54 protein-coding genes (2 of these 54 only partly in view) are annotated in these 57,671 nt (G+C 55.3%); 25 read left to right on the top strand and 29 right to left on the bottom strand.

Annotation, left to right across the window (positions count from 1 at the left end; translation table 11 throughout):
• The 15 genes from ACOSDR_RS02885 to ACOSDR_RS02815 all read left to right on the top strand — a co-directional run.
• A protein-coding gene (locus ACOSDR_RS02885; protein WP_420730322.1) for a flagellar hook-length control protein FliK crosses the window boundary here: on the top strand, positions 1 to 183 show its 3' end. 1,353 nt of this gene lie to the left of the window's left edge; only the last 183 of its 1,536 coding nucleotides appear in the window; its start codon lies beyond the left edge, outside the window; its stop codon occupies positions 181 to 183.
• Positions 184 to 259: 76 nt separating this feature from the next.
• A complete protein-coding gene (locus tag ACOSDR_RS02880) occupies positions 260 to 946 on the top strand; it encodes a flagellar hook assembly protein FlgD (RefSeq protein ID WP_420724387.1) in 687 nt (228 codons plus the stop codon).
• Between the two features lie 67 nt (positions 947 to 1,013).
• Positions 1,014 to 2,483 (top strand): flagellar hook protein FlgE, encoded by a 1,470-nt coding sequence (locus ACOSDR_RS02875; RefSeq protein ID WP_420724388.1) that lies wholly within the window; start codon positions 1,014 to 1,016, stop codon positions 2,481 to 2,483.
• A gap of 191 nt (positions 2,484 to 2,674) precedes the next feature.
• Complete coding sequence (locus ACOSDR_RS02870) at positions 2,675 to 2,929, top strand: DUF1153 domain-containing protein (RefSeq protein WP_420724389.1); 255 nt, start codon at positions 2,675 to 2,677, stop codon at positions 2,927 to 2,929.
• Between the two features lie 570 nt (positions 2,930 to 3,499).
• A complete protein-coding gene (gene fliF, locus ACOSDR_RS02865) occupies positions 3,500 to 5,131 on the top strand; it encodes a flagellar basal-body MS-ring/collar protein FliF (RefSeq protein WP_420724390.1) in 1,632 nt (543 codons plus the stop codon).
• A gap of 183 nt (positions 5,132 to 5,314) precedes the next feature.
• On the top strand, positions 5,315 to 6,331 hold the full coding sequence (fliG, locus tag ACOSDR_RS02860) for a flagellar motor switch protein FliG (protein ID WP_420724391.1): 1,017 nt from the start codon (positions 5,315 to 5,317) through the stop codon (positions 6,329 to 6,331).
• Between the two features lie 28 nt (positions 6,332 to 6,359).
• A complete protein-coding gene (locus ACOSDR_RS02855; RefSeq protein WP_420730321.1) occupies positions 6,360 to 7,172 on the top strand; it encodes a hypothetical protein in 813 nt (270 codons plus the stop codon).
• 83 nt (positions 7,173 to 7,255) lie between these two features.
• Positions 7,256 to 7,600, top strand: coding sequence for a flagellar motor switch protein FliN (gene fliN / locus ACOSDR_RS02850; RefSeq protein WP_420724607.1), 345 nt, complete (start codon positions 7,256 to 7,258; stop codon positions 7,598 to 7,600).
• Between the two features lie 17 nt (positions 7,601 to 7,617).
• Entirely contained in the window at positions 7,618 to 8,454 is an 837-nt protein-coding gene (locus tag ACOSDR_RS02845) for a motility protein A (RefSeq protein ID WP_420724393.1), read from the top strand.
• Between the two features lie 6 nt (positions 8,455 to 8,460).
• Positions 8,461 to 9,900, top strand: a complete 1,440-nt coding sequence (locus ACOSDR_RS02840; RefSeq protein WP_420724394.1) for a sigma-54 interaction domain-containing protein — start codon at positions 8,461 to 8,463, stop codon at positions 9,898 to 9,900.
• A gap of 147 nt (positions 9,901 to 10,047) precedes the next feature.
• A complete protein-coding gene (gene flhA, locus ACOSDR_RS02835; protein ID WP_420724608.1) occupies positions 10,048 to 12,096 on the top strand; it encodes a flagellar biosynthesis protein FlhA in 2,049 nt (682 codons plus the stop codon).
• A gap of 21 nt (positions 12,097 to 12,117) precedes the next feature.
• Positions 12,118 to 13,101 (top strand): GTPase, encoded by a 984-nt coding sequence (locus ACOSDR_RS02830; RefSeq protein ID WP_420730320.1) that lies wholly within the window; start codon positions 12,118 to 12,120, stop codon positions 13,099 to 13,101.
• Positions 13,098 to 13,850 carry a MinD/ParA family protein gene (locus ACOSDR_RS02825; protein ID WP_420724396.1) on the top strand — a complete coding sequence of 251 codons (753 nt, stop codon included), beginning with the start codon at positions 13,098 to 13,100 and terminating at the stop codon, positions 13,848 to 13,850. The genes ACOSDR_RS02830 and ACOSDR_RS02825 overlap by 4 nt, the downstream gene beginning before the upstream one ends.
• A 155-nt stretch (positions 13,851 to 14,005) precedes the next feature.
• Positions 14,006 to 15,502, top strand: coding sequence for a hypothetical protein (locus ACOSDR_RS02820; protein WP_420730319.1), 1,497 nt, complete (start codon positions 14,006 to 14,008; stop codon positions 15,500 to 15,502).
• Complete coding sequence (locus ACOSDR_RS02815) at positions 15,499 to 15,942, top strand: hypothetical protein (protein WP_420724398.1); 444 nt, start codon at positions 15,499 to 15,501, stop codon at positions 15,940 to 15,942. Before ACOSDR_RS02820 ends, ACOSDR_RS02815 begins: the two co-directional genes overlap by 4 nt.
• On the opposite strand, the gene ACOSDR_RS02810 is transcribed toward ACOSDR_RS02815, so the two are convergent.
• From ACOSDR_RS02810 to fliI, 3 genes are all read right to left on the bottom strand, one after another.
• Positions 15,939 to 16,325, bottom strand: coding sequence for a hypothetical protein (locus ACOSDR_RS02810; RefSeq protein ID WP_420724399.1), 387 nt, complete (start codon positions 16,323 to 16,325; stop codon positions 15,939 to 15,941). The genes ACOSDR_RS02815 and ACOSDR_RS02810 overlap by 4 nt on opposite strands.
• A gap of 191 nt (positions 16,326 to 16,516) precedes the next feature.
• Positions 16,517 to 16,936: a flagellar export protein FliJ gene (gene fliJ, locus ACOSDR_RS02805; RefSeq protein ID WP_420724400.1), complete on the bottom strand. Its 420-nt coding sequence runs from the start codon at positions 16,934 to 16,936 to the stop codon at positions 16,517 to 16,519.
• Complete coding sequence (gene fliI, locus ACOSDR_RS02800; protein WP_420724401.1) at positions 16,936 to 18,276, bottom strand: flagellar protein export ATPase FliI; 1,341 nt, start codon at positions 18,274 to 18,276, stop codon at positions 16,936 to 16,938. The genes fliJ and fliI overlap by 1 nt, the downstream gene beginning before the upstream one ends.
• A gap of 159 nt (positions 18,277 to 18,435) precedes the next feature.
• On the opposite strand from fliI, the gene ctrA reads away from it, so the two are divergent.
• Entirely contained in the window at positions 18,436 to 19,134 is a 699-nt protein-coding gene (ctrA, locus tag ACOSDR_RS02795; RefSeq protein WP_420730481.1) for a response regulator transcription factor CtrA, read from the top strand.
• 19 nt (positions 19,135 to 19,153) lie between these two features.
• Here ctrA and ACOSDR_RS02790 read toward each other — a convergent pair whose 3' ends face one another.
• A complete protein-coding gene (locus tag ACOSDR_RS02790) occupies positions 19,154 to 20,293 on the bottom strand; it encodes a succinylglutamate desuccinylase/aspartoacylase family protein (RefSeq protein WP_420730318.1) in 1,140 nt (379 codons plus the stop codon).
• Positions 20,294 to 20,358: 65 nt separating this feature from the next.
• On the bottom strand, positions 20,359 to 20,976 hold the full coding sequence (locus ACOSDR_RS02785) for a hypothetical protein (protein WP_420730317.1): 618 nt from the start codon (positions 20,974 to 20,976) through the stop codon (positions 20,359 to 20,361).
• A 122-nt stretch (positions 20,977 to 21,098) separates the two neighbouring features.
• Between ACOSDR_RS02785 and ACOSDR_RS02780 the strand changes: the two genes are divergently transcribed.
• Together ACOSDR_RS02780 and ACOSDR_RS02775 are read left to right on the top strand one after the other, a co-directional pair.
• On the top strand, positions 21,099 to 21,503 hold the full coding sequence (locus tag ACOSDR_RS02780; RefSeq protein ID WP_420724406.1) for a hemerythrin domain-containing protein: 405 nt from the start codon (positions 21,099 to 21,101) through the stop codon (positions 21,501 to 21,503).
• Positions 21,504 to 21,665: 162 nt separating this feature from the next.
• Entirely contained in the window at positions 21,666 to 23,666 is a 2,001-nt protein-coding gene (locus tag ACOSDR_RS02775) for a hydantoinase/oxoprolinase family protein (RefSeq protein ID WP_420730316.1), read from the top strand.
• A 15-nt stretch (positions 23,667 to 23,681) separates the two neighbouring features.
• Here ACOSDR_RS02775 and ACOSDR_RS02770 read toward each other — a convergent pair whose 3' ends face one another.
• Positions 23,682 to 24,293, bottom strand: a complete 612-nt coding sequence (locus ACOSDR_RS02770; RefSeq protein ID WP_420724408.1) for a phenylacetic acid degradation protein PaaY — start codon at positions 24,291 to 24,293, stop codon at positions 23,682 to 23,684.
• Positions 24,294 to 24,533: 240 nt separating this feature from the next.
• Here ACOSDR_RS02770 and ACOSDR_RS02765 point away from each other — a divergent pair, with 240 nt between their 5' ends.
• The gene (locus ACOSDR_RS02765) at positions 24,534 to 25,493 is read left to right on the top strand and encodes a ribonucleotide-diphosphate reductase subunit beta (protein WP_420730315.1); all 960 of its coding nucleotides are present in this window, start codon (positions 24,534 to 24,536) and stop codon (positions 25,491 to 25,493) included.
• Between the two features lie 301 nt (positions 25,494 to 25,794).
• Here the strand turns inward: ACOSDR_RS02765 and ACOSDR_RS02760 are convergent, their stop codons facing one another.
• Both ACOSDR_RS02760 and ACOSDR_RS02755 read right to left on the bottom strand, forming a co-directional pair.
• Positions 25,795 to 25,983: a hypothetical protein gene (locus tag ACOSDR_RS02760; RefSeq protein ID WP_420724410.1), complete on the bottom strand. Its 189-nt coding sequence runs from the start codon at positions 25,981 to 25,983 to the stop codon at positions 25,795 to 25,797.
• A 67-nt stretch (positions 25,984 to 26,050) separates the two neighbouring features.
• Complete coding sequence (locus ACOSDR_RS02755) at positions 26,051 to 26,533, bottom strand: hypothetical protein (RefSeq protein WP_420730314.1); 483 nt, start codon at positions 26,531 to 26,533, stop codon at positions 26,051 to 26,053.
• Between the two features lie 80 nt (positions 26,534 to 26,613).
• Between ACOSDR_RS02755 and ACOSDR_RS02750 the strand changes: the two genes are divergently transcribed.
• Both ACOSDR_RS02750 and ACOSDR_RS02745 read left to right on the top strand, forming a co-directional pair.
• Complete coding sequence (locus ACOSDR_RS02750; RefSeq protein ID WP_420730313.1) at positions 26,614 to 27,528, top strand: aminotransferase class IV; 915 nt, start codon at positions 26,614 to 26,616, stop codon at positions 27,526 to 27,528.
• Positions 27,518 to 27,967, top strand: coding sequence for a GNAT family N-acetyltransferase (locus ACOSDR_RS02745; RefSeq protein ID WP_420730312.1), 450 nt, complete (start codon positions 27,518 to 27,520; stop codon positions 27,965 to 27,967). The genes ACOSDR_RS02750 and ACOSDR_RS02745 overlap by 11 nt, the downstream gene beginning before the upstream one ends.
• Before the next feature lie 7 nt (positions 27,968 to 27,974).
• Here ACOSDR_RS02745 and ACOSDR_RS02740 read toward each other — a convergent pair whose 3' ends face one another.
• The 11 genes from ACOSDR_RS02740 to ACOSDR_RS02690 form a co-directional block, all read right to left on the bottom strand.
• Entirely contained in the window at positions 27,975 to 32,402 is a 4,428-nt protein-coding gene (locus tag ACOSDR_RS02740) for a translocation/assembly module TamB domain-containing protein (RefSeq protein ID WP_420730311.1), read from the bottom strand.
• Complete coding sequence (locus tag ACOSDR_RS02735; protein WP_420724415.1) at positions 32,403 to 34,271, bottom strand: autotransporter assembly complex protein TamA; 1,869 nt, start codon at positions 34,269 to 34,271, stop codon at positions 32,403 to 32,405.
• 98 nt (positions 34,272 to 34,369) lie between these two features.
• Positions 34,370 to 35,185 carry a ferritin family protein gene (locus ACOSDR_RS02730; protein WP_420724416.1) on the bottom strand — a complete coding sequence of 272 codons (816 nt, stop codon included), beginning with the start codon at positions 35,183 to 35,185 and terminating at the stop codon, positions 34,370 to 34,372.
• Positions 35,186 to 35,338: 153 nt separating this feature from the next.
• Entirely contained in the window at positions 35,339 to 36,532 is a 1,194-nt protein-coding gene (locus tag ACOSDR_RS02725; RefSeq protein ID WP_420724417.1) for an ABC transporter substrate-binding protein, read from the bottom strand.
• 92 nt (positions 36,533 to 36,624) lie between these two features.
• Complete coding sequence (locus ACOSDR_RS02720; RefSeq protein WP_420724418.1) at positions 36,625 to 37,998, bottom strand: branched-chain amino acid ABC transporter permease; 1,374 nt, start codon at positions 37,996 to 37,998, stop codon at positions 36,625 to 36,627.
• Positions 37,995 to 39,005, bottom strand: a complete 1,011-nt coding sequence (locus tag ACOSDR_RS02715; protein ID WP_420724419.1) for a branched-chain amino acid ABC transporter permease — start codon at positions 39,003 to 39,005, stop codon at positions 37,995 to 37,997. The genes ACOSDR_RS02720 and ACOSDR_RS02715 overlap by 4 nt, the downstream gene beginning before the upstream one ends.
• A gap of 5 nt (positions 39,006 to 39,010) precedes the next feature.
• Entirely contained in the window at positions 39,011 to 39,715 is a 705-nt protein-coding gene (locus tag ACOSDR_RS02710) for an ABC transporter ATP-binding protein (RefSeq protein WP_420724420.1), read from the bottom strand.
• Positions 39,712 to 40,497 carry an ABC transporter ATP-binding protein gene (locus tag ACOSDR_RS02705; protein ID WP_420724421.1) on the bottom strand — a complete coding sequence of 262 codons (786 nt, stop codon included), beginning with the start codon at positions 40,495 to 40,497 and terminating at the stop codon, positions 39,712 to 39,714. The genes ACOSDR_RS02710 and ACOSDR_RS02705 overlap by 4 nt, the downstream gene beginning before the upstream one ends.
• A 117-nt stretch (positions 40,498 to 40,614) precedes the next feature.
• The gene (locus tag ACOSDR_RS02700) at positions 40,615 to 42,537 is read right to left on the bottom strand and encodes an LTA synthase family protein (protein WP_420724422.1); all 1,923 of its coding nucleotides are present in this window, start codon (positions 42,535 to 42,537) and stop codon (positions 40,615 to 40,617) included.
• A 39-nt stretch (positions 42,538 to 42,576) separates the two neighbouring features.
• Entirely contained in the window at positions 42,577 to 43,146 is a 570-nt protein-coding gene (locus tag ACOSDR_RS02695; RefSeq protein WP_420724424.1) for a cytochrome b/b6 domain-containing protein, read from the bottom strand.
• 3 nt (positions 43,147 to 43,149) lie between these two features.
• On the bottom strand, positions 43,150 to 43,431 hold the full coding sequence (locus ACOSDR_RS02690) for a PepSY domain-containing protein (protein WP_420724425.1): 282 nt from the start codon (positions 43,429 to 43,431) through the stop codon (positions 43,150 to 43,152).
• A gap of 147 nt (positions 43,432 to 43,578) precedes the next feature.
• On the opposite strand from ACOSDR_RS02690, the gene ACOSDR_RS02685 reads away from it, so the two are divergent.
• Together ACOSDR_RS02685 and ACOSDR_RS02680 are read left to right on the top strand one after the other, a co-directional pair.
• Positions 43,579 to 44,235, top strand: a complete 657-nt coding sequence (locus tag ACOSDR_RS02685; RefSeq protein WP_420724426.1) for a response regulator — start codon at positions 43,579 to 43,581, stop codon at positions 44,233 to 44,235.
• A 5-nt stretch (positions 44,236 to 44,240) separates the two neighbouring features.
• Positions 44,241 to 45,620 (top strand): ATP-binding protein, encoded by a 1,380-nt coding sequence (locus tag ACOSDR_RS02680; RefSeq protein ID WP_420724427.1) that lies wholly within the window; start codon positions 44,241 to 44,243, stop codon positions 45,618 to 45,620.
• Between the two features lie 28 nt (positions 45,621 to 45,648).
• Here the strand turns inward: ACOSDR_RS02680 and infC are convergent, their stop codons facing one another.
• The 4 genes from infC to ACOSDR_RS02660 all read right to left on the bottom strand — a co-directional run bounded on the left by infC (position 45,649) and on the right by ACOSDR_RS02660 (position 50,562).
• Entirely contained in the window at positions 45,649 to 46,137 is a 489-nt protein-coding gene (infC, locus tag ACOSDR_RS02675; protein ID WP_420724428.1) for a translation initiation factor IF-3, read from the bottom strand.
• 141 nt (positions 46,138 to 46,278) lie between these two features.
• Positions 46,279 to 48,231 (bottom strand): threonine--tRNA ligase, encoded by a 1,953-nt coding sequence (gene thrS, locus ACOSDR_RS02670; protein ID WP_420724429.1) that lies wholly within the window; start codon positions 48,229 to 48,231, stop codon positions 46,279 to 46,281.
• 188 nt (positions 48,232 to 48,419) lie between these two features.
• The gene (locus ACOSDR_RS02665) at positions 48,420 to 49,379 is read right to left on the bottom strand and encodes a glycosyltransferase family 9 protein (RefSeq protein WP_420730310.1); all 960 of its coding nucleotides are present in this window, start codon (positions 49,377 to 49,379) and stop codon (positions 48,420 to 48,422) included.
• Positions 49,369 to 50,562 carry a glycosyltransferase family 4 protein gene (locus tag ACOSDR_RS02660; protein WP_420724431.1) on the bottom strand — a complete coding sequence of 398 codons (1,194 nt, stop codon included), beginning with the start codon at positions 50,560 to 50,562 and terminating at the stop codon, positions 49,369 to 49,371. The genes ACOSDR_RS02665 and ACOSDR_RS02660 overlap by 11 nt, the downstream gene beginning before the upstream one ends.
• A gap of 50 nt (positions 50,563 to 50,612) precedes the next feature.
• On the opposite strand from ACOSDR_RS02660, the gene ACOSDR_RS02655 reads away from it, so the two are divergent.
• Positions 50,613 to 51,422, top strand: a complete 810-nt coding sequence (locus ACOSDR_RS02655; protein ID WP_420730309.1) for an alpha/beta hydrolase — start codon at positions 50,613 to 50,615, stop codon at positions 51,420 to 51,422.
• Here the strand turns inward: ACOSDR_RS02655 and ACOSDR_RS02650 are convergent.
• Positions 51,406 to 52,407: a hypothetical protein gene (locus ACOSDR_RS02650; RefSeq protein ID WP_420730308.1), complete on the bottom strand. Its 1,002-nt coding sequence runs from the start codon at positions 52,405 to 52,407 to the stop codon at positions 51,406 to 51,408. The genes ACOSDR_RS02655 and ACOSDR_RS02650 overlap by 17 nt on opposite strands.
• An 82-nt stretch (positions 52,408 to 52,489) precedes the next feature.
• The gene (locus ACOSDR_RS02645; protein WP_420730307.1) at positions 52,490 to 53,368 is read right to left on the bottom strand and encodes an SDR family oxidoreductase; all 879 of its coding nucleotides are present in this window, start codon (positions 53,366 to 53,368) and stop codon (positions 52,490 to 52,492) included.
• A gap of 102 nt (positions 53,369 to 53,470) precedes the next feature.
• Between ACOSDR_RS02645 and ACOSDR_RS02640 the strand changes: the two genes are divergently transcribed.
• A complete protein-coding gene (locus ACOSDR_RS02640; RefSeq protein ID WP_420724435.1) occupies positions 53,471 to 54,277 on the top strand; it encodes a tetratricopeptide repeat protein in 807 nt (268 codons plus the stop codon).
• Between the two features lie 40 nt (positions 54,278 to 54,317).
• On the opposite strand, the gene ACOSDR_RS02635 is transcribed toward ACOSDR_RS02640, so the two are convergent.
• The 4 genes from ACOSDR_RS02635 to ACOSDR_RS02620 all read right to left on the bottom strand — a co-directional run.
• A complete protein-coding gene (locus ACOSDR_RS02635) occupies positions 54,318 to 54,842 on the bottom strand; it encodes a hypothetical protein (RefSeq protein WP_420724436.1) in 525 nt (174 codons plus the stop codon).
• A 52-nt stretch (positions 54,843 to 54,894) separates the two neighbouring features.
• Positions 54,895 to 56,145, bottom strand: coding sequence for an MFS transporter (locus ACOSDR_RS02630; protein ID WP_420724437.1), 1,251 nt, complete (start codon positions 56,143 to 56,145; stop codon positions 54,895 to 54,897).
• A gap of 138 nt (positions 56,146 to 56,283) precedes the next feature.
• The gene (locus ACOSDR_RS02625) at positions 56,284 to 57,165 is read right to left on the bottom strand and encodes a bifunctional helix-turn-helix domain-containing protein/methylated-DNA--[protein]-cysteine S-methyltransferase (RefSeq protein WP_420724438.1); all 882 of its coding nucleotides are present in this window, start codon (positions 57,163 to 57,165) and stop codon (positions 56,284 to 56,286) included.
• 90 nt (positions 57,166 to 57,255) lie between these two features.
• A protein-coding gene (locus tag ACOSDR_RS02620; RefSeq protein WP_420730306.1) for a HupE/UreJ family protein crosses the window boundary here: on the bottom strand, positions 57,256 to 57,671 show its 3' end. It continues 757 nt past the right edge of the window; 416 of the gene's 1,173 nt are visible here — the last part of the coding sequence; its start codon lies beyond the right edge, outside the window; the stop codon is at positions 57,256 to 57,258.

The following is a 57,671-nucleotide window of genomic DNA, read 5'->3' as shown; positions in this document are numbered from 1 at the left end:
AACAGTCTGAGCTTCACGCTTCAGAATCAAAATTCGGGCAATGGATCACAGCAGAACCATGCCCAGGGGAATAATGTGTCAGGCCAAACCGCAGATGGATTGGATGACTTGATCAATACAGGTTTCATTTTTGAACAAACCGGTGGTTTCGATGGAGATGGGCGACTGGATGTTAAAATCTAAGCGCCCAATTCCGGATAGAACCATGCCCGATGTGGCGGACATATCCGTTGCGACATCGGCATAAGGAGAGCAAACCATGGCCAATGATATCAATTCGTTGTTATCGACGCAGACCAATGTGCCAACGCAATCCCAGAAGCAAACGGAGGCGTTGAACAGTCTTGCAAATAACTTCGACAATTTCCTGACCATTCTGACGACCCAGTTGCAGAATCAGGACCCCTTGTCCCCTATGGACACGACCGAATTTACCAATCAGCTGGTCATGTTTGCGGATGTCGAACAATCCGTGCGGCAAAGCGGTCAATTGGAAGACCTGATCACCCTGAACCGCCAGAACGAGGCTACGGCCGCCGTCGGCTACATTGGGCAGGAAATCAAGGCTGACTATAACGAAGTCAACTTCCAGGGTGATCCCGTTACCCTGTCCTATGCCCTTCCTGAAGAAGCGAAGCGCGCGACAATGGAAATTTATAATGGCGCGGGGGAACTGGTGCGACTGGTTCAGAACATGCCAACCACATATGGGGATCATGACGTCTCATGGGACGGTACAGATCAGAACGGCAACCCCGTCCCGCCCGGGGCATACAGCTTCCAGGTTGGTGCCGTGACGGAAGACGATGAACCAATTGATCCAACTTACAAAACCGGCGGAACCGTAACAGGTGTCGAATTTGACGGCGGGACAACAACGCTGTTGATGGGCCCTGTCAAAATTCCGCTGAGTAAAGTGCTTCGTGTTGAGGATCCAACGGCCTAGCAATGGCCCCGCGCAGTATCAGGATATGATCCCAGATTGCGCCTTTGAGGAAAAGAGGAGTTAGGCAATGAGTATTTTCGGTGGTCTGCGCTCAGGCGTGTCGGGCTTGTTCGCTCAAAGCCAATCCATGGCGATGATTTCAGATAATATCGCCAATGTGAATACCGTTGGCTATAAGGTGAACCGCGCCCGGTTTTCGACTCTGGTAACGACGCAAGGGTCTGAATCAGCCTTCGCTTCTGGGGGTGTTCAGTCCAGTGTGGGTAGGGAAATCAATGCTCAAGGTCTGCTGGCCGCCTCAACGGCATCGACGGATATCGCGATTTCCGGAAACGGCTTTTTTGCTGTGACCGATGGGCTGACCTTCAACACGACAACCGGTGTTTATGAGCCCACCGGTGACATTTTCTATACACGGGCCGGGGAATTTCGCGCTGACAAAGACGGAAACCTTGTCAATACCGCCGGGTTCTATCTGATGGGCTTTCCGCGCAATGCAACGGATACCGGTTTTGATGTGACAAACGTGCTCAGCGCCATGAATGGCGTCAATGTGGCGGGTCAATCCGCAGCACCAGTCTCGACTTCCTCTGTATCGCTCAGCGCGAACTTGCAGGACGCGACGGCGACCGGCGGAACCTATGATACCTCCGTCCAGATTTTCGACCGCAAGGGGGCGGAACGGACCCTGACCCTGACATTCACGAAGTCAGGCGCAGCTGCAAATACCTGGACCATCACCGGTGCGACCAGCGCCGGCACATCCCTGGTTGATATCGACGCCAACGATGATGGCACAATCACAATCGATGATGGGACACCCGCTGCAAGCGGTGGTACTGCCGGCGATGGCATTCTCTCCGATGGGGATGAAGAAACTGACAGCGTCGCCGATACAGCCTTGATTGCGAACGGCGCCGTGCTGGGCACGATTACCTTCAATCCGAACGGTACCTTGGCCTCGGTCGGATCGAACCTTGCCGGGGGGGATATCACTGCGGCAGGGAATTCGGCGCTGGGTGTCCTGGATCTGGTAATAGATTATGACGGCAATGGTGCCACCTCTGAGGACCGTGAAACAATCGCAATCGACTTCGGGACAATTGGCGGCACGAATGGTGTGACACAGTTTGACGGTACCAGCGTGCTGAATGATGTGGATCAGAATGGGAAGCAATTTGGCTCCCTCTCTTCTGTCTCAGTCAACGAGTTGGGTGTCGTAACAGCCCTGTTCGATAATGGCGAATCCCGCCAGTTGTTCCAGGTTCCGCTGGTCACCTTTAACAATGCCGATGGCCTGAAACCGGTATCGGGGAACGTCTACAGCCAGACCGACAATTCGGGTCAGGCCGTGGTCAAAGTTGCCAATACGGGCGGGGCTGGGTTGATTGCCCCCTCCTCCCTGGAACAATCCACCGTCGATCTGGCTGACGAGTTCACAAAACTGATCGTAACCCAGCGCGCCTTTGCGGCGAATACAAGGGTTATCACCACTGCAGATGAGATGTTGGACGAACTTATCAGAGCCAAACGCTAACTCTGTAAACTCATTGAATTCAATTACTTGGGCGCGTCCTCTGGGCGCGCCCATTATTTTTTGGGATTTTACTTGCGAATTTCATAAAATTTTATATAAATTTGTTTCTAATTGCTGGTCTTCACAAAACCATAATCGACCGGCAGCGGACGCAACGTCCCATAAATTCTTTAACTGGAGCAACGGCCCGGATGACAGGACAGCAAAGCAAGATAGAGCACAGAGAGCCCAAGCAGGATAACGCCCTGCCCCCGGCAGATACCGAACGATGGGTGATCTCACGAAAAGCACAGGTTGTCAGAGCGATTGATACGGGCGTCCTGACCGAAGACGAAGCCTGCAAACGCTATGACCTGACCAGGGAAGAGTTGAATGGATGGCGTATCCTGATTTCCCAGCATGGTGTTCGGGGTCTACGCGTCACACGCTTGCGCCAGTATCGATAAGTTAAAAGCGAATCGTAAACACTTGAAAAGACTCACACACTGCAGAAACGCGTCGTGACGAGTTCTTGCAATGCGTTACTGAATGCTGCGAATTACATTGTATTTTCTTCAATATGTTGTGTTTTTATCATTGCGCTGGTGCGAATATCGGCTATCTTTGCCGAGAGATAGGCAAAATTTGCCGCGCGAATTCCTAATTTTACTTTGGGCAAGAATGCTTGAAGATATGCTTACAAACTATCGAATCGATGAGTCGTTGTAAGTAATTCGCCAGGAAGCAGAATCGAGTCGTACTGGTGTGAATTTTGCGGGAGTTGCATTTTTTACGAAAGTTACGAGGCAGAATGCCTTTTTTGACGAGCCAGACTGGTTGTCCTCCGCGAGGGACGCCATGCGTGTTAAGAAGGATCTGGCAGATCATGGCGCAGAAGCGCTCAGGCGCCCGGTAAGTGCGTAATCTGTTGCAGTGACGTTGAGTACCAAGTGTGATCTGACACAAGGGGATCCGACAAGAGAATTGGCCAATAGGGCGTGTTCTCGCTGGCGGTCGGAAATACGAGGAGCGGTTTTGTGGGCAATCTAATTGATCTGATTCGGAGTTTCGGGATGGCGCGCCTGACGGCGGGCGTTGCTGGCACGGCCGTCATGCTGGGCCTGTTAATTTTCCTGCTGATCTCTGGCACGAAACCGGAAATGGCCCTGCTCTATTCAAACCTGGATCCCCAGGCCACCAACCAGATCGCGGATCAACTTGCCAGCCGCCAGATCGATTTCAGCATGTCGACGGATCAATCCCAAATTTCCGTGCCGCGTGATCAGGTTGGCCCCTTGCGGTTGGAATTTGCCCAGCAAGGCCTCAGCGGCACAGTCCCCGGTTATGATATCTTTGACCGGGATCAAAGTCTCGGCCAATCCAGCTTTACTCAGGAAATCAACAAGCTGCGCGCAATGGAAGGGGAGTTATCCCGCACCATTGCCTCCATCGATAATGTCCGTGGCGCCCGCGTGCATATCGTGCTGCCGCGGCGGGAACTGTTTACCCGTGAACCGATGGAAGCAACAGCATCCGTTGTCATTAAAATGCAGGGCGCCAATCGGCTTGATCGGTCCCAGACATCCGCCATTCAGCAATTGATCTCCACCGCTGTGCCGAACCTGGATCCAAACCGTATCACGATCGTCGATGATCGCGGTACCCTGCTGCATGGCGGCGGTGACAAGGGTGATGGCACGCTGAATCCTGATAATGTTGCGGATATGCGGTCCGGCTTTGAGGGTCGCCTTTCCGGCAAGGTCACTGAGATGTTAGAACGGGTCGTCGGCGTGGGCAAAGCCCGCGTGGAAGTATCCGCGGAAATGGATTTCTCGCAGGAAACGTCCAGCATTCAGTCCTATGACCCCGAACAGCAGGTTCTAGTGTCATCGCGAGAGATTGAAGATACGTCATCGTCTCAGGAAGCCAATCAGGATACCGTGACTGTTGGGAACAATCTGCCGGATGCAGGTGCCCTGGATGGTGGCGCGGTGGGCAATACCGAAACGAGCGCCCGCACCGATTCAATCCAGAATTTCCAGACCGGCAACACCAAGACAGAGCGCATTGTGCCCCCGGGACGCGTGGATCGCCTCTCTGTCGCCGTTGTTGTGGATGGTATCCGCCAGCCGGATGGCACCTATGAGCCGCGCAGCGAGGACGAGATGAATGTCCTGCGGGAACTGGTCGAGTCCGCCGCAGGCGTGAACTTGTCGCGCGGGGATCAGGTGACGATCCACAATCTGCGCTTCGAAGATGTTCCGGTCTATACGCTGGATGAAGAAGAAATGTTCGGTCTGCCCAAGAGCCGGATCTGGTCACTGGTTCAAACCGGTGTCATCGGGCTTGTGGTTCTGCTGATCGCGTTGATCATTGTCCGACCGCTGATTACCAAGCTGTTTGATATGCAGCACCAGACCGCCGCCGGTCGCGCGGGTGACTCCCCCACCATGCTGACCGATCAAAGCGGCAATGCGATTGCAACAGCCGGTGGTCAGGGCATGATGCCGCAAGAAGGTACGGAAGAATTCGAACATATGATTGATATCGCCAATATTGAAGGGCGCGTGAAGGCGTCTTCGCTTAAGAAAATTGGCGAAATTATCGAAAAGCATCCCGAAGAAGCTGTATCGATCCTGCGCACATGGATGTATCAAGGATCTGATTAAGCCGCGTGCCGGTACCGTCTTGCCTTCTGGAATGCTTGATTGGACACGGCATGTAGGTTTCTCATGTTGGTTTATGCGGACTCGCTTTATAAAGGGGATGACTGATATACGGGAAGTCGCATCGGCTGGACGCAGCGATGATGATTCCTGGGGCGCAACAGAGAACTTGGTACGACCAGCACCATGAGAATACGCGACGATTATAGGGGCCTGACCGGGCCAGACAAAGCCGCGATGATGATCCTCGCCATTGGTGAAGAAAACGCGGTGAAGCTCTTTACCTATATGGATGACGAGGAGATCAAGGAAATCTCTTCTTCAATGGCCAATCTGGGCACAATCAGCTCAAATCTGGTGGAGCGGCTTTTCTCGGAATTCGCCGAACAGATTTCGTCTACAGGATCACTGGTCGGGTCTTATGAATCTACAGAGCGCTTGCTCAGCAAGGCCCTGGATCCTGACAAAGTATCCCAGATCATGGAAGAAATCCGGGGTCCTGCCGGGCGCACCATGTGGGACAAGCTGGCAAATGTGAACGAAGTCGTGCTGGCCAACTATCTGAAGAACGAATACCCCCAGACCGTTGCGGTTGTTTTGTCCAAGATCAAGTCCGACCATGCCAGTCGTGTACTGGGTGCCCTGCCGGAAAGTTTCGCGATGGAAGTCATCATGCGGATGCTGCGCATGGAAGCCGTACAGAAGGAAGTGCTGGACGATGTGGAGCGCACATTGCGGAACGAATTCATGACCAACCTGGCGCGCACGGCCCGGCGTGACAGCCATGAAATGATGGCGGAAATCTTCAATGCCCTGGATCGGAATACTGAAAACCGCTTCATGACCTTGCTGGAAGAACGCAATCGCGACAGTGCCGAGAAGATCAAGTCCCTGATGTTCACCTTCGAGGATCTGCAAAAACTGGATCCGGGCGGTGTTCAAACGCTGTTGCGCAATGTCGATAAGGACAAACTGGGCACAGCCTTGAAGGGCTCGTCAGAGCAGATCAAGGAACTGTTCTTCTCGAACATGTCCGAGCGCGCGGCGAAAATTCTGCGTGAAGATATGAATGCCCTTGGACCTGTCCGATTGAAGGATGTGGATGAAGCGCAGATGGAAATGGTCAATCTGGCCAAAGACCTTGCCGCGAAAGGAGAGATCATTATCTCCGAAGGTGGCGCTGAAGATGAGTTGATTTACTAATGTCGGTGCAGGGTGAGGCCCAATTGTGATGGCGAAAGTGGCGAAAACAGAGGAAATGAAACCGTTCATGTTTGAGCGGTCTTTCGATGAATTCGACCAGGAAAAGAAAAAGCCGGCCGCCAATGCCGAGCCCGCGCCGGAGGATATCCCGGAGCCGGAACCAGAAATCAGCTTCAGCGAAGAGGAAATGAACGCCCAGAAGCAACAATCCTATATGGATGGTCATGCGGACGGGTTTCGCGAGGGCCATGCCGAAGCGATGGATACGCTGGAGCGGCAATTGAATGACCTGTTGGAGCGACTGGCCCCGATGGTGTCCAAACTTGGCGAAGAACAGCGCAAGGCAAATGAGCGTGCGCAGGCCAATATGGCACGCATGGTGCAGGAATTGATGAACAAGTTGATGCCGATCTATGTCAAAAACCACGGCGCGGAAGAAGCGATGGCGGTGGTTACGGAATGTTTGGCCGAATTACAGGATCCCGGACGGCTGTCAATTCACCTGTCTGAGGAAACGGCGGACCTGTTGGGAGATCGCCTGAACAAAGCTGCGGAGCGGGCCGGATTTCAGGGTGTGATCCGCTTGCGTCCAGAAGAAGATATGGGGGCTTCTGATGTGCGGGTTGATTGGGGTGCTGGCGGGGCAGAACGACGCTATGAAACGATCAAGGCTGATGTCGATGCCGCAATTGAGCGCGCCGTGACACGCACATTGGAATCAATAGAAGCCGACAGTGAGCCGGAAACGCCGCCTGCGATGGACGATGACAAAACTACAGACGACCAGGGCGCACTGGAAACCGATGCACCGGATGCAGGCGATGTACAAGATAAGGAGTAAATTTTATGGCCGATGATACTGACGACGACACCCCAACGACCGACGCGGCAAGTGGCGACGCGCCAGAAAAGAAATCCGGGTCCATGGCGGATTTTGACCTTCAGGAATTGGGAGAAGGCGCGGGCGAGGAAGATTATCTGGACGCACGTGCGGCCGAACTGATGGCCCCAACCGGTGCGCGCGACCTGGAAGCGGTTTATGAAATTCCAGTACAGGTCGCCGCCGTTCTGGGCAAGGCATCCATGCAGGTCAGCCAATTGTTGAAGCTGGGACGCGGGGCGGTCGTTGAACTGGATCGCAAGGTCGGCGAAGCAATTGATATCTACGTCAACAATCGCCTTGTGGCGCGGGGCGAAGTGGTGCTGGTGGATGACAAACTTGGTGTCACCATGACGGAAATCATCAAATCCGATAAATCACCGAACTGATTGGATACACGGCGGGAATGGCAACCGATACCCAACCGGGCTCTGGCGGAGACCGCCCCCTCACCCAACCTTCCACGCGGGGGTCGGTGGATATTGCGACAATTTTCGGGATTATTGGCGCGGCGATCCTTATTGGGGCGGCGATTGTGCTGGGCGGCAGTCCAGGATCCTTTGTCGACTGGCCCTCAATCCTGATTGTCATTGGGGGAACCTTTGGGGTCGTTACCGCCTGTTTTTCGATACTGGATATGATGGCCCTGTTCCCGACATTGGGCCGGACCGTCTTTCGCAGTGGCCTGAATGCGGGAGAGGCTGCGATGCAGCTGCTGCAATTGGCCCAGATCGCGCGGTATCGCGGAGTTCTAGCCATTCAGAACTACATGCCTGCCGTTGAAGACCGCGAAATGCTGCGCGCTGGCCTTGCCATGGTCATCGATGGCACGCCGGGGGAGGATGTAGAGCGGATCATGCGCCGCGAAGTTCAGGCAATTGCGCAACGCCAGACACGTTCTGTATCGATCCTGAAAAAGGCTGCAGAGATCGCGCCCGCTATGGGATTGATCGGAACCCTTGTTGGTCTGGTACAAATGCTGGCCAATCTGGATGATCCAAATTCCATAGGACCCTCCATGGCTGTGGCGCTGTTGACCACCTTTTACGGGGCGCTGTTGGCTAATGTGGTGTTCACGCCGCTTGCGTCCAAGATGGAACGAAATGCGACGGAGGATATGTTACTCAATCAGCTTTATGTCATGGCGGCGTCGTCTATCGGTCGTCAGGAAAACCCGCGCCGCCTGGAAATGCTGTTCAACACCGTACTGCCCCCGTCCGAACGGGTGGATTACTTCGGATAAGAGGCCATGAAACTACTCATCATCGGAACCCTTGAAGGGCACATGACAGGCGCCAGCCAAATTGCCATCCAACGCGGCGCGAAAGTGGCGGCGGTCGATGCGATTGACCAGGGGCTGGAGCATTTACGCAATGGCAAAGGGGCTGATGTCGTCCTGATCGACGTGCGCCTGAATATAGAGCGCCTGTGTAAGGCCCTGCTGGCGGAGCGGATCAATACGCCCGTCGTTGCCTGCGGCATGGACGGTACTGACGCGCAGACCGCCGCTGCCGCCATCCGCGCCGGGGCCAAGGAATACATTCCCCTGCCGCCGGATCCGGAACTGATTGCTGCGGTTCTGGAAGCCGTTGCCGAAGAAAGCACCAGCATCATTCACAGCGATCCCGCAACCAAGCGGGTGATCAAGCTGGCCGACCAGATTGCACCCTCCGACGCCTCTGTCCTGATCACCGGACAATCCGGGACCGGTAAAGAGGTTATGGCCCGCTATATCCATGCCAAATCCAGACGGGCCACAGGAACCTTCGTCGCCGTCAACTGTGCCGCCATTCCCGAAAACCTGCTGGAAAGCGAGTTGTTTGGGCACGAAAAAGGCGCTTTTTCCGGTGCCATCGCGCGCCGCGTTGGCAAGTTTGAAGAAGCCAATGGCGGCACGTTGCTGCTGGATGAAGTCAGCGAAATGGATCCGCGTCTTCAGGCCAAGCTGTTGCGCGCCTTGCAGGAGCGTGAAATCGATCGAGTCGGCGGCAGCAAGCCGGTCAAGGTTGATGTCCGAATCCTGGCAACTTCGAACCGCAATTTGCAGGAGTCTGTGAAGGCTGGGGAATTCCGGGAAGATTTGTATTACCGCCTGAACGTGGTCAATCTGGATCTGCCGTCGCTGGCGGAACGCCCGATGGATATCCCCCTGTTGGCCAGCTATTTCGTCAAGAAATATACGGAGGCGAACGGCGCGCCCGCGCGCACCCTGTCGGCAGAGGCAAGCGCCATGCTGCAAGCCTATCACTGGCCAGGCAATGTGCGGGAATTAGAAAACACCATGCATCGCGCCGTGTTGTTGGCGTCGGGGGAAGAGATCGACACGGATGCGATCCTGCTGACAGAAAAGCCCAAGGCCCCTGCTACCGATCCTGCGCCCGCTATGTCGCCTGCCCCGTCCTCTCCTGCCCCAGCCCCTGCGGCCCCGATGTCACCGCTGCCTTCTGGGGCAGAGGATCAAAGCCATGCCAGCAAGGACCAAGCAGGCAAGGAACAAGCGGGAGGCGCAATGGTTGGGCGCACCGTCGCGGATGTGGAGCGGGACCTGATCATCGATACGCTGGGCCATTATCTTGGCAACCGCACCCATGCGGCCAATATCCTGGGCATTTCAATCCGGACATTGCGCAATAAGCTGAAACAATATTCCGAAGAAGGATACGCCGTCCCCGCGCCCGGCGAATCGTGACAGACGTGGTGAATGCGTGGCGGTTTCCGCCACCGGGTGTGACGTCATAAGGAGTGGCTAATAGCCATGTCGCAGACGGAAGGGACAGAAAAGACGCCCGGAACAACGGGATTTAACAGCGTCACCGGGCGCCGCATTCGTGCGGGTATGACCAGCCCGGAACTGTTCCTGCCCATCGGCATCATGGCCATTCTGGTGCTGTTGCTGATCCCCTTGCCAACGTGGTTGTTGGATCTGTCCCTGACGATTTCAATTACTCTGGCCGTGGTCATCCTGATGACCGTTGTCTTTATTCAAAGCCCGCTGGAACTGACCAGTTTTCCAACAATCCTGTTGATTTCCACGATGTTGAGACTGGGGCTGAACGTCGCGTCCACGCGTTTGATCCTGTCGGAAGGACATACCGGCACCAATGCCGCCGGTCAGGTGATCGAAGCATTTGGCGGCTTTGTCGCTGGCGGTAACTATGTCATCGGGGTAATCGTCTTCTCCATCCTGGTTTTGATCAACTTCATCGTTATCACCAAGGGTGCCGGGCGTATCGCGGAAGTCGCCGCCCGCTTCACCCTGGACGCCATGCCCGGCAAACAAATGGCGATTGATGCCGATTTATCTGCTGGCCTGGTGAATGAAGATCAGGCGCGCCAACGGCGTAAAGACCTGGAAAGCGAAAGTTCCTTCTTTGGGGCGATGGATGGTGCGTCCAAATTTGTGCGCGGCGATGCCATTGCCGGGATCCTGATCACATTTATCAATATTATCGGCGGGATCATTATTGGTGTGGTCCAGCGCGACATGTCCATGGCTGATGCTGCGGAAAATTATACGCTGCTGACCATCGGTGATGGTCTGGTCAGCCAGATCCCCGCCCTGATCGTATCCGTGGCCGCCGGTATGCTGGTCACCAAGGCGGGCGTCACCGGCGCAACCGACAAGGCCTTATTTGGTCAGTTATCCGGCTATCCCAGCGCGCTGGGGATCGCGGCGGCGCTGCTGACATTGATGGCGATGATCCCTGGTATCCCCGCCTGGCCCTTCCTGACGATGGCCGCACTGGCAGGGACCGCCGCCTTCATGGTTTCCCAAGCCAATGCGAAGAAGAAACTGGACGAAGAATCCCGCATCCTGGATGAAGAAGCCGCATCGGAAGCCGTGCCCAAGGACGAGCCGATCTCTTCAGCCCTGCAAATCGATTTGATACGGCTTGAATTGGGTTATGGCCTGCTGCCCCTGATCAATGCGTCGCAGGAACATAAACTGACGGACCAGATCAAGGCGCTGCGCCGTCAACTGGCGTCAGACCTTGGATTCGTCATGCCCGCTGTTCGCATACAGGATAACCTGCAACTGCCGGCCAACACTTATATCATCCGGGTTAAAGAGATTGAGGCTGGACGCGGTGACCTGCGCCCCGCGATGCAGCTATGTATGGATCCGCGCGGGGAGAAGATTTCCCTGCCCGGTGAAGCAACCGTGGAACCAACCTTTGGCCTGCCCGCCGTTTGGATTCAGGACAATCAGCGGGAAGAAGCGATGTTCCGCGGCTATACTGTCGTCGACAGCGCGACCGTCATCACCACGCATCTGACGGAGATCATCAAGGACCATATGTCCGAACTGTTGTCCTATGCAGAGACACAGAAGCTGTTGGACGAACTGCCGCAGGGCCAGCAGAAACTGGTATCCGACCTGATCCCCACCGCCATCAGCATGGGGGCTGTACAGCGCGTGCTGCAAAACCTGTTGACGGAACGGGTCTCCATCCGCGACCTGCCAACAATTCTGGAAGGCGTTGCAGAGGCCGTTGGCTATACCCGCAACCTGACGCAGATCACGGAACATGTGCGATCACGGCTGGCGCGCCAGATATCAGACAACAACACCAACAGCTCCGGCTTTGTCGCTCTGGTCACCCTGTCGCCCGCCTGGGAACAGAGCTTTCAGGAGAGCATCGTCGGACAGGGCGAAGAGCGCCAGTTGGCAATGGCACCATCAAAACTGCAGGACTTTATCAATCAAGTCCGAACCGTTTTTGAGCGCCAGGCCATGCAGGGCGAAACCCCTGCCCTGTTGGTCAGCCCGCCCATTCGGCCCTTTGTCCGATCCGTTATTGAACGGTTCCGTCCGGTTACGGTTGTGATCAGCCAAAACGAAATCCACCCCAAGGCCAAGATCAAGACGGTGGACCAAATTTAAGTGAAACGGTATGTGTAGTCTATGAGACTTAAGACCTTTCACGCAGAGACACTTGCTGGCGCATTGGAACTTGTGCGCCAGACATTGGGGTCCCATGCCATTATTGTGGCAACCCACGAGGATGACGCCAGTCGGGGCGCAAGGGTTACCGCGGCGATTGATCCCGACGAACAGAATTTTGACTTTTTCAGTGATGGTGCCTCAGAAGAAACCCTGGAATATCTGACCAAAGCCCTGGAACAGCACGGGGTGCCTAACCCCCTGATTGATCGGCTGATCGACGCCGCGACCGATGGTACAGACAGCAGCCCGACCGACGTTCTGGCAAACGCCCTGGCGCGGGTTTTCACCTTCGCCGCCCTGCCGCAACGCCCAGGGGATGCGCCCATCATGCTGATCGGGCCGCCTGGGGTTGGCAAAACGGTCAGTTGCGCCAAAATCGCCGCCCGCGCCGCGCTGGCAGAGGGGTTCGACATCAACCTTGTGGCGGCGGATCCCGTGCGCGTCACCGCAATCGACCAATTGCGTGCCTATGCGGAACGGCTGGATGCGACCTTTTATGAAGCACCGAACGCAGAGGCGCTGGGATCGATCCTGACACATATAAAGCGCAAGGAAATGGTCGTGATCGACACACCGGGAACCAACCCATACAATATGAAGGATCTGGCCCATCTGGTGGAATTGGCAGAGGCTGGCAAGCCCCTGACCGTGCTGGTTCTGACCGCCGGTCGCGATGCGCAGGAAGCCGCCGACCTGGCAGAAGCATTTCGCCCGGTTGGCCCCACCACTTTGTTAACAACCGGTCTGGATATGGCAAAGAAATTAGGGTCAGTTCTATCGGCCGCATATGCCGCCGGGATAAGCCTGACCGATGTATCCATGGCGCCGGAAATCGGGGCCGGGCTAACCCCTTTGGATCCAACCATGCTGGCGCGCCTTTTGTTACCGAACGAGGCTAAGGAGAAAGTGGATGTCCGCGACAAAGGAGTGCGCGCATCATGACGGCTGAAGGGCCCACCAACAATCTGATCGCTATCGCATCCGGCAAAGGTGGGGTAGGAAAGACCTGGTTTGCCATCACCCTGGCCCATGCCCTGGCCCGCGCTGGCCGTAAGGTTCTGTTATTCGATGGCGATCTTGGCCTCGCTAATATTGATATCCAACTGGGCCTGATGCCGAAACATGACCTTGGCCAGGCCATCGCCGGCAAGGCCCGGATGAGCCAATGCGTGGAACGATTCCCGGAAGGCAATTTTGATGTTCTGGCCGGGCGCAGCGGCAGCGGCAGCCTGGCGACCCTGCCCCCGCCCCGCATTGAACGGGTCGGGCGTGAACTGACTGCGCTGGCCGGCAGTTATCAACATGTCCTGATTGATCTGGGGGCAGGCGTGGATAAGACCGTACAGATGTTGGCCGCACAGGCGTCCCGGGTGATGCTGTTGGTGAATGATGAACCAACCTCCCTGACGGATGGCTATGCCTTTATAAAGCTGGGCTGGGCCAGCCATCCAGGCATGGATATCCAGGTTGTCGTAAATGCCGCAGAAAGCGTCAATCGGGGGCGCAAGACGTATGACACGCTTGCGAAATCCTGTCAGGGCTTCCTGAAGCGCACGCCAGGTCTGGCCGGGATTGTCCGTCGGGACCCCCGCGTGCGAGAGGCCATTCGCGCTCAGCAACCGCTGATCACGCGGTCCCCGACATCAGAGGCGGCAACAGATGTAGAGGCAATCGCCCGCAATCTATACTGATTCCGTTTTCTGTTCCTTTATGAAGGGCCAAATGGCCTGAATATTGCGTATTGCATTCTATTAAATCTGGGCATTTGGGTCAGAACGGACACAACCCGGATCCTGTGATACACTTGGACATCAGAAGGGCGGCCGGAGAACCGGCTGGACGAAAGATGCAGACACCGACAACGCCTCCTGCGGGATCCGTCCCTGTCAGCACGGCTGGCGCCGCCCCTGCGACGCCACTTCCGTCAGGTACGGCCACGATACCAAGCATCCCCCCGGCCTTGCTGCAAAGCTTGCAGAATGGCGGCAGCATTGCAGCACAAGTCACGGCCAGACCTGAACCGGGTCAGTTGACCCTGACAACACAATCGGGACAAACCCTGACGGTGCAAAGCAGCCTTGCCCTGCCAACGGGGACCAGTCTTGCCATGGCCTTGCAATCCCTGGGCACGCCGGCAACCTTAACCCTGCAGCCACAGTCCGGAAGCGCCACCGCCACGGCAGGCGGGCAACAACAGACTGCCACGTCCCAGGCGGGCACTGCCCCCGCACAGACCGTTCCACAACCCGCCGTCGTAACCAGCCTGACACAAGGGTCCGTACTGACAGGAACTATTGTGCCATCCGCGATAAGTGGGCAATCAACGGTGCAGGCAACCGCGGCGTCCGGACAAACACCCGGCCCAGCCCCCGCACCACAAGGAGCACCCGCGCCAGTCACACCCGCCTTACCCAACGGGACCGTTGTTCAATTGCGGGTTCTGGGCATTGCCCCCCAGGGACAGGCACTGACGGGTACCGCAACAACGACAAGCTTCACCGGCACTGTTACCGGACAATCCAGCGGCGGCACCACCCTGGTTCAAAGCCCCGCTGGTACAGTTTCCATATCGCTGCCCAATTCTCCCCCCGCTGGAACACAGTTGATGCTGGATATGGTGGGCGCACCCAGACTGCCTGCCCCCGGACTTGCCAGCATCGACCAGGGCGGAATGCGGTTTCAGGCCCTACAGGATGCCATCACTTTGTTGCGCAGCACCGATCCCACCGCCGCCCAACGCCTGACGCAATCCCTGATACCACAGCCCAACGGACAATTAGGCCTGGCGGTTGCCTTTCTGGCGGGCACTTTGCGACAGGGCGGGGCGGATAAATGGCTGGGCAGTGATATCGCCCGCAGCCTGAAAGCCGCTGACAGCGGTAAGTCCGGCACGCTGTCCCGGTTGGATCGTGATATGGCGCAAAGCCAGGGCCGCGCCAGCGATTCCGCAGGACAGGATTGGCGCGTCAGCACATTACCCTTCATGAGCAATGGTCAGGTTGAACAGATCCGCCTGTATATCCGCGACAGACCCGACAAAGACAGTGATGAGGGCAATACGGGAGACGGCAAGCAACCTAAACGATTTGTGATTGAAGCCGATTTCAGCCGCCTGGGACCCATTCAATTGGATGGTCTGGCGCGGGAAGGTCAGGTAGACCTGATGGTGCGCACCCAACGCCCCCTGCCCCCGGAAGGGCGAGAGGATATTCGTGATCTATTCGCGGATACTATAACCGCATTAGGACTGACAGGGCGGGTGGATTTCATGGTGACGCCCAAATTTGATTTGGTTCCAGATCGTGATAGTCATGGAACAGGCGCAGGAGGGCTGACCGTATGACAGAAACCGGAAAAGATGTTTCCCAGACCGCCGCAGATGCCCTGGCCCAGGATGCCGCAATTGTAAAGGCGCGGCTGGAACGCCAGGCGCGTATAGAAACGACCCGCAATCCCCTGCCCCGGGTCGACTATCTATGTAAAGTTGTCGGCAAGAGCAGCGACGATGCCGCTACGGTGTGCTTACGGTATGTACCGGATAAGCTCCTGATTCAGGAAGATGCGTTTGGCATTTATCTAGCGGCCTTGCCAGAGACGGAAACGCTGGAATCCCTGGCGGCAATGGTCTTGGACGATCTGAACAACGAATTGGTGCCGCGATTCCTGCAAATCTGCGTCACGGCCTCGCGGGATGGGCTGGATGCCGGCCATGCGGTTTTAATAGAAGACCGGCGCCCGCGCTGGGACAATCCGGCCTTGTTGTCCCGCCTTCCAGGATTTTAGATCAGGTCCGTCAAATGACGACTGGTTTGTAGAACCAATCGGTCAAAGTCGTTAAATGTACTGATCCGAACGCCCAGTTTCTTGGCAATCATAACCGAAACATCCACCAACGGTGCAACACGAGCTTCATTCCCGACAAAGATCGCAACAAATACTTTCTCGAACGGTTTCAGCGCCTCTCCCACACGGTGCCCAAAGGCATGCGCTTCTTCCGTAGTACCAACAATTTCGGCTGTGCTGTGATCAATATGAACAACAGAAACAGGCGCTGCTCTTAATATTTCAACAACGGACGATAGAATCTCATTCTGCTCGTCAAAACCTAATCGTCCCGACGTCTGTATTTCAAGCGTGGGCCAAGTTGATGACATAGTGTGGGGCATTGACTATCCTTAACAAATCCAGCCCCCAAACGCGCGCACCATATCTGGGTAGACAAGAAAGTCCAGATTGAAAGTGATGGTTTAAAAAAAACACAACAAAGTATCGTTCTATAAAAATTTACCGAACAATTATGCGTAAAATATAAAATATGACGTTCTAATGTATCCTTCAGGGGTAAGGTGAGCCGTTCCTATTGCGAGCGTCGAAACGCATTCAATCCCAATTCATCCATGACCAGACCTTCCTTGCGCTTACCCTCTGCGTCTGCAGCATCCTTACGGTTCTGTTTCGCGATCTCATACTTCTTCTGATTGGCGAACGCCTCCGCCAGTGCATCGCGGGCTGCTTCGACTTTTGGCTTGATGGCATCCAGCTGCACATTCAGCTTTTGCCGTTTCCGTTTCACATGATCAATAAAAACGCCATATTGCCGCGCAAGATCAGGATCTTTCGCTGCCAAACCGGTTTCATGTTCCACCTGGACTGCGAGTTCGTTCAACTTCTCCCGGACAGCGTCTTCCTCTGCCAGAACCTTTTGCAGGGCCAGCCGCGCGGTATCGATCTCCGCATCGGCCAAGCGTATCAGGGTGTCCAGTGTATCCCGCGCCATCAGCCTGCAGCCTCATAGGGTTCATTCAGTACCTCGGCCAGGTCGATATAGCCTTGCTCCAAGGACGTCAGTTCGTTCTTTCCCTGACCGATGAATCCTTCCAGCGGCTGATTATACGCAATGGCCTCATCAACCAACTGATCCGACCCTTTGCGATAGGCGCCCAGCCGGATCAATTCTGCCATATCGTCATAGGATGCCAGCAATTGCCGTGCCCTGTTGACCAGCTTTGTCTGCTCTTGCGTGTTACAGTCGGGCATCGTTCGCGAGACCGAGCGCAGAACATTGACTGCGGGAAAGCGATTGCGATGGGCGATGGTGCGGTCCAGAACGATATGACCATCCAGAATGCCGCGCACGGCGTCTGAAATCGGTTCGTTGTGGTCATCCCCCTCAACCAAAACCGTAAAAAGGCCGGTAATCGTTCCGATATCTGGTCCGGGACCAGCCCGTTCCAAGAGGCGTGGCAATTCGGAAAAGACTGTTGGGGTATAGCCCTTGGTTGCAGGTGGCTCCCCAGCCGACAGCCCAATTTCACGCTGCGCCATCGCAAAGCGGGTGACACTGTCCATCAGACACAGGACGTCCTTTCCCTGATCGCGGAAATATTCCGCCACCGTCAATGTCACATGCGCCGCCTCACGCCGCATAAGGGCCGACTCATCAGAGGTCGCGACCACAACAACGCTACGGGCCAGCCCCTCTTCACCCAATTCATCCTGAATGAATTCCTGAACCTCACGTCCCCGTTCCCCAATCAGGCCGATGACAATGACTTCAGCCTCGGAAAAGCGCGCCATCATCGCCATCAATACAGATTTCCCGACGCCGGACCCGGCAAAAATGCCCATCCGTTGACCGCGACAACAGGTGGTGAAGGTATTTAAACATCGCACGCCCAGATCGATTTTGCCCCCAAGTCGCCGCCTGGTATGAGCCGCAGGGGGAGCGCTTCGGATAGGATAGGGCGTTTCCCCCATTTCCAATGGATCTTTGCCATCAACGGGTTCTGCGAAGGCATTGATAACACGCCCCAACCAATCCTCCGTGGGGTGCAATACCGGTTCAGAATTCAGCACCTCCGCCCGCGCGCCCAACGCAACCCCTTCCAAGGCCCCATAGGGCATCGCCAGCGCACGGTGGTCCCTGAATCCAATGACTTCGCAGATGATCTGTTTGTTGCGCCGGGCGGACAGGACACATCGATCCCCGATTGAAAGATGCCCTTCGACGCCTTCAATCTCTACCAACATCCCTTGAACAGCCGCGACCCGCCCAAAAATCCGACGATCGGGGATCCGGGACAGATCCGTAATCAGATGGTCCAACAAAGTCGACACGCTATTCCTTTCATGACTGCCTAGTGGAAATCTATGGCAGATTCCGGTGTTTCAACAGCCCCTTTGCACAACTGTCACAGCAATGGCTATTTTTATTGGTGTGGCATCGTGATACCTTACAGCCCTATATCAAACGCAGGCGAAACACTGGATATCGACATGCGCATACTACTTGTGGAGGATGATCGGCCAACAGCACAAAGCATTGAACTGATGCTGAAATCTGAAGGCTATATCGTTGATCATTCAGAACTGGGTGAAGATGGTCTGGAAATCGGGAAACTGTATGACTATGACATGATTATCCTGGACATCATGTTACCCGATATTGATGGATACGAAGTTCTGCGTCGTCTTCGCGATTCCCGTATCGACACACCGGTCCTTATCCTGTCCGGGCTCGGAAAAATGGAAAACAAAATCAAGGGCTTGGGCTATGGCGCCGATGATTATCTGACGAAACCGTTTGATAAGCGCGAACTGATGGCGCGCATTCAGGCCATCGTGCGCCGGTCCCATGGTCATTCCCAGCCTGTCATCACGATGGGCGATTTAAAGATCAACCTGGAATCCCGCACGATAGAGATTGAAGGACGCCCCATTCATCTGACCGGAAAAGAATTCGCGATCATGGAGCTTCTGGCGCTGCGCAAAGGGGCAACTTTGACTAAGGAAATGTTCCTGAACCACCTGTATGGGGGCATGGACGAACCGGAAGCAAAGATCATCGACGTCTTTGTGTGCAAACTGCGCAAAAAGATATCAAATGCCGCAAATGGTCAGAACTTTATCGAAACCGTATGGGGCCGCGGATATGTTCTTCGAGACCCGAATGAGATAACCAAAAAAGCAAAATAACGCTGCACGGCGGCGGTATTCAGGCTTCCAGCAGAGCGCCTTTCTTTCGATGCTCCAGAGGCTTGCGGCCAGCGACTTTGGCGACCCCCTCGCCCGCTGAAATCAACCGCAAATCAATCCGGGCAAAAAACAGTCCCGCTGTTCTGGACACCAATTGTGTGCGCGCGGTCAGGGGGTCTGATGCGGTGATATCAATCACCTCTGCAATCAACTGACCTTCTTGGACATATTCTCCAATTTCCGCCTTATAGGCGATTAAACCACCGGTTTCGGCATAAATCACGTCCACTTCATCCAGACGATACGGCTCGGGCCCTTCCAGGTTCGATGTATCCCCCTGAATGACCCTTTCAGCGATCATGAACCGCATCAAACCCGCCGCATCCTTTTGGCCATAGACATCATTCACATCATCTTTACCCCGTAGTTCGAGCGTACAGCCGTAACAAGCCATGGGCAGTGTGTCGGCCTTGTCGACCAAACCGGCCATGCGCCGCCATACGCCCGCATTACAATCATCAAAGCTGAACCCGCCGGCTTCTTCCTCCAGCAACACAATCGGGATATCCCCGGCCGCAGCCATGCGTTTGGCAATATCCGTGTGGGAAATATGACAATACAGATGCGCCTGGCTTTCCTGGTCGCAATGCACATCGATTACATAATCCGCATCGATACTCAGCCCTAATAGCTGCGCGCGCCAATGATCAATTTCCGTCCGGGTCGACAGGTCCGCCACGGCCTGTAACAGGGCCGCACGCAATGTGGCGATATCTTGACCTGTATCGCCGGTAAACCCTTGGGGAATATGCGCGGCGGCAGCGGCGGACAAATCAGGCCAATTGCGGTTGAAATTACCCGCCCCATCAAAGGAATAGCGCCCTGGCATTGCGCCACCCAGCCGTTGATCCAACCCAATTGGATTGGCATAGGGCAACAAAATGATCTCCCCCACTATGCGGCCGGCTTTGTCAGCGTGATCCAACATTGGAATCAAATGATTCAGCGCCATCAGGCCCGGCCATTCATCCGCATGCAGCGCAGCCTGCAAATACACTTTTGGCCTGGCCCCGATCGTGCCGAAGCGGTGAATTGTCAGGAATCTCTCGGTTCCAGGCGCAGGGGATTTCAAGGCGATTTTTTCAACGGTATGGCTCATGACCGACGCTTTCTTGGATAGGGATTAGGGTGACCCTAAAGTGCGGCGCAATGCCGGGCAAGCACCTATCCGCGAAACGTCGGAAAGTCCGGATACCAGTCCCCATGATCACCGGAATGGTTATCCATACCCGGTTTGGTCAGACAGCCTTTCGGGCTGATATAGCTATCGATCCGCCCTTCTGGCTGTTCCCGCCAATTCAGGTTCAGCGCCGCGCGCTTCGGAAAAAAGTATTGCGTATGATACGGCATATGGTCGTGAATATACCACGCCAAGGCCCGCCAGTCGGCGCCATCGTGATACCGTTTTGCAAACCACGGAACCACGATACAGGCCGTGGCCCCCAGACGCCCCTGTGCGTCCCGCTTATCCCAGATATGATGCGCATAGTTTGCTTCGTTCCGGGCACAGTTCAAATTATTCTCATTGCCAAATTTGTTCACTGTGGGGGATCGATAGCTTGATCGGATGGCGATCCGCCCGAAGGTTTCCTGCAACGGTTCCAGCAGCGTTTCGCACAGCATTTTTCCAGCCGCAATCGCGACATCGGGCTCTTCCGGTGCATTGGATAACCCATGCATCGCAGCGATTTCACTGAACAGGAAATCACGCATAAAAAAGTTTTCGCTTAGTTGAACGCGCCCCAAGGCCTCAAGCGAGGCGACACTAGCGGGTTGCTTCATCTCATTCTTCCTATCCTACAACAATACCGTGAAATAGTAGTTTAAGTATCCCAAGAATGGTGAAACCGTAACGATCTATAAAGATAAAAAACAGTGTCCTGGATGAAAGATAGGGGGATGGAATGAAGAATCTTCAATTCTTCGTGCCCAGATCAGGCAAGATAAATGTCGATAAGATTGATCACGATCATGACACAATTGTCGCTGCATTGGATGATGTTCGCAAGAACATCGATAATCCAGAATATAGAACAGTCAAAAAGGCACGGGAAGTAGGAAATCTGTTATTGGCCCATTTCAAAGATGAAGAGCGCCTGATGTCAGACTATAATTATCCATATCTGCATCAGCATATGGTCCATCATGATCAATCACTGGGAACCGTATATCGCATACTTGGAGAATGTGAATTGCGCGATCAGATCGGCATTGAGGAATTGCGAGACCTTTTCCGGATTCTGATCGACGATATTTTCTCCGCCGATATGGCGTTCAGCAACTATGTCCTGGACAGAAAGCGCAGCTGAGAGGCGGTTTTCAGGGTGCTGAAGTCCGTACTCTACCACGACACCATTCGCGATGTCGCAATCCGGGCTTTTTTAGGTAAAACCACGATTGACGCTTTTCCGGTCCAATGCGAATAGGCTAACCATCCAGTGTATTCTTTTACCAAAGATGGGTTCTAAGCGATGGCGGTTCTGTTGGGCATTGATACTGGGGGAACCTATACCGATGCCGTGTTATTTGATGACGAAACACGCCAGGTCCTGTCATCGGCAAAATCCCTGACCACCAAGCATGATCTGTCGCTGTGCGTCAGCGATGCCACCGCCCAGGCCTTAGCAGGCCTTCCGGATTTTGACCCATCCACTATCGGCCTTGTTTCCCTGTCGACCACGCTGGCGACCAATGCAATTGTTGAACAACATGGCTTCCCTGTCGGCCTGATATTGATTGGACAGGACGATAAGGCCCTGGATCGTGCCGGACTGCGCCAGGCAATGGGATCTGATCCAGTGCTGTTCCTCGCAGGCGGACATAACCCGGATGGCCGAGAGCGCGAGCCGTTGAACCTGGATGCAGCGCGCCCGCAGATTAAGGCCTTGGCGCAAAAGGTCTCCGCCGTGGCGATCTGCGGCTATTTCGGCACCCGAAACCCCAGTCATGAAGCCACCATTCGCGATCTGGTCCGTACGGAAACCGCCCTACCCGTTACCTGCGCCCATGAACTGGCCAATGCGCTGGATGCGCCCCGCCGCGCCTTAACCGCCCTGTTGAATGCCCGTCTGGTGCCGTTGATCCATCAATTGATCCTGGCGGTTGGTGGCATGCTGGAAACCCATGGCATCACCGCACCTTTGATGGTGGTGAAGGGCGATGGCTCCCTAATCTCCGCTGATACCGCCCTGACCCGGCCTGTTGAGACAATCCTCAGCGGTCCTGCGGCCAGTGTTGTTGGCGCGAACTTCCTGAGCCAACGAGAAGATTGCGTGATTTCAGATATCGGCGGCACCACCACCGATATCGCAGTTTTAAAGAACGGAAAACCCGTATTGGCCGCGGATGGGGCCTATGTCGGTGGCTATCGCACGATGGTAGAGGCGATTGCCGTTCACACAGTCGGGCTGGGTGGTGACAGCGAAATCGGCCTGGATGAGGAAAAATGCCTGAAGGTCGGTCCCCGTCGCCGCGTGCCAATCAGCCTGCTGGCCCGTGACCACGCAACCGTTATACCGACCCTGCAAACCCAGATGGACCGTATGTGGCCGAAGCCCAATGATGGGATATTCGCCCTGAAACTGCGGGACATGAAAAGTGGTACGCTGAGCAAGGGCGAGCAGCGGATTTGGGACATGCTGCAGGAGGGTCCGAAATCCATGGAACAATTGCTGGCGGGTCGCGCACCGGAACAACCGTTGCTGCGGCTGGTGGATCGGGGTCTGGTCATCCTGTCAGGCTTCACCCCGTCCGATGCATCCCATGTTCTGGGCCTGCAAAGCAATTGGAATACGGAGGCTGCAGAATTATGCGCTAAACTGACCGCGCGGACCGAACGCAGGCCAGGCATGCCCCTTGCCGAAGATGCACGCGCACTGGCCCTGGCCGTGATCGATCAACTGACAGTGCAATCCTGTGCGGCTGTGGTTGAAGCCGTGATGACGGACATGCCACTGCGCAGTGCGACCCCGTTCTTCAAAGCCGCCTTCAGCAGCAATACCACCAAGGAAAAGTCAGAAAATCTGGTGGAATTTGATATCACGTTGAAATCCCCCTTGATTGGCATCGGGGCACCGGCGGAAACCTATTATCCCGAAATCGCCCATCGCTTGCGGACAGAATTTGACGTGCCGCGCTATGCCGATGTCTGCAATGCGGTCGGTGCTGTTGCCGGGGGCGTCAGTCAACGGGTGCAAATCCTAATCACCTCCCCCGCGGAAGGGCTGTTCCGGGTTCATGGACCAGCTGGGATTGAAGATTTCAACAATCTGGAAAATGCTGCCAGCACTGCACTGACACTGGCCCAAACAGAAGCCCGCAGCCGCGCCGATGAAGCCGGAGCCCTGGAGGTGAAGGTCGAAACCAGTCGGGATGACCGAATTGCAACCGTCGCTGGATCCTTTGCGGTCTTTATCGAAAGCACAATTTCCGCCACCGCCTTTGGTCGCCCCCGGATTTCCACCTCTGCATAAGTGTTTAATCTCTGATCACTTCCGTTTCGTCTGAAACAGCGGGATGGACTCTCCGGCGCTGAGCTTTGGGCGGTTTTGTTCCACTTCAGCCAAGGGATCGCACAATGTCAGAGTCGCGTGGCAACGCTCAGACAGGCGTTGATAATCCTTGGTGCCTTCTTCTTTCCAGGCGATTTCCTTTTCAGACAGGGCGCGCAGAATCTTCGCAGGCGTGCCCGCCGCCAGCATACCGTCTGGCACCTCAAACCCGGCCTTAACGAAAGCCATGGCGGCAACCATGGCGCTGTCGCCAATAATTGCGCCATCCATCACCACGGAATTCATGCCCACCAGCGCATTCCGCTTCACGCGGCAGCCATGCAGGATTGCGCCATGGCCAATATGACCATCCACCTCGATCACGCAATCCATACCGGGAAAGGCATGCATAATACAGTTATCCTGCAGATTAGACCCTTCCTCCATCACAACACGACCGAAATCTCCCCGCATGACCGCACCAGGTCCGACATAGCATCGCGGCCCGACAATCGCGTCCCCGATCAGAACAGCGGTTGGATGCACATAGGCGGTAGGATCAATGACCGGGCGGACGCCCTCCAAAGAATAAGTCCTAGGCTTTTCCATCTTTTCTCACTCCCGACAAATGTTGCTGTTATCTTGAAGGAGAGTTCCCGATGCCACGAGAGAAGACAAGTCCAAGACGCTTTGCAGCACCACTGAATCCATTGTCACGATTTTTTCGGTGGACAAGTCTGGGGAAAAGCTGGGGATAAACCACAATATATAGATTATCCTCTTGCCATCCACACCATATATACTATCCTTGGGAGAGAATAAACCTCCAGCATTATATAAAGGCCGACCATGACCCTTCTCAATGCAAGCCCCGTTTACAAACCCTTCAATTATCCATGGGCTTACGAGGCATGGTTGACGCAACAGCGTATTCACTGGCTGCCGGAAGAAGTGCCCCTGGCTGATGATGTGAAGGATTGGCATCGCACCTTGAGCGAGGGGGAGCGCAATCTTCTGACCCAGATTTTCCGCTTCTTCACGCAGGCGGATGTTGAAGTTAACAATTGCTACATGAAGCATTATTCCCAGGTATTCCAGCCCACCGAAATCCAGATGATGCTGTCGGCATTTTCTAACATCGAAACCGTGCATGTTGCCGCCTACAGCCATTTGCTGGACACGATCGGCATGCCGGAGGTCGAATACACTGCCTTCCTTAAATACAAGGAAATGAAGGATAAATACGACTATATGCAGGTCTGGGGCGTCAGCACCAAGGAAGACATTGCAAAGACACTGGCGGTGTTCGGGGCCTTCACAGAGGGGCTGCAACTGTTCGCCAGTTTCGCAATGCTGATGAATTTCCCGCGCCATAACAAGATGAAAGGCATGGGCCAGATTGTCAGTTGGTCCGTGCGCGATGAGTCGCTGCATACCGCGTCGATCATCAAACTGTTTAAAACATTCGTGTCGGAAAATCCGGAAGTCTGGAACGAACAACTTCAGAAAGACCTGTACACGGCCTGCGACACCATTGTCAGCCACGAAGATTCCTTCATCGATCTGGCCTTTGAAATGGGCGCGGTTGAGGGATTGAGCGGGTCGGACGTGAAGGAATATATCCGCTATATCGCCGACCGTCGCTTAACCCAACTGGGCCTGCAGCCAATGTATAATTCAGCAAAAAACCCGCTGCGCTGGATGGATGAAATGCTCAATGGCGTTGAACACGCAAACTTCTTCGAAAACCGGGCGACCGAATATTCAAAAGCCTCCACCCAAGGCACCTGGGAAGACGCGTTCGCATAAGAAAATTTAGCTAGTGAATTGATTTATAATAAAGAAGTGCTGCCGCGACCAGCATAACAATTCCGACAATCCCACAAAATGTGGACCATTTTCCTGAGGTTAAAACCTGCTCTGTCAGGTTATCTCTCAACGCGCGCCGGATGGCGTCAGGTTCCGATTGAGCGTCTTTGATTTTCCGTGACCGATCTAATTTGCCCAATAGGTCTGTGACAAAGGGAACGGCCAACAGAATTGACCCGATTATGCTCAGAGCCGAAGAGAATATCGCTAGATCATCCGAAGAATAATCCACTGTGACGTATTATCCCGCAATAAGACGTTGCGCTGCGGATACACCCAGGCGGTCCTTCAAACGAGCGTCAACATCGCTGGAGTCTAGACAATCACTGAGGTCAACGCGCACGATAGGCAGCGGATCATTCTTTCGAGCCGCAACGGCGTCATCATCAATTTTATCGATGACTTTCAAAGATTTTTCAAACGACAGCACGACTGTTACTCCTTCTCATTCACACACTATATAATAATTCCGCGAAAAATTCCAAACCAATGGTTGGTTAAAAAACAAGCACCCATCCTGACCGGTTAAGATATCGCCGTAACCGATCCAGTGCTATGACCCGTGATGCAGCGCTAAGTCCCCAAAAAACCTGATAGCTCACCAGCGCTTGTGCCTCATTGCCAGCAGCGCGAGAGGGATCTAGCTCAACCGGGCCAAATGACAGCAGAACCATCTTTACCGTGTCTTGGTCACTGGCATCTTCCAAACAGGTAAAATACGCTTCGACATCGCCAACGGAAGCCCTATACAACTCCGCCCGATGCAGCTTTCCGGTCAAATCTGCAAACCGAACGGATGAGCTCTTCCATTCGTAGCGCCGATTGAGGGAAATCTCTGCCAATTTTTTCAACGCATCAAAAAGTGCAGCGGCATCGACACCGTCGATATGAGGCGGATCAATCGGAGATAAGGCGTTTGCAACCTCCTCCACAAGGTTTACCGTCCCTGTTAGATCTGTAAAATGCAGGTACTTCAGCACGCGACAGTTCCCCAAATGCCCCATTTCACGACGAAAAGAATGACGTCACCCTCACAATTATTCAACCATAAGATATCAATATGACCGAGAAACAGATTCTTAATCCTGCGGACGGCATTGCCTGGATGGAGGGGGATTTTATTCCCCTCAGCGAGGCAAAAATCGGTGTAGGGGATTGGGGGCTGGTCCGGTCGGATGCCACCTATGATGTGGTTTCCGTCTGGGATGGGGCGTTCTTTCGGTTGGAAGATCACCTGGACCGCTTTGCCGCCTCCATGAAAGCTTTGCGTATGTCCGTGCCACAATCACGCGATGACATGCGCCAGATCCTGATTGATTGTGTTCGGCGATCCGGACTGCGGACGTCCTATGTTGCGATGGTCTGCCTGCGCGGAACGCCCGTGCGCCCGACCCGTCTGCCCAGCGCATGCGAAAACAAATTTATTGCCTATGCCAGGCCGTGGGTCTGGGTTTTCCCGGAACCTGTTATTCAGCGCGGCGCCCATCTAATCATCCCTAAATCCATTCGCATTCCGCCGGAATCCGTTGACCCGACGGTGAAGAATTATCACTGGGGCGACATGACCTATGGCCTGTTTGAGGCTGAAGATGCGGGTGCGGACAATGCCCTGCTGGCCGATGCGGATGGCTATATCTGCGAAGGGCCTGGCTTCAATGTCTTTGCGATAATCAATGACACCGTCGTTACGCCCAATCGCGGCGCGTTGGAGGGAATAACCCGCAGGACGGTCTTGGAATTGTGCCAGACCCTGAATCTTCCCAGTGAAATCAGGCCCATCTCCATCGAAGAATTCAAGCAAGCCGACGAAGCTTTTGCCTGCACAACGGCCGGGGGAATTATGCCTATCCGTCGGCTGGACGACCGGATTTATGGCAATGACGCGCCTGGCCCCGTGACGTTAAAGATCAAAAACCTGTTCTGGGACTGGCATGCCCGCCCGGACCTGCGCCTGGAGGTGACTTATGACGATTGAAGTATCCCCGGTTCAACAGTCCGATTGGACAGACTGGAATGCCCTATGGGCAGGCTATTGTGCCTTCTATAAAGCGCCCGTTTCGGATTCTCAGACCGCATTGACGTGGCGGCGTATCCTGGATCCCGATCATACGATTAACAGTTTTATCGCCCGCCAGGCCGATGGCACGGCGCTTGGCATTGTGACGTATCTGAGGCATCCCAGCACCTGGATTGATGTCGGGGATTGCTATCTGGAAGACTTGTTTGTTCTGGACACTGCACGGGGGAAAGGTGTCGGGCGTGCCTTGATCATGGCTGTAAAAGAGGCTGCGAAATCAGCCGGATGCGAGCGTCTGTACTGGAACACCAATGTGGGCAACACAACCGCCCGCGCGCTGTATGATAAACTGACGGGCGGCGAAGACGGCCATGTACGCTATCGCATGGTGCTGTAACAGCGGGTCAGTAATCCCATTTAAATTGAACGCCAACGCTGCTGTCGGTTTGGCCGCTTTCGGTATTCACGGAGATATTGGGGGTCACTTCGACCTCAACCTCCACACTGCTGGAGCCAGGGGCTGACCCCTGCTTGGCGCCGACATAGACACCATCGGCGATATACTTCCCGGCCTTCACCTGCGCACCGCTCTCTCCGGCCCCCACTTCCAGCACATCAACCCCGGCGAACCGACGCAGGCTGCCCAGAATATCCAGACCGGACCCGCCTCCCGAAAGCTCAGATACGGACGCGGCCAGTTGTACGGCCTCCGCAGCATTCAGACGTCCCTTGGTTTTGCCAAACAGGACACGGCTTAGAATCTCATCTTCTGGTAGGGATGGCTGGGATTCCAGGATGACATCTGGCTTGCTGGCTGGGCCGGCCAGGCGTGCGATTACGGTCAGGTCTTCAGCCTGATAGACACCGCGGATTCCTAAAACAGGATCAATGCGATCCCCGGCCAGAAAACGAATGGTGGAATCCTCAAGAGTGAAACTCTTGCCAATTACGTCAAACTTACCGCGCTTTGCGCTCAGCAAGCCGGAGATTCTTGGAGCTGCCGTTGTGCCCTCAACTTTCAGATTTCCCTGCCATTCAGAATCCAGACCACGGCCGCGCACAAAAACCTGACCTGGCAGATTGATTTGAATATCCAGGCCAATCGCCGGTCCCGCAGTGCCATCTTTGTCGGTTGATGTGACGCGCCCATCTTCCTGCACATCCAGGGTGGGTATACTGGGCGGCAAGGCGGCGGCTAGATTAATCTCTCCCTTGCGAACCGTTACCGTGCCTGAAATCAAGGAGTCTGAATCTGCCAGTTTTATTGCCAGATCAATATCTGACCATACTTTCATCGAATCATTCTGGATGACCTGAAAATTCTGTGCCTTAACCGTTGCGGACAGTTGCGCAGCATCCGCTGCCAGTTCCCCCTGCCCCGCCACAGCAAATTTTGAGCCGGCAGGATCTTCCCCCGTCAAAGACTCTACAACAATCCGGCGATCCTCGAAGCGAACCTTGCCTGTTACATGCCGTACGATGGTGCCGAATTCGATATTTTCATAGGCGATATCCGCAAGACTGGCCGTTCCCGTTATGCGGGGGCTATCCATGGTTCCCGCGATCTGGGCATTCACGCCAACATCCCCTGTTACGACATGCTCCGGCAGGGGCAGCAACGCCCAGACCTTGCCCATATCCGCCAGAAGGTCTGCCTCAACAGATATCGGCGCGTCCGTCTGCATACGGAAACCCGGTTGTGCCAAAGAAACGGTCAGTGGAATCTCCCCCGACATATCCGCCTTTTCCAGTCCGGCGCCTTGCCCGGTCAGTTTGGCGGAAAGACGACCGGCCTTCAGATCCAAAGTGATCTGTGTGGCCATTCCCTGTGCCTGTTCCAGATCAGCAAGCTTGATATCAGACAGATCAATCGACCCGCTGCCCGATACCTGCCCTGAAACTTCTTCCGCCTTAAGGGTCGCGTCCAGGGTTCCCGATACATCAGACATGCCTTGCAAGGCCAGGAACGGGCTGATCGGCAATTTGGATATCTGCACCGTCGCCGTGGCGGCATCGGCGGCGCTGCGCGTATATGCGATATCCGCTTGACCGTCCGCCAGGGCCAGGGAGGCGCCAACCTCCTTCAATCCAGCCGGATCCAATAAAATCCGACCGGGTTTCACCAGACTGACGGGAATACCCCCATATCCCCCGGACAGGCTGGCCAGTGTAATCTGCGTCGTTTCACCCTGTGTGGAGAACGCGGCTTGGGCTTTCACAGAAATCGGTTTTGCCTGATTGGGGTCAGATGTGTCTTTACCCACTAGGGACAGGGTCACCTCTCCGGCCTCAACCCCACCTGAGAATGTCGCATCCACCTGATCCAGGGTGACTGTTGCAGCCATAATCCGCTGTCCTGTTACCGTGGCACGAAGGCCGGACAACTCCACCAGGTCGTCGATGCTACCGTCCAGAGTAAGGGAGCGGGCGGTAATACCAGCAGCGATGCTGTCATCGTCCCCCCCAAATCGATCCAAAGATGCCTTGACCCGTGCCGCTTGAGCCGTCGGATTATCTTTCCCGGCAGAAAGAGTCAGCGTGGCAGACAATGCGCCCTCCAGCCCGGAAAGGCTCGCAAAACCAGCCGCCTGTCGAATGGATTTGGCTGTGACAGTCAGCCCACCGGTTGCGGGCATCGCATAATCAGGCAGAGTGATATCGCCGGTCACCGTGGCGTCCAGCCCATTAATTGCGACATCATTCAGAATGAATTGTGACTCCTCCGCCTCCAATTGCAGGCTTGCCGTAACAGGCTCTCCATTTACCACTGCCCTGGTGTCAACATCGACAACAGGCACCGTCTCCCGCCAGGTGAGGTCCGCTGATATTTGTGACTTCACGATGCTGTAGGCCAAATACCGCAGATCAATAGGCTCGGTTCTCAGGGTTGCCTGTGGCGCAGCGACGGAACCGTTCACAGCCAGCGTAAAAGGCAAAGTGTCCGATTGAAAAATAAGATCTGGAACGGGCGGGATCGCCTGTGTGGATACCTCTCCTTTCAGTGTTCCCTGAACCGTTTCCATATCCGAAGACAGGGCGATATTGCCCGAAACAAGACCCGGTCGCGCCCGCAGGGAGTCCAGAGCGATGGTCATCGCACCATCGGATGCGCGGCGGACAGATGCAGCCAGTGTTGCCGTTGGACCGATGCGACTCGTTGTTTCTGGATCCAGGACGAATAGATCCTGCAGTGCTATGTTAATCTGTGTCGAAACTCCACCATCAGAGGCCACAGCTAAGCCGGCCAGATCAACCTCCGCCGCGCCTTTCAAGTCAATCCCGGCAAGGCCTGATAACTTCGCAAGGTCCCCCAGGCGGATGCGCAAATGCTCCCCGTCTACCGCCCCATCAGATGCCAGGGTCAGTGTACCCGATGCTTCCACATCGAGGGGATCAATGGTCAGTTCAAATGGCCCTATAGTCTGAAAATCCTGGGCGATGCTGCCGGATGACCGCAGCGTGAGTTCCGACCCTGCCAGTGCCTGAATATCCGGATTGGGCCACGAAACCCCCGTGCCTTTAATATCCGTTTCATAATCCAGGGAACCATCGTCGTCCCCACGCACCGCCAGATTTGCGACAAGCTCCCCAAAAGTCATGTCATAGCCGGAAAGCCCGCCAACAGTCACCTGCCCTGTCAGGGACGGCTCAGACAGTGTCCCGGACACCTGCGCCGACACCGTTGCGGATTGATAGGACAGATCAGGATCCAGAATTGATGCCGCTTGCGACGACAGGGACACCCCAAGGGAGGCATCAATTGCATCAGTCTGCAGGGAAAGCGAACCGCTTCCTTGTGCATCCAACAGGTCTTTCTGGCTGACCTGAAAATGCGTCACTGCCAGTGTCTGATCTGGATCCCATTGCAGGGCGATACTTAAATCCTTGGGGCCGTTCAGTGTTGCAGGCAGGCCCAGCGCATCACCCGACATCAAATCAACAACGCCCTGAAGGCTGACCCGTTTGCTGTCAGAGGCCAGATCGCCCGTAATTTTCGCATCCAACGTCGCCATATCCCGGGTCATGATCGAGACAGACCCGGACATATCGCCAACTGTGCCGGAAACATCCAGACCGATGTCCATTTGGCGCCGCATGGCGGGCTCCAGTCCCGTCAGGCTCCATACCAGTCCATCCGGTGGCAATTTCCCGGTTAGGGAAATCGTGAAAGGCGCCTCTGATCCGGTTCCAATCTGTGCGGTTCCGGTCAGATTATCTGCAGGCACGCCATCTTTCTGGGCTGCGACCCTCAAATCCGCATGCAGCGTCCCATCCTGCTGACTTTCCAGGGCGCTTTGCACGCTGGCCTGATAGGTTGTCTTGTCATCCAGGGATACGCTAACGACCGGAAAATCTATTTTTCTGATGTCCAGTTGAATGGGCAGCCTGGGTACCGCAAAGGGGCCAGTCTCTTCTTCGACAGGCGGCGCCGATGTTGTGGGCGATAGCGTAACAGTGACATCAGATGCCCCCAGTTCATCAATCCGAACAATCCCGCCGACAAGTTTAGTCGGGCGCCAGTGCAGGCGAAATGCCTTAGCAGATACAGCAAGCCCCGAATCCGGCATAGAAAGATCAAAGGACTGAACCGTCAGTTCATCCCATAAAGAACCCGAAACACCCGAGATCTGCACCGATCCGCCCAATGCTGCTTCAAGCGGCGCCTGCCCCCAGTTGATCAGCGTCTTAAGACCAGACTCTGTTGCCGTAAGCCAGGCACCCGCCGCGCCCAGACACAACAAAGTGCCCGCAAACACGCCCAATACTGACTTGAGGAGACGTCGTTTCGGTCGAAGGCCTTCGGACTCTGGCTCACGCGTATTGGTCTGCATTCAGAAGGCTTGTCCTAAACTCACATAAAGCTGATAGGAATCGTCCACATTTGCACGTTTGCGGAACGGTGTGGCGATATCAAGGCGAACTGGGCCAATTGCTGTGAAATATCTAAGGCCCAGCCCCCCGCTCCACCGGATATCATTGGCTGACAGGTCGGGCATGATGGATTCATAAACATTCCCGGCCTCGATAAACGGAACCAGACCAATGGTCTCGGTCAGGCGGGTACGCAATTCAATGCCAAATTCAACAACCGATCGGCCACCAATCGGATCCAGTTCCGCATCCACCGGACCCAGCATCTGATACCCAAAGCCCCGCACGGAGCCACCACCACCGGCATACAAACGCTTGCCTGCGGGAATGCTTTCCCGCTCCGCACCAAAAATGGATCCCAATCGCACGCGACCGGCAAGAATGAAGTCCCCGCTGTTATCGATTTTCAGATATTGCGATGCCGTAATCGTGGAACTGACAAAATTCGTACTGTTTCCCAAATCCGTATAGGGGGACAATCCCAAATCCATCCTGTTACCCTGGCTGGGGTTCAAGGGATCATCCGTGCTGTCACGCCGCAGATTGCCGCGCATGCCCAGCAGGGTAAAATGCTTGTTCTGGTTGCTGACGGATACTCCCTCATCCGTCTGTTGAATGATATCCAGTGTCGGCCCGACCGTTGCCGTCCAGGTTGGGGATAAACGACGCTCCAAGCCAACAAAGCTGGAAGATCGCAATTCATCATAAGCATCGCTGGTGATGTCTTTTAACTCAGCTTCCGCGACCAATGCCTGATCAACGCGCTTATACATAGGCTTGCGAAAGGTGCTATCTAGGCCTCGTTCTACAGGAGAGGCGGATGCTGTTACCCGAAAACGCTCCCCATTCGAAAACAAATTGCGATGTTCCCAAAAAGCGCTGATCCCAGGGCCGATACTGGTTGAATAGCTGGTTCCAAACCCGATAGAGCGATGGTCACGCTCCGCTGCTGTCAATTGAATATCAACGGGAACCGGGTCGCCATTATCACCGCTATCGGAAACCGGTAGAGGATTTAGAGTGATCGTGTTGAACAGCCCTGTTCGAGAAAGATTGCGCTGTGTTTCTTCCAGTTCCCGAATGTCATACAGGGCGCCTGGCTGCCATGTGATGCTTCGGCGAACGAATTCCTCTTCGACATCGACCAGCCCCTCAATTTTCATCTCGCCAAAAGTGGCCTTCGGGCCGGGCTGCATCCCGAATTGTACCGCCATGGTGTAGGAGTCACGATTGATCGTTGTGCGCCGCTTATCTGCCGCTGCTGTTGGATATCCTGTCGTCCGGTAATGGCGCACCAGCCGGTCTTCTGCCCCGATAATAGCCTCTGCAGTCGCATTTTGCCCCAATTCCAGCCCCATTACAGTCAATAGCGCATCATCGGCTTCCTGTGCCTTCCCAGCACCGGCGTCCTGAATTGTTATTGTTTCCAGCAGATAGACGTTTCCAGGTTCTATGGTGAACACAACATCCGGTTTTGCGTCACTTTCCTGGGCCTCGATCACCTCAAACCGGACAACACCGTCATAGAAACCATAGGATCGAAGGACTTTTTCAAAAACGCCGATATCCCGCTCCGCCCGACGACGCAAAGCAGCCAGACTGCGCGGCTTCTCTTCCTGCAATTGAACCAGCAGACTGCTGGCGCGCATCGCGTCTTCAATATTGTCCTGATCTTTGGTAAGGCCCTTGAAGGACAATTCATAGGCTTTGTCGGTCAGCGAGAAGGATTGGGCATAAGAATCCTGCACGCTGGTGGAGACGCCAACCAGCGCAATGAAAATGCCAAACGCCACGCTTGTCGCGCGACCAATCGATAAGAACCGCGTCACATAAGCCTCAAAACACTGACCCGAAAGCGATGTCGGCCTATCCCTATCGCTAACGAGGGGGGATAACCAGCCCCTTCACCTTAAAGAGACATATGCCCTTAGGCGGCTTCAGCCAGCTGATGTGCGCGATAGCTGACGAAACGATAGGCACCAGCGGTCAATACAGAGTTTAACCGTCCATGGGGCGTCAGGCCCACAGCCTTTAATATCATCGCATTGCTGCGACGAATGATATCTGGATCATAATGCGGATAAATCCGCCCCAGATAGGCATTACTGCACGCGGTGCGGTCATAGGGAACGGATTCAGGAACGTTCGAAGCATAATAGGCATAGGCCAGTTCATCATCCGCCAATTCCCGAATGCGACTGACCGCCGCTTTGGCGCGACCCAAACGTCCAATCTGTTCCTTCTGCAAATACGATTTCAGCGTATCGTAGAACAATTTGTAATGCCGGAATTCATCCGCCGCGATCAAGTGGGCTATTTCCGCCAGAACCGGTTCCTTACTGGCCTTGCTCATCGCGGTATAGAATGAAGACGTGCCGGTTTCGACCATGCACCGGGCAATCAACTCCCCGGATCGACTGCCACGGACAGAGGCCTCGACATCCACCGGGACGGAATAGCCTGACGTAAATCGCTCAAAGGCATGCTGAAAATCAAAATCCGGATCGGCCAGCTTGGCCCATTCCGCCAGCGCCTGACCATGTTGGACTTCTTCCTGGCCCCACTCTTTTGCCTTGGCCTGAAAATCCGCATCCCCGGCAAAAACATTGCACAGGTAATCTGTATAGGTGGCCCCATTATACTCAACCAAAGCCGCAGCCTTGACGAGCCGGACCAGCACAGGATCCACCAGGCTTTTATCAAACCGGGACCAGTTAATTGACTCTATCGACCAAGCTGTCACGGAACCCCAACACCTTTATTACAATATCTAGCCAATGGATCATATGAGTTCTTTTCGTGAGAATACAACTGATTACCCCAAAAATGAAAGAGCCCGATATGCGGTTTGCACATCGGGCTCTCCAAAATTCAGGCGTTTAAACTGACTGGCGCCTTAGCGAATTTGAACGGTGGTGAACTTACCACCATCGACCAGCAATTCTTTATAGGAACCAGCTGCTTCACCCGGACCGATCAGTTCAACACCGGTGGCACCGACATAGTCGACATCCCCACCCTTGGCGATGATTTCAAGTGCCTTGCCCAATTCACCCGGCAGAATTGGCTCCCCCGGACCATTGGCAACATCCAGCACCTTGGCCTGGATCGCGGCGCGGTCAGTTGACCCTGCGGCTTCCATTGCCAACATCAGCAGGGCTGCAGCGTCATAGCTTTCAGGTGCGAATGCACCGCTGCCATCAACGCCTTGGGCTTTTGCCAGTTCAAGGAACTTCGTCGCGCCTTCGCCATCATTCCCCGGCAAGGTGCCGATGGTGCCGTTCAGGGATGCCCCGAACGCATCCAGCAGGCTGTCGCCGATCATGCCGTCGCACAATACGAATTTATCAAAGGCACCGGTATCCAATGCACTTTGGATAATGCCACGACCACCCTGGTCGACATAGCCAAACACGGCCAGTTCCTTAGAGCCCGTTGCTGCCAATGTGGCAACTTCGGCAGAATAATCACCCTTACCGTCTTCATGCGGGACAGAGATGGAAACTTTGCCACCGGCTGCTTCAAATGCCGCCTGGAACGAATCCGCCAGACCCTTGCCATAGTCATTGTTGGTGTAGGTAACGGCGATTTCGGTAATGCCCTGATCTTTCATCATATCAGCCAGAACCTGACCTTGACGGGCATCAGACGGGGCCGTGCGGAAGAAATAACCATTGTCTTCAATGGTCGACAAGGCAGGCGATGTTGCGGATGGGGAAATCATCACAACGCCCTTTGGCACGGCGACGTTGTTTGCAATCGCCCCTGTCACGCCAGAGCAATCGGCACCAACGATGGCAGCGACGTTGTCTGACGTCACCAGACGTTCGGCAGCCGCGGTCGCCGCAGCAGAGTCGATGCAGGTGGAGTCGGCGCGAACAGAGGTCACTGTTTCGCCACCCAACAGCTTGCCGCTGTCGTTGACTTCGGTCATCGCCATTTCTGCGGCTGCAGCCATGGTTGGCGTGATCGATTCAATCGGACCGGTGAAGCCCAAAATTACCCCAAGTTTCACTTCGGCCTGGGCCGAGCCGGCAAGACCGGTCGCGCTCAGTGCCAGGACGCTGGTCGCAAGCAAAAGTTTTTTCATGTCTACCACTCCCATAATGCACTACCCCCCAATGAGGCAGCGTTCCATTATCTCGTTCCAGGGGCCAGAACACCCCCCGCTGACCAGACCCGTTACCGCGTTGTTCGGATCGGCTCTGGCAATATTCCCTTAGGACTGAACCGCATCGCAAGCAACAGCACAAGCCCCATCAGCAGCGGGCGCATTTGTGCCGCCGCATCCAACAGATGCAACCGTACCGGATTGTCCGGGGCCATGAAAAAGGTCAGCCCGTCCATCAGCAATATGCCCGCCGGTTCCGCCTGCACCCAGGCAAACCAGATCAGGAAGCCCCCGATCACAGAACCATGATTGTTGCCAGATCCACCAACAATCACCATCACCCAGACCAAAAAGGTAAAGCGCAACGGGTTATAAGTGCCCGGCGTGAATTGCCCGTCCAGGGTGGTCAGCATCGCACCAGCAATCCCAACCACGGCGGACCCCAGAATGAAGGTCTGTAAATGTCGTTTGGTGACATTCTTGCCCATGGCTTCGGCTGCAACCTCATTATCCCGGATCGCGCGCATCATCCGGCCCCAGGGTGAATTCAGCGCCCGCTGCGCCAGCGCGAACAGGATCAACAGCACAACGGTAAACAACAGCATGTAAATCAGCTTCACGAATATCCCGGCATCCTGCTGCGCAAAATCCCTTAGCATTTGGATACGTTCATCACCGGTTACCGTGCTTAGCGCGCCTGAATGCAGCCATTCAATCCAGCCGATGAATTCCGGGGATTCCTGTAATGCGATCTCCTTTGGCATGGGGCGGGCCAAGCCACTGACATTCTTAACGCCGCGTGCCAGCCAATCTTCATTCTTGATCACCGCAATCACGATTTCCGCAATGCCCAGTGTTGCAATGGCCAGATAGTCGGACCGCAATCCCAACGCAACCTTGCCAATACCCCAGGCGACCAGGGCCGCCAACAGCCCCCCGACCGGCCAGGACAGAAGGATCGGAAGACCCAGCCCCCCCAGAAACCCCTGTGCCGCCGGATTAACCCCTTCAATCGCCTCTGTCGCCGGATCAAAGAAAAACCGGACAGCGAAGTATCCGCCCAGAATGACAAGTGTCATAACAATACGCCGCGCCAGTCCCGGCTTCATAACCGCCATAACGATAAATATTGCCGCAATCAACGCCGCCAAAGCAGCGATGGTATAGACCAGCCCGGCTCCCCCGACATCCCAGGCTTCCGGTACGGGCGCTTCAGAGATCAAAACCCCAGCAAGGCCGCCCAGCGCGACGAAGCCAACGGTTCCCGCACTGAACAGGCCCGCATATCCCCATTGGATGTTCACCCCCAATGCCATGACAGCGGAAATCAGGCACAGATTGATCATAACCAGCGCCACCGACCAGGATTGAAAAATCCCGATCAACAGCAGTAAAACGATAATACCCAAATACGCCAGACGGGTTCTTGTCAGGATCGCGCTCATATCACCTTCCCCCGAAATATCCCTGTCGGTCGCACCAGGAGAACAAAGACCAGAATCAGGAAGGATATCGCAAATTTATATTCGGTCGACAGGATCTGCATAAGGCCCTCAGGTCCCCATCCTTCCGGCCCGATATACATCAGCGCCCGCTTATAGGCATATGTCAGCATGACCTCGGAAAATGCGACCACATAGGCACCGATGATCGCCCCGATGGGCTGCCCGATACCGCCCACAATGGCTGCGGCGAACATGGGCAGGATCAACTGAAAATACACAAAAGGCTTAAAGCTTTTATCCAGACCATACAGCGTCCCGGCAACGGTCGCCAGAACAGCCGCAATGATCCATGTCACAGCGACAACCCGGTCCGGGCTGATGCCGGACAACAGGGCCAGGTCCTCATTATCGGAATAGGCCCGCATGGCTTTTCCTGTGCGGGTTTTTTGCAGGAACCAGAACAGGGCGGCCACCATCAGAACCGCAACAACGACCGTTAAGGCCTGGGTCAATTTGATCGTGATCCCCTCTTCCAGCCCGGTCAGACGCTTGAAATCGCCCGCTGAAATCAGAAACCGTGCGCCATCAAAGAACCGCTGGTCCTCTGCCCCGATGACAAAGCGCGTCAATCCGTTCAGGACATACATCACACCGACAGATGCCACGACCAGAATAACCGGCGCAGCGCGTCGCTTTCGATAGAAACGATAGACAGTTCGGTCAATCAGCAAACTGGCCCCAACCGCCAGAGCAATGCCAAAGGGCAGCGCCAACAAGGCCGTTGGCAGCGGATCAATGCCAATCCCGTGCGCCTGCAGCCAATAGGTGATCAACACGACTCCCATTGTCCCAAACGCCATCAGGTCGCCATGGGCGAAATTGGCAAATCGCAATACACCAAAGACCAGCGTGATCCCCAAAGCCCCCAGCGCCAGCTGCGACCCATAGGTCAGGGCCGGGACGAATACATAATTCGACATCAGGGCGAGCATGTTCAGGATTTCCATCGCCCCTATCCCCCCAGAAAGGATTTGCGGACTTCAGGATCCGCCATCAACGCCTCACCCGTATCGGTGAAACGGTTCTCCCCCGATACCAGAACATAGCCGATATCCGCTATTTCCAGCGCCTGGCGCGCATTCTGTTCCACAATCAAGACGGCAATACCGGTTTTCTTGATCGCGATGACACGATCAAACAATTCGTCCATCACGATCGGCGAAACCCCCGCCGTGGGTTCATCCAGCATCAGCACACTGGGCTGGGTCATAAGGGCGCGCCCGACCGCGACCTGTTGGCGTTGGCCACCCGACAATTCTCCCGCAAATTGTCGCCGCTTTTCCTTCAGGATGGGAAACAGATCAAACACTTCCGCCATCGTGTCGGAAAAATCATCCCGGCGCAGATAGGCCCCCATTTCCAGGTTTTCTTCCACCGTCATGCCCGCAAAGACATTATTGGTCTGGGGCACAAAGGCCATATCACAGGCCACCCGGTCTTGCGGTGACATGGATGTGATATCCTGACCATCCAGGGTCACACTGCCAGCCCGCAGATTCAACATACCAAAAAGAGCCTTCATGGCCGTGGATTTTCCAGCCCCGTTGGGCCCAACGACAACGGCAATCTGACCCTTTTCCACGCCGATGGTACAGCCGTTCAGGATATCCGCCCCGCCATAACCACCGCGCATATCCTTACCGATAAGATAGCTCATGCCTGGGCCCTTTCCGCCGCGCGGTCCCGTCCAGCGCCCAGATAGGCCTCAATCACTGTCTCATTCGATTTGATTTCTTCAACGGTGCCAGATGCCAATAACCGGCCTTCTGCCATCACGATCACCGGGTCACACAATCGACCGATAAAATCCATGTCGTGTTCAATCATACAGAAAGTATAGCCGCGCTCCTTGTTCAAGCGCACAATCGCATCCCCGATCTCGTTCAATAAGGTGCGATTGACCCCGGCCCCAACCTCATCCAGCAGGACGACTTTTGCATCGACCATCATGGTGCGGCCCAGTTCCAGCAGCTTCTTTTGACCACCAGACAGATTTCCCGCCAATTCATCCGCGATATGGGTCAGGTTCAGGAACTCGATCACCTCATCGGCGCGGGCGGACACTTCCTTTTCCTGGCGGCGCACTTCGCCCGGAAGAAACCAGGCTTTCCATAAGGTCTCACCGGCCTGATCCGGGGGCACCGCCATCAGGTTTTCCCGAACGGTCAGATGGGTGAATTCATGGGCAATCTGGAAGGTCCGCAACAAGCCCTTCCCGAAAAGGTCGTGCGGCGCCAGCCCGGTGACGTCCTCCCCATCCAGAAAGATTTTGCCCGATGAGGGGGGAAACCGTCCCGCGATCAGATTGAAAAAAGTTGTCTTCCCCGCGCCATTTGGCCCGACCAACCCGGTAATGCTGCCCTTCTCAATCGACAGGCTGACATCATCGACGGCGGTAATCCCGCCAAATCGCTTAACGACGTGCTCCGTCCTAATCATATAGCCAACCTGTATCGGGCGGATTTGCTGCCGCCTCTATTGCCCCTAATCAATAGACGACAATGTGACCGTTTCGGGACGAGTCTTCAATCCGAAGTTTTCAGAATAAACGCGGAATTAATGTCGGGTAATGCGCTCAATCTCCTCTGAGGCGGATTGATAAAAGCTGATCGCTTCCCGAATCAGATTATGCGCGATGGGTTCATTTACATCCACGGGCGTGCCATCGTCAGACCGTTGCACACGAATGCGCTGGTTTGGACCCAATGATACGACCAATCCATCCTCCATATATCCAACAGTCAGATAATTTGCCATAAAGGCCCGTTGATGGGATCGACCACTAACCAGGATGTCCTGCCCGAAGAAGCTGGAATCATAGGGAATATTCAAAAGGCCCAACACTGTTGGTGCGACATCAATCTGCGATGCGATCCAATCAATCCGGCCGGGCGCGACAAAGCCTGGGGCATAAATCCACACAGGAATACGATAATTCTCCGGGGGCAGATCCGTTCTCCCCCGTCCATGGCTGGTATGATCCGCCAGTAAAACAAACACGGTATCCTTGAACCAGGGACGAGTCCGGGCTTTTGCCAGAAAATCTCCAATCGCCCAATCGGTATATTTTACCGCACCATCCCGACCCGTCTTGGATGGAATATCGATGCGACCCTCTGGATACGTATAGGGACGATGATTGCTGGTGGTCATGATATGCCCAAAGAACGGAGTGCCCGTCTTAGCCCGGTCATCGAAACGGGTCAGAGCGAAATCAAACAAATCTTCATCTGATACGCCCCAGATGGTTTCATGGTGGATATGATCACTGTCGATATCGGTCCGGTCCAGAACCTCATAACCGGCCCCGGTGAAAAAATCCTTCATATTGTCAAAAAAGCTATATCCACCATAAAGATACATCGTATTGTAACCATTTGACTTTAAGACTGATCCTAGGGATATCATCCCTTTGTTGCGCTCCCGGATCGGGACGGCGCGCCCAGGGGTCGGGGGGATTGAAAGGGTTATCGCCTCCAATCCGCGCACCGTCCGCAACCCGGTCGCATAGACATTTTGAAAGGTCAGGCTGTCGCGTGTCAGGGCCGTCAGATTCGGGGTAAGACCTTCCCGCCCCCCAAAGGATTCGACGTAATCGGACCCCAGACTTTCAATCGATACCAGAACCACATTTTTCCGAATCGCTGTACCGACCGGAACAACCTTATGGGCAAATCCGTTTGGTCCCGCTTCAGACGTATCCCCCAGATTCGCCTCGTCCAATTCCGCCTTCAGGACGCCACCGATATCGCCTTGCGAAAGCGTGGCATAGAATTGATCGTAATTCAGATCGTTGTTCCGAAACGCCCGAAACAGGGAATAGGGCCCATTGGATGCCAATTCCCGTTCCAAGGGACTGCCCAACACGTGATGGGGCGCCTCATTCACAAGAAAAAAGCAGGCAATAGGTAAACAGGCATACCCAATGATGATCAGCCCCCGACGCTTACAGGGCGGTGCTTCCCGTCTTGCCAGACGCCAGACAGGCGGCACAAGGATCAGGATCATAATCACGGAAATCACGGCCAATCCGCTGAAAATCCATCCCAAAGGATAAGACTGTTCAATATTGCCAACGACTTCACGCGTATAGACCAGATAATCAACGGCAATGAAATTGAAACGGGCGGAAAACTCGTTCCAGAACAAAACTTCAGCGACCAGCCCGAACAAAACCGCCCCCAGGCCTGCTGCCAGCAGGATGGACGTGGACCAGGCATGCCCCCTGCGACCACGATCCGATGCTGGCCAGACCAGAGAGTTCAGCATAAAGGGAATCAGCATCCAACTGACCGCCGCCAGATCATACAGCAATCCGATCAGCATAATTTCGATACTTACCGGTAGCGTCAGTAACTGGGAATTGCCCTCAAAAACCATCAGTCCAATGCGCAACGCCCCGGATAGTCCCAGATAGACAATCAGGATTACAGGGATGATCGCATAACGGGACTGGCGCAAGGCTTTGAAGAAAATCATTCTATACCCATCCTTGGATTTAACAGTATCGATGGTGTTCTATGCATTGATATCGCTTGGCGACGGTGCCCTTTTGCGTCCTGTCACCATGGCGCGCACCAGATTTTCTTTGTGGGAAAGGCTGGAGATCAAAACACCGCAGACATGCAGAGCCACCAGACCAACCATCATATTGGCGAAGGTCGCATGCACCGCTTCCACCCATTCGACGCCCCAGAACCGGTCCAGCGTGAACATCCAGCCCGTCACGCTGACAACCGCCAAAGACAAGATCAATGCCAGGATCATCGCGCCCCCCAAGGGATTGTGCCCCAGGTAACGCGGCGCATCCCCGGTCAAAATCTGTTTGGCATAGGCGACAACATTTCCAGGGCTTGTGACAAAGCTGATAAAGCGGGCGTGACGCGGCCCAAACAGGCCCCACACCAAACGAAAGACGATCAATCCAGCCGCCATATAGCCAGCCCAGATATGCAGATCATCCCATTCTTCGGCGCTGATAAAGGCGACAGTAAAGCTGAGTACCAGGCTCCAATGAAAAATCCGTACAAACGGGTCCCAGACTTTAACCTCTGTGTCCGCTGCAGCGCCGTACTGATCCCCTTGCATGCCTTAATCCTCCCGCTTGCTGTGGACAGGCATCAAAGTCGCCGGATCGAAATACGCTTCCATGCGCTCTCCTTTTTCGGTGATCCCGTATACTTCATAGCACCCGTCCTCATCCTTTATCTGACGGACCTCCCAACCCTGACCGATCAGCTTTTCCTTCAGCGCATCCTGGGACTGCCAGCTGGCCCTGTCCGCCGAACAGGAATGCTGGTCATCATCTGCCAGAACAGGCGATGACATTGCAGCCGCGACGATAAGCAGTGACCCGAACAAAACTTTCTTCATCAGATTATCCTTTTCTCTGTCTGTTGATGGTTCCACCCTAGGCCCCACTCCTGAAGGGAACCTGACAACGAACGAAAACTTCGTTCAGGCAATTGTAAGCTTCCTGTGATTGGATGATCTTTTGCGTCGGAAAGAGGGCCGGACCCAATGCGTATCTTACTGGTTGAAGACGATGACATCCTGGGGGCCGCCGTTCGGGATCAAATTGCCGCAGACGGTCATGCCGTGGATTGGTTTCAGCGACTGGACGATTCGGATGATGCGGTAAGCACGACGCAATACGATCTGATCCTGCTGGACCTTCACTTACCAGATGGTCTGGGCCTGACCTTCTTAACCAGATTGCGACAGCGCGGCAGTGCCGTGCCGGTTATCATTCTAACCGCCCGCGATCAGCTATCTGACCGATTGTCCGGCCTGAATGCAGGCGCGGATGATTACCTGGTAAAGCCCTTTGACCTGTCAGAATTATCAGCGCGCATTTCTGCGGTTTCCAGGCGCTATTCCGGCAACCCGAATCCGTTAATGGAATTTGGAGATCTGGCCGTCGATACCGCCACAAAGCAAATACTGAAACAAGGCCGGCCGATTGACCTGACAGCACAAGAATGGGCGGTTCTGAGTTGTCTTTTGCACAGCCCGAATGCCACCTTATCCAAGGCACGCCTGGAAGATGCGCTGTATGCTTTTGGTGCGGAAGTTGAAAGCAATGCGGTCGAAGTCTATGTCAGCCGCCTGCGCAAGAAACTTGGCCATGACATCATTCAAACGATCCGTGGCCTTGGCTATCGGATAAAGGGGTAAGCGCCATGCGATTGGGCCTGCCGACCAGACTGGTTTTCGTCCTGACCGGCGCCATGTTCGCGATTTGGATACTGGCCGCCGGATCCGCTTTCTATGTAATCTCTCATGAATTGGACGAGGTTTTTGACAGCGCCTTACAGGAAACCGCTCAGCAACTGCTGCCTCTGGCGCTGGAAGGCTTGGAAGAACGCGATGACGATGATGCACAGCAGGTCAAGACCGACACAATCGCCCCTCATGAAGAATATCTGATCTATCAATTGCGAACATCTTCCGGGGCGATCCTGCTCAGATCCCATGACGCACCGGAAACGCCCTTCCCGACCGACTTATCGCCCGGATTTGATAATGTGGGGGGCTACCGCTTTTATACGGAAGCGGCATTTCAAAATACATACTTCCTTCAGGTGGCGGAAAAGACCGGACACCGGCGAAAGGCTGCGGTTGAAGCAACCCTGGGGCTGCTGCCGCCACTGTTGATCGTCATGCCGTTAAGCGCGATCCTGATCTGGTGGATTGTTCAGCAAATGTTAAAGCCCATTGGTCGGCTACAGCGTTTAATTGGCAGCCGGGATGGTGCCAATCTCAGCCCATTGGGCCTGACTGACCTGCCCCCGGATCTGGCCCCGATCGCCAGCTCTGTCGACCGGTTGCTGGATCGCGTTCGACGGACCTTGGAAGCTGAGAAAAACTTCACCGCAAACAGCGCCCATGAACTGCGCACCCCGATTGCAGGGGCCCTGGCCCAGACCCAGCGTTTGATTTCCGAACTGTCTGATGGCCCGAACAAAATCCGGGCACACCAGATCGAAACGGCATTGAACCGTCTGGGCAGTATTTCAGAAAAACTGTTACAGCTTGCCCGCGCTGAGGCCCCTGCCCCCAATACACGGGAAGTTAGTGATATTGCCGTCATCCTAAAGGCGGTACTGGATGATTTGGCGGGCACGCAATCGGGTTACCACCGCCTGTCTTTGAAGATATCAGCCAAAGACACGCCTTTCTGGCCTGTGGATGCGGATACTTTAGGCATCGTTCTGCGCAACCTTATCGAAAATGCCCTTCGACATGGTGACCCAAACGAACCCGTCACCGTCGTGCTGGATGAAACAGGGGCCGTCCGCATCGTCAATCAGGGCCCAATCGTGCCGCCGGACCGTTTCAACGATCTTGCGCGACCCTTTGCGCGCGGCGACAGCGGCGCTTCCGGGACCGGTCTGGGCCTTGCCATCGTCCGGGCCCTGGTGGATCGAAGTGCCCTTCGCCTGGCTTTCTTTTCCCCGGCCGGTGGCCAGAAATCTGGCGTCGAAGCCGTGCTGACCCTTGATCCGCTGAAAAGCAAAGAGGCGGCCCCCCTATTGGGTGGGCCGCCTCTAAAGTCCTAGACTGCACAACCTGTGACGGGTCGGCGCCTTAACGTGGTGCCAGCACCATCACCATCTGGCGTCCTTCCAGATTGGGGTGCATTTCCACCTTGGTCTTTTCTTCCATTTCCGCCTTAACGCGGTTCAGAACATCCAGACCCAGATTCTGGTGCGCCATTTCACGCCCGCGGAAACGCAGTGTGACTTTGACCTTATCACCCTCATCGATGAACTTATTCAGGGAGCGCATTTTGACTTCATAGTCATGCTGCTCAATATTGGGGCGGAACTTGATTTCCTTGACCTCAATAACCTTCTGCTTTTTACGGGCCTCATTCTTTCGCTTCTGAGACTCGTATTTAAATTTTCCGTAATCCAGAAATTTGCAGACGGGCGGTTCAGCATTTGGGGAAATTTCCACCAAGTCCAAACCTGCCTCAGCAGCCAAGCGGATGCCTTCTTCCGGTGTGATAACACCGATCTGTTCGCCTTCTGCGCCGATTGCGCGTATTTCCCGCGCTGTGATTTCCTCATTCACGCGGGGGCCCTCCTTAGTTCCGGGGGGGGCGTAGTGGGGTCTGCGTATTGGAGCCTCCTCGACCTGTCTATCGGTCGCTGTTGTTACAAAAATCTCAGCCTAAGGCTGAACAAGCCACGAATGCTTAACCGATACTGCCCTTCAAGCTGCACCAGTCGGCATCCGCGCTTCTTCCTCTAGGATATGGATTGCCTCGTCAAGCGCAAGGATTTCCTGATCCTTTCCGCCAAGACGCCGCAAGGCAACCGTTCCTTCTTCCTGTTCCCGCTTGCCAACCACCAGCACGGCTGGGATTTTCTGCATCGATAATTCACGGATCTTCAGGTTGATTTTCTCATTGCGCGTATCGGCCTGCGCCCGCAATCCTGCGGCTTTCAGCTTTGCCAGCACCGACTGGGCATAGTCATCGGCATCATTGGTAATGGTTGCGACCGAGACCTGCACCGGGGCCAGCCAGATCGGAAACTTGCCAGAATATTGTTCAATCAATATCCCGATGAACCGCTCAAACGACCCCAGAATCGCCCGATGCAGCATGACGGGGCGATAGCGATTGCCGTCTTCTGCCATATAGGTGGCATCCAGACGCTCAGGCAGAACAAAGTCAACCTGCAGCGTGCCACATTGCCAGTCGCGCCCGATGGCGTCGCGCAGCACGAATTCCAGCTTCGGGCCATAGAACGCGCCCTCCCCTGGATTGAGCGTATAGGTCGCCCCTGCCGCCTCCGTTGCGGATTTCAGGGCGGCCTCTGCCTTATCCCAGGTTTCATCGGATCCGGCGCGAACCTCAGGGCGATCCGAGAATTTGATCGTGAACTCTTCAAACCCGAAATCGCGATAAATCGATGACAGCAAATCAATGAATTCGCGTGTTTCCGATTCGATCTGATCTTCGGTACAGAAGATATGCGCATCGTCCTGCGTAAAGGCGCGCACCCGCATGATGCCGTGCAAGGCACCCGACGGCTCATACCGGTGGCAAGACCCAAATTCCGCCATGCGCAGCGGTAACTCGCGATAGGATTTGATGCCCTGTTTGAAAATCTGAACATGGCCCGGGCAATTCATGGGCTTCAGCGCCAGCATCCGGCGGTTCTGGCCCGTATCGCTGTCATGGTCGACCTCGTCCACCTCTGCGATGAACATATGCTCGCGGAATTTCTCCCAGTGACCGGATTTTTCCCACAGGACACGGTCCACCAATTGCGGCGTCTTTACTTCGACATAGTCGGCCGCTTCCAACCGGGCGCGCATATAGCGTTCACAAGCGCGATATACTGCCCAGCCCTTCGGATGCCAGAATATAGAGCCGCGTGCTTCTTCCTGCAGATGGAACAGGTCCAGTTCCCGGCCCAGTTTGCGGTGATCGCGCTTTTCCGCTTCCTCAATCCGCGTCAGATGGGCTTTTAGTTCCTTCTCATCGCGCCAGGCCGTGCCATAGATGCGCTGAAGCTGGGGATTGTTCGCATCGCCACGCCAATAGGCACCCGCAAGCCGCAACAGCTTGAAGGCCTTGCCCAGGCGGCCCGTGGAGGGCAGATGCGGGCCACGGCACAAATCGATCCAGTCGCCCTGGCGGTACATGCTGATTTCCTCATGTTCCGGCAGTTCATAAACCCATTCGGCCTTAAAGCTCTCACCCTTTTCCTTAAAGAATTGGGCAACCTGCTCGCGCGTCCAGACTTCGCGCACGATGGGAATATCGCGATCCACGATATCCTGCATGCGCGCTTCAATGGCCGCAAAGTCTTCGGTTGAGAACGGCTCTTCACGATGGAAATCGTAATAAAAACCATCTTCCGTGGACGGGCCAAAGGTGATCTGCGTGCCGGGGAAAAGCTCCTGCACCGCCATTGCCAGCACATGGGCGGCATCGTGGCGGATCAGTTCCAGGGCCTCTGGGTCCTGACGCCGGATCAGTTCCAGCTTCGCATCTTTTTCAATGGGGCGGTTCAGGTCCCATTCCACCCCATCTACGCGGGCCAGCATGGCGGCCTTGGCTAGGCCAGGTCCAATATCTGTTGCCACATCCAGCGCCGTAATTGCGCCAGGATAAGACTTCACACTGCCATCGGGGAGGGTTACAGCAACCATATCAATTCTCCTTCCAGGTCCCGTCCACTAAACGGGGCACCGCTTCCGGATCGTGGGTATATCGGCGCCCGAAGGAGCCGGTCCCACAACCTGTCACGCATTGGTTTCAACTGTCGCCTCGCCCCAACAACGGGCGGCGGGTCGACAATCGCTCAAACTCTTCAAGGGTCGGGGGTTTACCGCAAGTTCTATGGGGTGGCAAGGGTGCCTGACAGGCGATCCATTACACTGGCGACCGACAGGTCCCCCAGATCATCCACCTGCAACAGGCGCACAGACGGTCCTTTCTGGGCACAAAGTGCCGGATCGGAGGCCTTGGAGTACAGCACCAGACAGGGACATCCTGCCACAGCGGCCAGATGCATGGGGCCTGTATCATTGCCCACCGCAATCTCCGCCCGGCGACACAGGCTGGCCAGTTGAAAAAGCTCCGTCTGGCCGGTCAGGTCAATCGCCTGTGGACAGGCCTGGGCAACGACATGCGTCCAATCCGAATCAGCCCCGGTTCCAATAATCACCGGCGTCAGCCCTGCCTGCGCCCAGCTTTGGGCCAGGCTGGCGAAACGGTCTGCCGGCCAACGTTTATCCGGGCGATGCGCCGACCCGCCCGGCACGATCAGGCCGAACCTGTCCGGCATGTTCAGCCCCTGGATGTCACCCTGCATCCAATCGACTCTGGGGGCTGGAACCGTAGCGATTCCCGCCATAGCCAGTTGATCACGTTGTCGTTCCAGGGTGTGCATATGATTGCGATCGGGATTGGCATGGGGATGGGACGCGCCCTTCACAATACCGGAAATCAAAGGCCGGTGGGGCCATAACATACGCCAGTAATTGCCGGAACGGTCCGAGGTTTGCAGATCAAAGATCATATCAAACCGCCCCGCCAGCAACTGACGGCGCAAGGCCCAATAGCCTGGAATCGACCGGGGCCGCTGATCGGTCCAAACCTGATCAAACCAGCCGGACCGTGTTGCCAATTCAACGAAGGGGCGCGTCGTCAACAGGGTGATCTGTGCCTGCGGCAGGGCCGCACGAATGGCCTGGAAAGGGCCCATCGCCTGAACGAAGTCCCCCAACGCGCCCAGCTTGATGACCAAAACCCGATTCAGGTTCTGCGGCAGGGACACCATGTGATCAGGCCGCACTGGCCGCCGGGGCCTTCAGCAGTTCACAATAAACATCCAGCGTTGCCGCGCACATTCCCAGCTTCGTGAATTTCTGGCGTGCATTTTCGATGCCCGCAGCGCCGATTTCCTGACGCCGGGACGCCCCGATCTCCAGCGCGTAATCCAGCTTATTGGCCAGATCGAAGGCATCGCCAGGACGGAACAGAAATCCATTTTGTCCATCTTCAATCTGCTCAACCGCTGCACCATGACGCGGGGCGACAACCACACGCCCCATCGCCTGGCCTTCTACGGCGACCCGCCCGAATCCTTCCGGGTCTGTGGAGGCCGACACAACGATATCCGCCAGTTTCAAGGCTGCGGGCATATCATCACACCCTCCCACGGCATGAACAACACCATCCACGCCCAAGCGTTTTGCCAGATGCTCAACCTCCCGCACGAATCCGTCGCGCCCCTGGGCATCGCCAACCAGCAGGCAGCGCACCGTGCGGACTGACATTTGCGACAAGGCGCGCAACAACAAGGTCTGCCCTTTCCAGCGCGTCATCCGCCCTGGCAACATGATGACCGGAACACCATCGGGCAGCCGCCACCGTTCAGACAACCGGATCAGACGCTCAGCGGAGACGTTTTCGCCAGAGTACAGATCGATATCGATGCCGCGATGGATCACCCGGATTTTGGTGCCGTCTATCCGGTAATGTTCCTGAATATGGCGGCGAATGAATTCGCTGATCGCAATCACCCGATCCGCCTTGGTCATCACGGAATTATAATAGCGCTTTAAGGGATTGCTGAAATTATAGGTCCCGTGAAAGGTGGTAACGAAATGGGCCTTGGTTTCCTGCGCCGCCCAATAGGCGCTCCACGCCGGAGCGCGGCTGCGCGCATGAATAATGTCGATCTTTTCTTCCCGGATGATACGGGCCAGATGTTCGGCATTGCGGCGCATCGTAAAATAGCTTTTGGACGCCAGCGGCAATTCAATATGTTCAATACCAGCCCGCGTCAGTTCCCGTGTCATAGGACCGCCCGATGAGGCGACAAGCGCCCGGAAACCAGCCGCTTTCAGGGCAATGGCGACATCAATCGTGCCGCGCTCGACGCCGCCGGTCACCAGGGCTGGCAAGACTTGCAGCACGGTTCCCTGATATGGACCATCGGGTGTTTCCTGCGCTGCATTATCTGTGTTAGTCACAATAACATTCCAATCCAAGGCCCAAACCAGACCCAATATAGGCACGCCCCGTGACACATGCCCTAGACTATCTAGAACAGCCAGATTTTGGAAGCACCGGACCCAGAAAAATCGCATACCGGCATATCGCGCACAAAACAAGGCCAGACCTTCAGTCTCAGTCCTCAGACACCCCGGCAGGTATTCTGTTCTGTGGCGGATTTCACTCCAATATGGATGGGGGCAAGGCGGAATTTCTGCATGAAAAATGCGCACAAGCAGGCATGGCATTCACCCGATTCGACTATGGCGGCCATGGGTTAAGCGGCGGAGCCTTCGCAGATGGCACGATTGGCGACTGGTATTGCGATGCCCAACTGATTTTTGATCAGATCTGCACCGGACCGCAAATTGTCGTCGGCTCTTCGATGGGGGCCTGGATGGCGTTAATGCTGGCGCGTGATCGCGCACCGCGCGTCGCCGGTCTGGTGCTGGTCGCTCCTGCCCCTGATTTCCCACGCAAACTGATGCTGCCGCAATTGCCCAAACAGGCAATGGTGGATTTGCAACGGGATGGCGTCTGGGACCGCCCGTCGGAATTTGAAGACGATCCCTATCCGATCACGGCAAAACTGATTGAAGAAAGCAAAGCCCACGAATTGCTGGACGGCCCGCCGGTTTGGGTCGATGGGCCCATCACCATCCTGCATGGTACCAAAGATGAAGTGGTCCCCCTGTCCCATGCCCAGGCGGTTGCCAATTGGGTACAGGGTGACCCTGTGACATTGACCACCATCGAAGGCGGCGATCACCGGCTATCGACCGCGCCTGATCTAGATCGTCTTTGGCAGGCTATAGAAACGACTATTGGGTCGTCGTGACAGGACGGTCCACCGTCGTAGGCTCAGGAGACTTTCCAGATACTGCGCGTGTGAAATTCGTAATGCTGCGGACCGTATCAAACCAGAATGGCGTGCCTAATCCTGCCAAAATACCGGTCAAAAAGCAGCCCAGAAAATAATACAAAAACTGATCACAAATCGTACTTTTGAATGAGGCCGCAATCTCTTGAAGGGTTTTCCCATTCCAGCCCATTGGTATCATCTCCGCCAGTTGAGCTTTCTGTCGTTCCAGTGTCTCCTTGGTGACAAGACTATTTTCGAGACAGGCATCGAATTCAGCCGCAGGTTTGGCACGACAATCGGCGATTATTGCCTTTTGCGCTTCCAGGACTAGGGATTCAGATTGGGCAATAATGGCTGATCGCGCCTGTGGATCGCCAATATACACGGTGACCAGGGTGAAGGTGTTGATGTTTAGGGCAAGCGCCACCAGCACCCCGGCGAACATAGAGACCTGCGTCGCATAGCGCCGGGTTGTTTCCCGAAATATCGCCCGAACCCCTTCATATTTATTGAAAAAGCTGTCGAAAACCAGTTCCGCCTGATCGCCAATTTCTGCCACAAGTAATTTTCCAAAGGCGCTTCTCTTGATCAGATTGACCAATTCATTTGCTGGAACGGAAACGATGTCCTCGCCGCGAATGTTTTTGATCTGAATTTCGTTCGTCCCATCGCCCCGCGGGACAGCGGGTGACTGGCCCGAGCTGTTCTTAAGCAGGTTCTGTTGAAGTTCCGTCAAGCTGGCAAGCAGCGCAGATGACGTTATTCCAGGGGCAGATTTCTTCAGCTTTTCGCATTCACGCTGAAAGACATTCAACAACTCGTTTTCCGCGAAATGTCGAACCGCCTGCGCCATGACACGCTTCTTTCGCGGTTTTATGACGAAAATAATCAGGTTATTCACAAAAATCGCGATGGCCAGCATCGACAAGGCAAAGGCCAGAGCCGCATCAATATAGGGCATCGGTTCTCTCCGCGACGATTTACAATCGCATAACATTACATGATATACGTGCAAAATAATATAATTTTTACCAGAGACTGTTTTAGGACGACAGCATCGCTGTCAATGCGTCGCGATAGTTTGGCCAGCGCAGGGTGACGCCCAGTTCTTCCTTGATGCGTTTATTGCTGACCCGTTTGTTGTCGCGATAGAAGCTTTTCGCCATGGGAGACAGATCCGCTTCCTCAAACGGGATTTCCGGCGGCGGCGTGACGCCCAGCAAGTCACAGGCATAGGTGATCACGTCTTGCGGTGGGGCCGCCTCATCATCACAGCAATTATAGGCCGCCCCTGGATTGGGCCGCGCCGCAGAGGCCAGCAGGATATTGGTGATATCGTCTATATGGATACGGCTGAAGACCTGCCCGGGTTTCACGACCCGCCGCGCACGGCCTTGGCGCACCGTATCCAGGGCACTGCGTCCCGGTCCATAAATGCCAGCTAACCGGAAACTGTGCACCGGACCGGCCGGTGCCAGCGCGAACCAGGCGGCTTCGGCATCAACGCGACGTTGCCCGCGCATCCCGGACGGGGCCATGGGGGCCGTTTCATCCACCCAGTCCCCATCACAATCCCCGTAAACGCCGGTCGTCGACAGATACCCGATCCAATCAAAGGGCGCTGCCTTCAGAATATCCTGGGCATGCAGGTCCACGACCGGATCTCCCTGATCATCGGGCGGGACGGAAGACAGCAGATGACTGGCCTGATCCAGTGCTGCCCGACCGGCATCATCCAGCGGATGATCCCGATCAAACACATGCGCATCGATCCCCTGTGCGATCAGGGCCGCCTGCTTTTCAGCACTGCGGCAGGTTGCGCTGATCCGCGTGCCGGTTTCCCTGAGCACTGCTGCGAATGCATTGGCGCTGTAGCCCAATCCAAAGACAAACAAATGAGGAATAGAAACAGGGTCAGACATAACAGGCGCTCCACAGGATCGAAATGACGCGGTTTAGATTTTTTCTTCAACCGGCCTTTGGAAGGTCTTGCCTTCCCCGACGGCTGGCCCGACCTTAGGCAAATGAAGACATCGCATCAATACAGTCTGCGTTCCCTGCTGCTGCGCGCAACACCGCTGGCATTGTGCCTAGTATGGGCTACGCCAAGCCTGGCCCAGGGGATTGTCACAGAAAAGCAGCAGGACTATCGGGCCTGTATGCAACTGACCCGCATCGATCCCAGCGCGGCCTTTGAGCGGGCGCTGAGCATGCTGGATCTGGGCGGCGGCATTCCCGCGCGTCACTGCGCCGCCGCTGCGCTAATGATGCTTGGTAGCTATGCAGAGGCGGCCCAGCGTTTCGAAGAAATCGCCCGGATGATGCCAGATGATGCCTCTGCCGATACGGTGGCCAGCATTCTTGCCCATGCCGGCATTGCGTGGATGGAGGCGGAGGATCTGGACCGTGCCTATGCAGCGCAAAGCGCCGCCCTGGAACTGAACCCGGAGTCAGCCCCCATTCTGATAGATCGCGCCATGGTTTTGGCGGAGCGAAAGAATTATTGGGACGCCATTGACGACCTGAATCATGCGATTGAAATCAACCCGGATGATCCCGTCGCCTATGTTTATCGGGCCAGCGCCTATCGCTTTGTGGAAGCCAATGATCTGGCAATGGACGACGCCAACCGCGCACTAACCCGCGACCCGGACAACGCAGAAGCCTTGCTGGAACGGGGCATTCTGTATCGATTGGCCGGAAATCTGGATGCGGCGCGGCAGGATTGGGTTCATCTGATTGAAAAGCATGACGGTCGCCCGGCGGCTGAAGATGCAAGGCGTAATCTGGAGCTTCTGGATGTCAAAGAACCGCCGGCCCCTGCCCAATAGGCTCCCATCAGATCGTTAAAGCTGGTTTACAATAGGCGTCTTAATTTACCACGCGGGGCTTTGCGGGTCCGGCAACACTGACACCGGTTGATTTCGTCAGATGGGCCCCCAGCGCCCATTGCGCCTTTTCCGCTGTCTGACTGAGCATATGAACCACCGCATGGAGTTCCTTTTCCCCCAAATTCAACCGCACCCCATCCGGGCCGTTTCCTGTCAGGGTCAGTTGAACACCGCCGGTTTTCAAGGCAGCAACGTTTAGTTTCTTAACCAGCATGGGGCCATCCGCTGGAAACGGAACCAGGCCCTCTTCCTCATAGGGTTGATTGAAATTGGCCGTGCTCATCGCGGATTCACGGCGGAATTCGTTGACCGCCTGTCGCTGTTCCGTTGGCTGCGCTTCCGTCCCGGTCAGATGATCGAATATCTTGCCGATGGAGGCGAGGAATTGCAGCGTCATCCGCCGCGTCATCCACATGCGCGCATCCTTATCCTGCAGGCGCGCCCGCATCAGGATGCGGTCTTCCTCTACTTGATAGCTGCACGATATCTGTACGTTTTTTGCCATGAGGAGAACTTAGCGCAGTCGGGATTTCCTGTCACCTGTGACGAAAGCAGGTCTATTTCCCCAATTCTGTAAACACCTCTTCTTCATCATCGGTCTCCAGCGCATAAACAGATTGCGATGATTTCGGAACCGGCGCGAAGGGGGTGCGCGTTTCCGCCGCCGCAACGCGATGTTTGGTAATGCGATACAGCGAAAACAGGGCCAGGCTGGCAAATATGATCGCCACCATGACAAACAGGCTGCCCGCCCCGAAACCATCCATCAGCGGTCCCAGCGCAACAGGACCCAAGGCGGCGCCAACGCCATAGATCAATAACAGCCCACTGGACACTTCCACCATTTCCTCATTGGGCGCGAAATCGTTGGAATGGGCGATGCACAGGGCATAGATTGGCGTCATTACCCCGCCATGGACAAGCGCCAAAGCAAACCCCATCCAGGGAACCGGCGGATACCAGAATGCCAGGGCCAACCCGGTTCCAATGGTCGCGGTCGCGCAAAGCCCAATCACGATACGCCGGTCGATGCGGTCTGACAGCCACCCCAAGGGCCATTGCAAAATGGTCCCCCCCACCATGAACGCCCCCATGAAAAGGGCAATTTCCGACACCGGCAATCCACGGGTTTGCGCAAAGACGGGACCGAATGTCCAGAATGCCCCATCCGCGACCCCAACCAGCACACATCCCACAAAGCCGGTGGGAGACAGGTTATACAGGCGCGCAAAGCGCAGTTTGGCTGTTGGAATCTGATCAGGTTCCCGAACAGGGGCCAAAGAAACCGGCACCAGTGAAATCGCCACCAGGATCGCAACCAGGGAGAACAGCACATAGGACCGGGTATCGGACAGCGCCACCATCTGCTGACCACCGATTGTCGCCAGATTTCCGATAATAATGTACAGCGACAAGACGGTGCCGCGAATACGGTTAGTGGCCTGTTCGTTCAGCCAGCTCTCAATCACCATGTAGACGACAGCCAGACAAATGCCACTAATGCCGCGCAGGATCGTCCAGGTCCACGGATCAACGACCATAGGAAAAATCAGTGTCAAGGCGGCCACAAGGGCGGCAAATCCGGCAAATGCGCGGGTATGCCCGACCGCCTGAACGACTTTTGGGCCGACGATACAGCCAATTACAAAGCCAACGAAATACGCCGATCCCATCAACCCGATGGCAGAACTGCCGAACCCTTCCATCTGGGCACGGATCGGCACCAGGGTGACCATAAGGCCATAGCCCAGAAACACGATTGCGGATCCCAGCAGGATTGTCCCAATGGATCGATATTGCGAATTCATAGCGCCCCGCACCAAAGGTAAGAGCATCATGCGCTCGCATGAGCACAGACATCGCTCCAGGAGGCGCAGACTAGACCGAGCGAAGCGGAAAGACGATCACAAAGACGGCATAAATCACAACAACGGAGTCAAGAGCGATTACCCCGCCAGATCCAGCCGCAACCCTTGACCCGAACGTTCAAAACCCATCATTGCCACCTTGCGCGGCAGCCCCCATCGATAGCCCCCCAGCATGCCGGAACTGCGCACCACACGATGACAAGGGATCAGCCAGCTTATCGGGTTGGCACCCACTGCCGTGCCAATGGCGCGCGATGCGCCTTTCGGCAATCCTATAAACTCTGCCAGACTGCCATAGGTCGTGTAATCGCCAGGCTGGATGCGCATCAAAGCTTCCCAGACCTTCACCTGAAATTCCGTACCCTTCAGCAGTAACCGGATGCCTTCATCGTGAGGGCGTTGTCCCGGCTCCGCAAAAATACGATCCATATAGGTCTTGGTGAAAACAGGGTCTTCAACCAGCCGGGCCTGTGGCCACCGGGACGCCATATCGTCGAAACAACCCTGATGCCCGCGGGAATCAAGGAAGGCTAGGCCACATAATCCCCGTTCCGTCGCCAAAACCAAAGTGGGACCAAAGATACCCTCGTGCCAGGCCCAGCGAATGGTCAGCCCTTCAGCCGCGCGTTTATACTCACCGGGCGTCATCGCCTCGAAAGTCACAAACAGATCGTGCAATCGGCCAGGACCAGACAGGCCCGCATCAAAGCTGGCATTCAACAGATCGGCCTGACCATCCAGCGCCTGTTTGGCCTGTTCCAAACTGACCACACTGAGAAATTTCTTGGGGCTGAGACCGACCCAACGCTGAAACACGCGCTGAAAATGAAACTCGCTCATCTCACATTCCTGTGCCAGGTCGGCAAGACTTGGACGATGCTGACCCCACGTATCGGCGATATGGGCCAGGGCCTTTCCGATGCGGATGTAGTCCCGCTGTTGTTCCAGATCATCGCTCATCTTCATTCCTCACCGGATTCTTCATTTGTTGGGGTGTTGATGCCTGTGTTCTAACGTTTTGAGTTTCATCGCCCCACCCGCTTCTTGCGATTATGTGAAGAAAATCCGCTCCACTGTCCACCAGCTCGCAACCGCCCCGATCGCCAGAGAGGCGGGAATGGTTACCACCTGACGATACCAAGGATACCGCATGACGCCATAGACCGCGACAAAACAGGCCGCAACGATACTCAACTGGCCTGCCTCGACACCCAGATTAAAGGCGATCAGACCGGTGATAAAATCACCCTCCCCCAGGCCAATTTCCTTCAATACCCCCGCAAAGCCCAATCCATGCAACAGCCCGAAACAGAATACGATGACGGGACGCCAAGGATGCAGGCGGCTGGTCATCAGATTTTCGATGCAGACGAAGACAATACTGGCGGCGATCAGGGGTTCGACAATCTTGGGCGACAGAGTCAATATGCCCAGCATGCCCAATGCCAGTGTGACCGAATGGGCGA

Origin of the sequence: Hwanghaeella sp. 1Z406, from assembly GCF_048892425.1 — a bacterium.
Lineage (GTDB): Bacteria > Pseudomonadota > Alphaproteobacteria > UBA8366 > Aestuariispiraceae > Pacificispira.
Note: the sequence above shows the minus strand (reverse complement) of the source record. Positions and strands in the feature narration are given on the sequence as shown.

Excerpts from the sequence above, each read along its gene's own strand:
- ACOSDR_RS02880 (WP_420724387.1), top strand. The coding sequence starts at position 260 with ATGGCCAATGATATCAATTCGTTGTTATCGACGCAGACCAATGTGCCA.
- ACOSDR_RS02875 (WP_420724388.1), top strand. The coding sequence starts at position 1,014 with ATGAGTATTTTCGGTGGTCTGCGCTCAGGCGTGTCGGGCTTGTTCGCT.
- ACOSDR_RS02870 (WP_420724389.1), top strand. The coding sequence starts at position 2,675 with ATGACAGGACAGCAAAGCAAGATAGAGCACAGAGAGCCCAAGCAGGAT.
- fliG (WP_420724391.1), top strand. The coding sequence starts at position 5,315 with ATGAGAATACGCGACGATTATAGGGGCCTGACCGGGCCAGACAAAGCC.
- ACOSDR_RS02855 (WP_420730321.1), top strand. The coding sequence starts at position 6,360 with ATGGCGAAAGTGGCGAAAACAGAGGAAATGAAACCGTTCATGTTTGAG.
- fliN (WP_420724607.1), top strand. The coding sequence starts at position 7,256 with ATGGCGGATTTTGACCTTCAGGAATTGGGAGAAGGCGCGGGCGAGGAA.
- ACOSDR_RS02845 (WP_420724393.1), top strand. The coding sequence starts at position 7,618 with ATGGCAACCGATACCCAACCGGGCTCTGGCGGAGACCGCCCCCTCACC.
- ACOSDR_RS02840 (WP_420724394.1), top strand. The coding sequence starts at position 8,461 with ATGAAACTACTCATCATCGGAACCCTTGAAGGGCACATGACAGGCGCC.
- flhA (WP_420724608.1), top strand. The coding sequence starts at position 10,048 with ATGACCAGCCCGGAACTGTTCCTGCCCATCGGCATCATGGCCATTCTG.
- ACOSDR_RS02830 (WP_420730320.1), top strand. The coding sequence starts at position 12,118 with ATGAGACTTAAGACCTTTCACGCAGAGACACTTGCTGGCGCATTGGAA.
- ACOSDR_RS02825 (WP_420724396.1), top strand. The coding sequence starts at position 13,098 with ATGACGGCTGAAGGGCCCACCAACAATCTGATCGCTATCGCATCCGGC.
- ACOSDR_RS02820 (WP_420730319.1), top strand. The coding sequence starts at position 14,006 with ATGCAGACACCGACAACGCCTCCTGCGGGATCCGTCCCTGTCAGCACG.
- ACOSDR_RS02815 (WP_420724398.1), top strand. The coding sequence starts at position 15,499 with ATGACAGAAACCGGAAAAGATGTTTCCCAGACCGCCGCAGATGCCCTG.
- ACOSDR_RS02810 (WP_420724399.1), bottom strand. The coding sequence starts at position 16,325 with ATGCCCCACACTATGTCATCAACTTGGCCCACGCTTGAAATACAGACG.
- fliJ (WP_420724400.1), bottom strand. The coding sequence starts at position 16,936 with ATGGCGCGGGATACACTGGACACCCTGATACGCTTGGCCGATGCGGAG.
- ctrA (WP_420730481.1), top strand. The coding sequence starts at position 18,436 with ATGCGCATACTACTTGTGGAGGATGATCGGCCAACAGCACAAAGCATT.
- ACOSDR_RS02790 (WP_420730318.1), bottom strand. The coding sequence starts at position 20,293 with ATGAGCCATACCGTTGAAAAAATCGCCTTGAAATCCCCTGCGCCTGGA.
- ACOSDR_RS02785 (WP_420730317.1), bottom strand. The coding sequence starts at position 20,976 with ATGAAGCAACCCGCTAGTGTCGCCTCGCTTGAGGCCTTGGGGCGCGTT.
- ACOSDR_RS02780 (WP_420724406.1), top strand. The coding sequence starts at position 21,099 with ATGAAGAATCTTCAATTCTTCGTGCCCAGATCAGGCAAGATAAATGTC.
- ACOSDR_RS02775 (WP_420730316.1), top strand. The coding sequence starts at position 21,666 with ATGGCGGTTCTGTTGGGCATTGATACTGGGGGAACCTATACCGATGCC.
- ACOSDR_RS02770 (WP_420724408.1), bottom strand. The coding sequence starts at position 24,293 with ATGGAAAAGCCTAGGACTTATTCTTTGGAGGGCGTCCGCCCGGTCATT.
- ACOSDR_RS02765 (WP_420730315.1), top strand. The coding sequence starts at position 24,534 with ATGACCCTTCTCAATGCAAGCCCCGTTTACAAACCCTTCAATTATCCA.
- ACOSDR_RS02750 (WP_420730313.1), top strand. The coding sequence starts at position 26,614 with ATGACCGAGAAACAGATTCTTAATCCTGCGGACGGCATTGCCTGGATG.
- ACOSDR_RS02745 (WP_420730312.1), top strand. The coding sequence starts at position 27,518 with ATGACGATTGAAGTATCCCCGGTTCAACAGTCCGATTGGACAGACTGG.
- ACOSDR_RS02740 (WP_420730311.1), bottom strand. The coding sequence starts at position 32,402 with ATGCAGACCAATACGCGTGAGCCAGAGTCCGAAGGCCTTCGACCGAAA.
- ACOSDR_RS02725 (WP_420724417.1), bottom strand. The coding sequence starts at position 36,532 with ATGAAAAAACTTTTGCTTGCGACCAGCGTCCTGGCACTGAGCGCGACC.
- ACOSDR_RS02720 (WP_420724418.1), bottom strand. The coding sequence starts at position 37,998 with ATGAGCGCGATCCTGACAAGAACCCGTCTGGCGTATTTGGGTATTATC.
- ACOSDR_RS02715 (WP_420724419.1), bottom strand. The coding sequence starts at position 39,005 with ATGGAAATCCTGAACATGCTCGCCCTGATGTCGAATTATGTATTCGTC.
- ACOSDR_RS02710 (WP_420724420.1), bottom strand. The coding sequence starts at position 39,715 with ATGAGCTATCTTATCGGTAAGGATATGCGCGGTGGTTATGGCGGGGCG.
- ACOSDR_RS02705 (WP_420724421.1), bottom strand. The coding sequence starts at position 40,497 with ATGATTAGGACGGAGCACGTCGTTAAGCGATTTGGCGGGATTACCGCC.
- ACOSDR_RS02700 (WP_420724422.1), bottom strand. The coding sequence starts at position 42,537 with ATGATTTTCTTCAAAGCCTTGCGCCAGTCCCGTTATGCGATCATCCCT.
- ACOSDR_RS02695 (WP_420724424.1), bottom strand. The coding sequence starts at position 43,146 with ATGCAAGGGGATCAGTACGGCGCTGCAGCGGACACAGAGGTTAAAGTC.
- ACOSDR_RS02690 (WP_420724425.1), bottom strand. The coding sequence starts at position 43,431 with ATGAAGAAAGTTTTGTTCGGGTCACTGCTTATCGTCGCGGCTGCAATG.
- ACOSDR_RS02685 (WP_420724426.1), top strand. The coding sequence starts at position 43,579 with ATGCGTATCTTACTGGTTGAAGACGATGACATCCTGGGGGCCGCCGTT.
- ACOSDR_RS02680 (WP_420724427.1), top strand. The coding sequence starts at position 44,241 with ATGCGATTGGGCCTGCCGACCAGACTGGTTTTCGTCCTGACCGGCGCC.
- thrS (WP_420724429.1), bottom strand. The coding sequence starts at position 48,231 with ATGGTTGCTGTAACCCTCCCCGATGGCAGTGTGAAGTCTTATCCTGGC.
- ACOSDR_RS02650 (WP_420730308.1), bottom strand. The coding sequence starts at position 52,407 with ATGCCCTATATTGATGCGGCTCTGGCCTTTGCCTTGTCGATGCTGGCC.
- ACOSDR_RS02645 (WP_420730307.1), bottom strand. The coding sequence starts at position 53,368 with ATGTCTGACCCTGTTTCTATTCCTCATTTGTTTGTCTTTGGATTGGGC.
- ACOSDR_RS02640 (WP_420724435.1), top strand. The coding sequence starts at position 53,471 with ATGAAGACATCGCATCAATACAGTCTGCGTTCCCTGCTGCTGCGCGCA.
- ACOSDR_RS02635 (WP_420724436.1), bottom strand. The coding sequence starts at position 54,842 with ATGGCAAAAAACGTACAGATATCGTGCAGCTATCAAGTAGAGGAAGAC.
- ACOSDR_RS02630 (WP_420724437.1), bottom strand. The coding sequence starts at position 56,145 with ATGAATTCGCAATATCGATCCATTGGGACAATCCTGCTGGGATCCGCA.
- ACOSDR_RS02625 (WP_420724438.1), bottom strand. The coding sequence starts at position 57,165 with ATGAGCGATGATCTGGAACAACAGCGGGACTACATCCGCATCGGAAAG.